This is a genomic window from Rheinheimera oceanensis (assembly GCF_018831085.1).
GTDB lineage: Bacteria > Pseudomonadota > Gammaproteobacteria > Enterobacterales > Alteromonadaceae > Alishewanella > Alishewanella oceanensis.
In genome coordinates, this window is sequence record NZ_JAGPNM010000011.1 from 1 (window position 1) to 57,671 (window position 57,671).

The window sequence follows — 57,671 nt, forward strand, 5'->3', positions numbered from 1 at the left end:
AACACCCAGAAATGACAAGAATGCAGTAAGCAATTTCTAAACTCCTTGGCTACTTCGTAGCTGGGTTGGCACATAACAGCTTTATAGTTTGGAGCGTACACGCTTTCACGCCGTGTAAACTCCCTTCTATCATTTTGTAAATGAAATCACACTAGCCAATAACACTAAGTAAATCAACAGATTTTTGGTTGAACACTATGCTTTTTCCTGGCGAAAGCGAGGTTTAAGCTTGCGATTTACTTGCTAACAATAAATTCACCAACTACTGTTTATTTATCCATATAAATTTATTTCAAGGTGCTGGTTATGGCTTCGCCATTTTTACAATATATCGCTGAATTTATGTATGCACGCCGTTATGCTAAAAGAACCGTTGAAGGGTATTTATACTGGATAAAAATGTATATTCTGTACCATAAAAAGCAACACCCATCGAAGTTAACAGATCAGGATGTCGAAAATTTCCTTAGTTATTTAACTAACCAGCGTAACGTAGCACCTCGTACCCAGGCTACTGCTTTAAATGCCCTGAGTTTTTTATACAACAAAGTATTACAACAACCTCTATCGCTTAACTTAAATTTTAACCGCTCACAGGTATCACCTAAATTACCCGTTGTGTTAACGCGTGCAGAAATAGCAGCTTTACTACGGGTAATTGATCCTAAATATAAACTGCTGGCGCAGTTGATGTACGGCAGTGGTTTGCGTTTAATGGAAGCGGTAAGGTTGCGGGTGCAGGATATCGACTATGACTATTTGTCCGTAATGGTGTGGCAAGGCAAAGGTAATAAAAACCGGCGTACGACTTTAGCACCGGAATTAGTGTCAACTCTTAAACAGCAAAGTCAGTTTGTTTTGCAGTACTTTCAAGCTGATTTAACTAATCCGGATTATGCGGGAGTGTGGCTACCCTTTGCTTTAGCCCGAAAAACCCCCGATGCGCCTAAACAATTCGGCTGGCAATATTTATTTCCCTCTATGCAGTTGAGTATTGATCCACAGGAAAAATTGCTACGTCGGCATCATTTGGATGAAACCTGCGTTAGGCGCGAAATCAAAATTGCGGCGAAAAAGGCAGCTATCCCCAAAAATGTTACCTGCCACACTTTACGTCATTCATTTGCAACGCATTTATTGGAAGCTGGCGCTGATATACGCACGGTGCAGGAGCAATTAGGCCATACCGATGTGCGTACTACACAAATTTACACTCATGTACTAAACCGCGGTGCTGCTGGCGTAAAAAGCCCGCTGTCACAACTGTTGTAAAAAGGGCGCCGAAGCGCCCTGATAACTTGCTAAATACTCACAGCATCAACTAGAAGCAATCGCCGGGCACCCGCACAAAACCTTCCATTAGTACCCGCGCGCTGCGGCTCATTATGGCTTTGGTTACTGTCCACTCACCGTTTAGCTGAGTTGCCGCTGCGCCCACTCTTAATGTGCCGGACGGGTGACCAAAGCGCACGGCTTCACGCGCAGTTCCACCTGCTGCCAGGTTTACCAAAGTGCCGGGTATAGCGGCGGCTGTGCCAATAGCCACCGCTGCTGTGCCCATCATGGCGTGGTGCAGTTTGCCCATCGACAACGCCCGTACCAGCAAGTCAATATCAGCGGCATTTACCTGCTTGCCGCTGGAGGAAACATAACCTGCAGGCGGGGCGACAAAGGCAATTTTCGGCGTGTGCGCCCGTGCTGCGGCCTCGCTTATATCTTTAATCAGGCCCATTTTTACTGCGCCGTAAGCGCGGATGGTTTCAAACATGGCCAGTGCTTTGGTATCGCTGTTTATCGCATCCTGCAATTCAGTACCGCTATAACCGATATCGGCAGCGTTGACAAAAATGGTCGGAATACCGGCATTTATTAACGTCGCTTTAAAGCTGCCGATACCGGGCACGTCTAACTCATCAACCAGGTTACCGGTGGGAAACATAGCACCACCGCCCTCGCCTTCATCGGCAGCGGGGTCTAAAAACTCAATTTGCACTTCTGCTGCCGCAAAGGTTACACCGTCCAGTTCAAAGTCGCCGGTTTCCTGCACTTCGCCGTTGGTTATTGGCACGTGGGCAATAATGGTTTTGTTAATATTTGCCTGCCAGATGCGCACGGTACAGATACCGTTTTGCGGTATGCGATCGGCAGCTACCAGGCCGTTGCTGATGGCGAATGAACCCACAGCTGCCGTTAAGTTGCCGCAGTTGCCGCTCCAGTCGATAAACGGCTTGTCTATCGCTACCTGGCCAAACAGGTAGTCAACATCGTGGTCGGCTTTGTTGCTCTTGCTTAAAATCACCGTTTTGCTGGTACTAGACGTAGCACCGCCCATACCGTCGGTGTGTTTGCCGTATGGATCCGGGCTGCCTATCACCCGCAGTAGCAGGTTGTCACGGGCCTTACCCGGTACCTGGGCGGCCTGGGGTAAGTCGTCCAGTTTAAAAAATACGCCTTTGCTGGTACCGCCACGCATGTAAGTCGCGGGGATTTTTATCTGTGGAGCTGTCATAGTTCTTGCCCAATGAAGTTTATGTTTATCGCGTGGAGTACGAGCCGAAAATCTCTTTCTGCTCATCACAGCAACTCAGTCGTGCCAGCAGCACTCCTTCAAACACTCTGTGATGACATAAAGAGACATCGGCTCTCCCTCATCAAATTCGGAGGTTGGAACCCGTGAAATGTTGTCACAGAGTGTTTGAGTCCTGCCGTAGGCATTAGGACGAGTTGCTGTGACAAGCATTTCAGGGTGTTGCAACCGCAGGCTGCTTCGTTAGTTATACAGAGCCCTGCAAAAAGTCCTGCGCAAAACGCTGCAGTACACCGCCGGCTTCATAAATCGATAACTCTTCTGCTGTATCCAACCGGCAGGTTACCGGTACATTCAGTGTTTCGCCGTTGGTACGGTGGATAACCAGCGTTAGCGTAGTACGCGGTTTACGCTCGCCCACTACATCGTAGGTTTCGGTACCATCCAGAGCCAGCGTAATGCGGGTAGTGCCCGGCTTAAACTCCAGCGGTAGCACCCCCATACCAATTAAGTTGGTACGGTGAATACGCTCAAAGCCTTCTGCGGCAATCGCCTCGACACCGGCCAGCCGTACACCTTTAGCCGCCCAGTCGCGCGACGAGCCCTGGCCGTAATCGGCACCGGCAACAATAATCAGCGGCTGCTTACGCTGCATATAGGTTTCTATTGCTTCCCACATCCGTGTCACTTTGCCTTCCGGCTCCAGCCGTGCCAGCGAGCCCTGTTTTACCTTGCCATCTACCACGGCCATTTCATTAATCAGCTTGGGGTTGGCAAAGGTAGCGCGCTGCGCGGTTAAGTGATCGCCGCGATGGGTTGCGTAAGAGTTAAAATCTTCCTCCGGCAGGCCCATCTTGTGCAGGTATTCACCGGCGGCACTGTCTAACATAATAGCGTTCGACGGTGATAAATGGTCGGTAGTAATATTATCCGGCAACAGCGCCAGTGGCCGCATACCTGTTAACGTGCGCTCGCCGGCGATGGCGCCTTCCCCCTCTTTTTGCCAGTACGGCGGGCGGCGGATATAGGTGCTTTGTGGCCGCCAGTCATACAACGGCGATACTTTTTCGCCGTAATCAACACTGAGCGCAAACATCGGCTCGTACACTTTACGGAACTGCTCCGGTTTTACGCTTTTGGCAACTACTGCATCAATTTCAGCATCGCTTGGCCATATATCTTTCAAGGTGATTGCATTATCAGCCGAATCATAGCCAAGCGCATCTTTTTCGATGTCAAAACGAATAGTACCCGCGATAGCATAAGCCACCACCAGAGCAGGAGAAGCTAAGAATGCTTGTTTGGCGTACGGGTGAATACGGCCGTCAAAGTTACGGTTACCGGATAGTACCGCCGTGGCGTATAAATCACGCTCGATTACTTCCTGCTGGATCACCGGGTCCAGTGCACCACTCATACCATTACAGGTGGTGCAGGCAAAACCAACGATACCAAAGCCCAGTTGCTCCAGCTCGCTAAGTAAATGGCCTTCTTCTAAGTAAAGTTGCACCGCTTTAGAGCCAGGTGCCAGTGAGGTTTTTACCCAGGGCTTGCGGGTTAGCCCCAGTTTATTGGCGTTACGGGCTAATAAACCGGCGGCAATAACATTGCGCGGGTTAGAGGTATTGGTGCAGCTGGTAATGGCGGCAATAATTACCGCGCCATCGGGCATTTTGCCATCGATCAGCTCATAGTTACCGGCAATACCTTTGGCCGTTAAATCGCTGGTAGACAACCTGGCATGCGGGTTTGATGGCCCGGCCATAGTGCGGCCAACACTTGATAAATCAAACTTTAGTACCCGTTCGTACTCGGCGGTGGTTAAGCTGTCGCTCCATAACCCGGCTTGCTTAGCATAGATTTCAACCAGTTTTACCTGTTCCGGCTCGCGCCCGGTTAAGGTTAAATAGTCCAGCGTTTGCTGATCAATACTAAACATCGCCGCAGTGGCGCCGTATTCCGGCGTCATATTGGAGATAGTAGCCCGGTCGCCCAGGCTTAAGCTGCTGGCACCTTCGCCAAAAAACTCCAGGTAGCTGGATACCACTTTTTCTTTGCGTAAAAACTCGGTTAGTGCCAGTACGATATCGGTGGCCATGATACCGGGTTGGGCTTTGCCGGTTAGCTCTACGCCGATAATATCCGGCAGGCGCATCCAACTGGCACGGCCTAACATCACGCTTTCAGCCTCCAGCCCGCCTACACCAATGGCGATTACGCCCAGCGCATCAACATGCGGCGTGTGGCTGTCGGTGCCCACTAAGGTGTCAGGAAAGGCTACGCCGTCTATGGCGTGTATTACCGGCGACATCCGCTCTAAGTTAATCTGGTGCATAATGCCGTTGCCGGGCGGTATAACATCAACATTTTTAAAGGCTTTTTTTGTCCAGTTAATAAAGTGAAAGCGATCGTCGTTGCGCCTGTCTTCAATAGCGCGGTTTTTGGCAAAGGCATCTTTGTCAAAACCGCCGTGCTCTACGGCTAAGGAGTGATCAACGATTAACTGGGTGGGTACCACAGGGTTTACTTTGGCAGGGTCACCGCCTTGTTCGGCGATGGCATCACGCAGGCCGGCTAAATCGACCAGTGCGGTTTGACCTAAAATGTCATGGCACACCACCCTTGCAGGAAACCACGGAAAGTCTAAATCACGCTTGCGGTAAATCAGCTGCTTTAAGGCATCAGTAAGCATGGCCGGGTCGCAGCGGCGCACTAAGTTTTCGGCATGCACGCGTGAGGTATAAGGCAGTTTGGCATAAGCGCCCGGTTCTATCGCATCGACAGCGGCTTGGGTGTCGAAGTAATCCAGCGCTGTGCCGGGCAGTTTTTTACGGTATTGGCTGTTCATAGTGTTTACTCTGTCTTGTCTGGCAAAAAGAGGGCGATGCCCTCTTTAAAGTGTTCTTATGTCGCTGCGATGGTAGGTTGGAACCCCATTTGCGCAGCCATAGAGTGTCTGAGCCCTGCCGTAGGCATAAGGGCGAGTTGCTATGGCGAGCAGAATGGGTGTTGCAACCGTGCCAATACACCGAATTTTAAAGTTTTTTTATCAGCCACGCTCAGCTATCGGCTTTACGCTACGCGGCTCTACACCAACATAATCAGCACTTGGCCGGATAATACGGTTATCGGCGCGCTGCTCCATTACATGGGCGGCCCAACCGGTTAAACGGCTGCAAACAAAAATAGGTGTAAACAACTTAGTTGGAATACCCATATAGTTGTAGGCAGAAGCGTGGAAGAAATCAGCATTACAAAACAGCTTTTTCTCGCGCCACATCACCGCTTCACAGCGCACAGACACATCGTACAGTTTGGTATCACCGTTAGCTTTAGCAAGCTTTTCCGACCACTCTTTAATTACTGCATTGCGTGGATCAGAGTCGGAGTACACCGCATGGCCAAAGCCCATAATTTTTTCTTTACGCTCCAGCATGCCCAGCAGCTTTTGCTCGGCATCGTCCGGGTTGGCCATCTTCTCAATCAGCTCCATCGCCGCTTCATTAGCCCCACCATGCAGGGGGCCGCGCAGCGAGCCGATAGCACCGGTAATACAGGAATGCATATCGCTTAAGGTTGAGGCACAAACGCGGGCAGTAAAGGTAGAGGCATTAAACTCATGCTCAGCGTATAAAATCAGCGAGGCCTGCATCACTTCAACATGCAGAGCGCTTGGTTTTTTACCGTGTAAGGTCCACAAGAATTGCTCTGCAACAGAATCGGCACCGGTTTCCACATCTATACGCTTGCCATGATGGCTGTAGTTATACCAGTAGTTAACCAGGCCCGGAAAAATTGCCAGCAGGCGATCACTGGCGTCTTGTTGCTGGCCAAAGTTTTGTTCGGTTTCCAGGTTACCTAACATAGAGCAGCCGGTGCGCATAACATCCATCGGATGAGCGCTGGCCGGAATACGCTCTAATACATCTTTTAATGCCTGCGGTAAGCTGCGCAGGCTTTTTAATTTGGCTTTATAAGCTGTTAGCTCAGCCTGTGTTGGCAGCTCGCCTTTTAAAATTAAATGCGCCACTTCTTCAAAGCTGCAATTGGCGGCTAAATCTTTTACATCATAACCACGGTAGGTTAAGCCTGAGCCGGTTTTACCCACGGTAGACAGTGCCGTTTTACCGGCCACCTGACCGCGTAGCCCCGCGCCTGAAAGTACTTTACCTGTTGACATGGTGTTCTCCCCGTTGTCTTTAAATTGAAAGCTAAATTATTTCTTGCTGCTAAACAGCTGATCGAGTTTTTCTTCAAAACTGTGATAATTTAAAAAGTCATACAACTCAGCACGGGTTTGCATGCTGTCAACCACTGCTTTTTGATCGCCATTGGCTAATATAGACTGGTACACATTAAGTGCTGCTTTGTTCATTGCCCGAAACGCACTAAGCGGATACAGCACCATAGCCACACCCACCGCAGCCAGTTCGGCTTTATTAAACAGTGGCGTTTGACCAAATTCAGTAATATTGGCCAGTACCGGTACTTTTAATGCTTTGGTAAACGCCTGATATTGCTCCAGCGTATACACTGCCTCGGCAAAAATGGCATCGGCACCGGCAGCTTCACAGGCCAGCGCCCGTTCAATGGCGGCATCCAGTCCTTGCTGTGCTAAGGCATCGGTGCGCGCCATAATAAAAAAGCTTTCGTCCGTGCGGGCATCTACACTGGCTTTTACCCGATCAACCATTTCATCTAAGCTGACAATTTCTTTGTTAGGCCGGTGGCCGCAGCGCTTTTGTGCAACCTGATCTTCAATATGAAAGCCGGCAGCGCCGGCACGGGTCATGTCTTTTACGGTGCGGGCAATATTAAAAGCACCGCCCCAGCCGGTGTCAGCATCAACTAACAGGGGTAAGCTGGTTGCAGCAGTAATACGGCGGATGTCTTCGCAGACATCGTTAAGTGAGGTCATGCCCAGGTCCGGTAAACCAAAAGAAGCATTGGCCACACCGGCACCCGACAGATACAGCGCCTGATGGCCGGTGCGTTCGGCCATCATCGCGGTATATGCGTTAATAGTGCCGACAATTTGCAGCGGCTGGTTCGCTTTAATTGCCGCGCGGAATTTTTGTCCGGCAGTAAGTGTGCTCATATTAAGTCCCCGTTTGTTCCAGTTGTTTTTCAATATTGCGCCTTGATGCGGCAATATGACGGCGCATCAGTAAATCGGCCAGTTCACCATCGCGGTTGGCAATGGCATTAAGAATAGCTTTATGTTCGTCAAATGCCCGCGATACACGCGGCCCGTTCATCCCCAGTTGCACGCGGTACATGCGCACCAGGTAGTACAGCTCATCACATAAAATATTAATCAGATAAGCATTTTTACTGCCGAGAATGACACGATAATGAAAGTCCAGATCGCCGGCTTCCTGATAATAACTTTCACCTTCGCGTACCCTTTGTGTACTCAGGTGTTGATCCAACAAAGCGCGTAACTCGGCAATTTCACTGTCGGCCATATGCTCGGCTGCTAACCGGCAGGCTAAACCTTCTAAGGTTTCACGTAACTGATATAAGGATAACAGCCCTTGTGTCGACAATTTCACTACACGGGCGCCGGCGTTAGGGATCCGCTCGATCAAATGGCAACGCTCTAACCGCGCTAAAGCTTCGCGCAGCGGTGCACGGCTTAAATCAAAGCGTCTGGCCAGTTCCGGCTCACTGATTTTACTGCCGGCGGCAATCTCGCCTTCAACAATAGCACGCTGAATTTCCAGCAAAACCCGGTCGGCAGCGGTAATAGGAGCACGTAATGATGGATGTTGCATACCAGATAATTGTCGACATAAATACAAGTTAACACCGTTTTATCTGCTTTATTTAGCTAAGTCAAGCCTTAAACTGCCAACATTGTCGACAATGTCAGGTGTTTTGTCTTTATCAGTTTACACGGCGGAGAAAACCGGCCATTTAACATTGATGTACAGCTGAAAATGATTTTTTAGATTTTTTATTTATAAAGTAACCAATGTTAATACAATGAAGTGCTAAAAATAGCTATAGCTAATATTGCACCGAAAACAGGGGCAACACAGTCATTTTGCCTGCTCCGCTGTATAAGCTGGGGATAACTTGCAGATAAACTGGGCATAAAAATGCAAAAAATGATAGCTATCAGCAGCTTTGTTTCAAATGCACTGACAAGCAAAAATCTGCGTATTAACTAAACTGGAACTTACCTTATGAATATTAGCAGTTGCAACGATAGCGCACGGCTCATTCCCTATGAGCCATTCCCCTAAGCCCGGAACAATGCGGATTGGTTCCGGGCTTCTTTTATACCCTTCGTCTTTCAAAATGCACGGTTGTTGGCTGCGCTCGCTCACCCCAATCACATAGTACTCCTATGCTCACGGGGATTCACTCACTTGTCGCCTACGTGCATGTTGAAATCCATTGGCTATATCAGGTTGTTGAAATCAGGCGGCTTTTTTTACCCGGTTAAACAGCGTGTAAAAGTTTTCTGTGGTGCTATGTGCCAGTTGCTGCAGGCTGATGCCCTTTACCTGAGCAATGGCCTCAGCCACAGCTGTAACGTAAGCCGGCTGATTAGTTTTGCCACGAAACGGTACCGGCGCCAGATAAGGAGAATCGGTTTCTATTAATAAGCGGTCCAGCGGCAGTTTTTTTACTACATCACGCAGCTCCACTGCGTTACGAAAGGTCATAATGCCGGATATAGAGATATAGAAGCCCATATCCAGCGCAGCTTTGGCCATTTCCCAGTTCTCGGTGAAGCAATGCAATACACCGCCGGCCTGCTCTGCATTATGGCTGCGCATTAAAGCTAAGGTATCTTCCCGTGCATCCCGCGTATGAATAATCAGCGGCTTATTAACCCGGTTAGCCACCTGTATATGGCTGACAAACGCTGCTTGCTGGCTGAGTTTAGAATCAGGCGAGCAAAAATAATCCAGTCCGGTTTCCCCTACTGCAACCACGTGTTCCAGGCTGCATTTTTGCAGCAATAATCCGCTATCAACCTGATCATGCTGATGTAAGGGGTGTTCACCGCAAGATACAGACACCATCGGAAATTCAGCTACCAAAGATGACATTTGCTCAAACTCGGCCAGGCTGACACAAACGCATAACATATGCTGCACCTGTTTAGCCTGAGCGGCAGTAATAACCTGATGTAAACTAAGGCCCAACTTTTCCAGCTCGAGGCGGTCTAAATGACAATGAGAATCTACAAACACGGCGCTGATTACCTGCTAAATAGTATAAGTGGCTTCGGCAGAATTTTGCATACCACCTAATAGTTTTTCAATCCGGGGGCCAAGTTGCGCTTTATCATCAATAAAAGCAATACCAATACCGGCGGGGCTGGAACTTTGCGAGCCAGGCGGCGTGATCCAGGCAACCTTACCCGATACCACAACGCTTTCCAGAGCATCAGGCAAGGTAACATTTAATGCCAGTGACTGGCCCATTTTATACTGGCTGGATGTGCGCACAAAGAGCCCGCCGTTCTTCAGAAATGGCATATAGCAGCGGTACAACTCTTTAATATCTGTGAATCCTAACGACAGCTCTTCCATATCTCCTCCGGCTAGCCTTGCAACCGTTTTAATTCTGTAAGAAATGCACTCAGCGCAAGCACTTTATTCTGCCCTAAAATCTGCATTTCGTCACGGCACCAGCGGCTGTATAGCTGATGAATGGCTAATAACCGCTGTGGATCCTGACCTGCCATGGCAGGGAGTAACTGCTGCGTTAAAAACCAGCCGAGTAACGGACGCAATTCACTGATTGCATCGAGTTGTTTAACTATGTCCTGTAATGTCTGTTTATCTGTCAGAAACTGGTTTAGGTTATGTAGCGCCAGTTGCAGTTGATCAGCTTCGCCGGACTCAAGCATACTTAGCGCTTTTAACGGCCCGCCGGCACAGTAGGCCAGTAAAAATTCCGGTACAGCTCTGTTACTGTGCCGGGTAAGCCAGTCTTGTGTATCAGCACCAAATTCAGCAGCTAAGGTCCAGTGCTGGCAGCGGCTTAACAAAGTTGCCGCTAAAGTATTACCGGCACGGGTTTGCAGCAATAAAAAACTGTTTTGTGGCGGCTCTTCCAGTGTTTTCAGCAGTGCATTGGCCGCTGCCTCAGTTAATTTTTCTGCATCAGCCAACAGCACAACTTTATTTAACTGCTGTTGGGCCCGGCCATACATAAACTGGCTAAGCTGGCGCACACTGTCTACGCCAATGCTGCTGCCTGAGTTGTCAATAATCAGCAGATCTGAATGACTGCCGGCAATACGCAGTAAGCAGCTTTTACATTTACCACAGGGTTTTTCCTGCTCTGTACACAGCAACGATGCTGCCAGCCAATTTGCCAGCACACTTTTACCGATACCTGCAGGGCCTGATATTAACAAGCCATGCGCCAGTTGATTATTATGCAGCAATGTTGTTAGCTGCTGCTGATAAGGTACAAGCCAGGGTTGCATTACTGCCCCAAAGCGGTGTCAAGCGCAGCACTGAGTTGCTGCTGTACGCTGGCAACCGGCTGGCTGGCATCAATCACGACAATATTAGTTTCACTGGCTGCGATTTGCAGATATTTCTGCCGGGTACGCTGAAAAAAAGCCAGTTGCTCCTGCTCTATACGATCCAACTCACCACGCTGGCGGGCGCGCTCCAGGCCGATGGCCGGATCAATATCCAGATACAGGGTTAAATCAGGGCGTAAGTCGCCCAGTACAGCCTGGCGTAACTGATTAATAAAGATTTCGTCCAGTTGCCGCCCACCGCCCTGATATGCCCGCGACGACATATCATGCCGGTCAGCTAATACCCACTTGCCCTGTGCTAATGCCGGTTTAATCACATTAGTTACCAACTGCATCCGCGCGGCGTACATCAGTAATAACTCTGTTTGCGGCGCCACAGTTTCTGAGGTTTGCACCTGCTTTACCAGGCTGCGTAAACTTTCTGCCAACGGCGTACCGCCGGGCTCACGGGTACAGATCACGTCCTTGCCGCGTTGTTGTAAATAATGCTGAATATGGCTGATAGCGGTGCTCTTACCTGCGCCTTCCAGGCCTTCTACCACAATAAATTTAGCTGTTGCCGTCATGGCTTTATTCCCAGAATATATTTTTGCACTGCGGCATTGTGTTGCTCTAACGTTGACGAAAACTGATGGGTACCATCACCTTTGCTGACAAAGTAATACAGATCAGTTTCCGCTGGCTGTACTGCGGCCAGCATAGAGGCACGGCCAACCAGACTGATTGGTCCGGGCGGCAGGCCATGATGGCGGTAAGTATTATAAGGATGCGGATTATTTAAATCTGCCCGGGTGATATTGCCGTTAAAATCATCCAGCCCGTAAATAACAGTAGGATCGGTTTGCAGCCGCATATTCTTGCGTAATCTGTTAATAAACACTGAGGCTACCAGCGTTTTCTCCGGTGGATGGCTGCTTTCTTTCTCAATAATGGAAGCCAGTATCAGCAACTGATATGGATTCTGCAGCGGCAGATCAGGCTGGCGCTGCTGCCAGGCATTGTCCAGCTCGGTCAGCAAAGCCTGCTGCGCGCGTTTAATCAATGCACTGGCCTTACTGTTTGCCGTATAGTAGTAAGTATCAGGGTACAATAATGCTTCAGCGCTCTGCGGTTGCCCGCCCCATTCCTCCGGCCACGCCATATCCTGTAATACCTGCTCTGCTGTGGTGACATCCTGCAGTAAATACTCGGCTTTGTTTATCCGGTTCAGGCTTTGCTGCAGCGTTTCACCTTCAATCAGTGTTACAGCAAACTGTGCTTCTTTACCGCTACGAAACAGTGCAAGCACCTGTAACAGTAAAGTCTGCTCGGCAGATAAGCGGTAAACGCCTTGTTGCACTCTGGCTTCTTCAGGGTGTAATTTCAGGTAAAGCCGCAGCATCAGGCATTGGCTATCACTTAACAGCGCCTGTTGCTGCCATTGCCGGCAGAGCCTGGCAGCTGAGCTGCCGGGGGGCACAGTGTGAATACCGTCAGGTAAATTAAGCGGAATTTGTTGTACATAACGTACACCAAAGTAGTAACTCAGGCCAAGCATTCCCCCCAGCAACAGAATAATTTTTAGTGTTTTTAACATAGTACCTGCTTTGAAAACTGTTGTACCGTACTAACAGATAAGGTTCTGCCTGCTATACTGCGTACCGGCACTATACCCATTAAAGCATTACAAATAAAAATAGCGTCAACCGACGCAAGTTCAGTAATACCCCAATTAACCTGGGCAATATTTGCCTGCTGTAAAATATGTTGGCGCATTACACCAGCCACTCCGGCGCGTTGCAGCTCTGGTGTATGCCAGTTGCCATCACGATGTAAAAACACATTGGCGGCACTGACTTCAGTAATAAAACCCAGCTGATCCAGCACCAGTAAATCATCTGCATCCGTGCTTGCCAGCTCTTGCTTTAACAGCACCTGTTCCAGCCGGTTATTATGCTTAAGGCCAGCCAACAGCGGCTGTACTGCAAGTTTTAAAGTTGCAATAGCTAAACTGATACCTTGTTGTTGTGCAAGCCGGTAATCCGGCATCGGGCTGGCCGAAATGTAAATGCCCGGCACCCCGCTCTCTGCCGGTGCATAACCACGGCCGCCTTCGCCACGCGATACCAGTAACTTAATGACCTGCTCAGGTGCTGTTATTGCGGCCTGAACTTGTTGCTGCACATTGTGCCAGTCCACTGCACCAAACCCCAACTGCACAGCAGAACGCTGTAAGCGTTGCAAATGCAAAGGCCACAGCTGTATGCTGCCATCGCGCACCTGCATAGTAGTAAAAATACCATCGCCGTAATTAAAACTGCGATCTCTGGCACTGATAAAGGTTGGCATGGCCACTACCGGAAAAGTCAAACTAGCGGCAGTATGCCTTAAAATGCAGATAAAACAAAGGCTGCACTATGGCAGCCTTGATCTTCAATACAACAGATTATGCCTGTTAAAACAGCAAATTATACACGTTTAAACAGTATAGAGCCGTTAGTACCACCAAAACCAAAGGAGTTACACAAGGCATATTCCATTGATACCTGGCGTGCTTCATGCGGCACATAATCCAGATCACACCCTTCATCCGGGTTGTCCAGGTTGATAGTTGGCGTAACCAGTTGATCCTGCAACGACAGCACGGTAATAATAGATTCTACCGAGCCTGCAGCACCCAACAGATGGCCAATCATCGACTTGGACGAGCTAACCATCAGTTTATCCAGATTATTGGCAAATACTGATTTAATCGCCATAGTTTCAGCAATATCACCGGCTGGTGTTGAGGTACCGTGCGCATTAATATAGGCAACCTGCTCCGGGCTTACCTGTGCATCTTTTAACGCATTTTTCATTGCTAAGGCAGCACCGGCGCCGTTTTCAGGTGGTGACGTCATATGATAGGCATCACCACTCATGCCAAAACCTACCAGCTCAGCATAGATTTTAGCACCGCGCGCTTTAGCATGCTCGTACTCTTCCAGCACCATTACACCGGCGCCATCACCCAGCACAAAACCATCACGGCCTTTATCCCAGGGACGGCTGGCTTGCTCTGGTGCTTCATTACGGGTAGATAAAGCCCTTGCTGCACCAAAGCCGCCCATACCCAAAGGCGTAGAGGCTTTTTCAGCACCACCGGCTATCATTACATCAGCATCCCCGTACACGATCATCCGTGCAGCATGGCCAATGTTATGTACCCCTGTAGTACAGGCAGTCACAATACTGATATTTGGCCCCTGCAATCCAAGCAGAATGGAGAGCTGACCAGCAATCATATTAATAATGGTAGATGGCACAAAAAACGGTGATAACCGTTTAGGCCCGCTATTGAGCAGTTTAGTGTGGTTTTCTTCAATTAACCCCAAACCACCAATACCTGAACCAATTGCCGCCCCGATACGCGGCGCATTTTGCTCAGTAATTTCGATGCCGGAGTCACGAAATGCCTGAATACCGGCAGCCACACCATACTGAATAAACAGATCCATTTTTTTCGCCTCTTTAGCTGAAAAAAACGGTTCTACATCAAAGTTCTTTACCAAACCAGCAAATTTGGTGGTGTAGGCGCTGGTATCGAAATGCTCGATCAGCGATATGCCACTTTTACCTTGCTGTAAGCCTTGCCAGCTTGAGGCAACATCATTACCCAGCGGCGTAAGCATGCCTAAACCGGTAACAACCACACGACGTTTTGCCACAAAACCCTCCGCCATGGAAATTTTCATCGATCTTAAAACGAAAACGGGTAGCTTAGCTACCCGTTCTGTAAGCTGATAACTTACTCAGCGTGCGCTTTGATATAATCAATAGCAGACTGAACAGTCGTGATTTTCTCAGCTTCTTCGTCTGGAATCTCAGTATCGAACTCTTCTTCCAGCGCCATAACCAGCTCAACAGTGTCTAGTGAATCAGCGCCCAGATCGTCAACAAAAGACGCTTCGTGTTTCACTTCGTCTTCTTTAACGCCCAGTTGTTCAATAATGATTTTCTTAACGCGTTCTTCGATGTTGCTCATCTTTTCTTCCTTTTTCTCATATAAATCGCAACAGTTCGTGCAATTTTGTGTGGCGCTAGTTTATGCGTAAGCTTAGTGGGTTGCAAGTGATGCGATCAGCATTTTACGCTGGTCAAACCTGCTTTCACACCCCGGCTTACACCATATACATACCGCCGTTAACGTGAATTGTTTCACCGGTAATGTAGGCAGCCTGACTTGATGCCAAAAATGCTACGGTGGCAGCAATTTCTTCCGGCTGGCCTAAACGATTAGCCGGTACCTGAGCAAAAATAGCGTCTTTTTGCTCGTCCGACAGCTCTTTGGTCATATCGGTATCAATAAAACCCGGCGCAATAGCATTAACAGTAATACCGCGCGATGCAACTTCACGTGCCAGTGATTTGGTAAAACCTAACACACCGGCTTTCGCTGCAGCATAATTTGTCTGGCCTGCGTTCCCCATAGAGCCCACTACTGACCCTATGCTGATAATACGGCCAAACCGTTTTTTCATCATAGTACGCATAACAGCTTTACTTAAGCGGTACACCGATGTCAGGTTGGTTTGTATAATGTCAAACCACTCTTCGTCTTTCATGCGCATTAACAAGTTATCGCGTGTAATACCGGCATTATTAACCAGAATATCAATATCTCCAAACTGGTTTTTTATTTGCTCTAAACATTGTTCAATTGATGCAGTGTCGGCCACATTTAACACCAGTCCGCAGCCTTTGTCACCTAAATAACTGCTGATATCTGCCGCACCTTTTTCTGAGGTGGCAGTACCAACAACTTTGGCGCCCAATGCCGCTAATTGTTCTGCAATAGCACGGCCAATACCACGGCTGGCGCCGGTAACCAATGCAACTTTACCTTCCAGTGAAATAAAACTTGTCATGCTCAATCCTTACTCTGAAGCCAGTGCGGCCTGTAATGAGGCAACATCGCCAACCGACGCTACAGCTAAATTCTTGTCAATACGTTTAATCAGGCCACTTAATACTTTACCTGCCCCCAGTTCCAGCACATCTGTAACGCCCTGGGCAGATAACCATTCTATAGTTTCAGTCCAGCGTACAGGGCTGTATAACTGCCGAACCAGCGCATCTTTTACCGTGGCTGCATTGTCAGCAACAGCAACATCGACATTATTCACCACCGGTATGACAGCATCATTAAAATTAAGTGCCGTTAAATCTGTAGCTAATTTTTCTGCTGCCGGGCGCATTAATGCACAGTGCGACGGCACGCTTACCGGTAGCGGTAAAGCCCGTTTGGCACCAGCGGCTTTACATAACTCGCCGGCACGCTCAACTGCGGCTTTATGGCCGGCAATCACCACCTGACCGGGCGAGTTATAATTAACCGGCGACACGATTTCACCTTGTGCCGCCTGTTCACATGCAGTGGCAATAGCTGCATCGTCCAGGCCGATAATAGCTGACATAGCCCCTACTCCGGCCGGTACAGCCTGTTGCATATAGTTACCGCGTTTTTCTACCAGCTTTACTGCGTCGGCCAGCGACAATACGCCGGCACATACCAATGCCGAGTACTCGCCCAGCGAGTGGCCGGCAAAATAAGCCGGTTGAGCACCGCCTTGCTGCTGCCATAAGCGCCATACGGCAACCGAGGCGGTTAACAAGGCCGGTTGGGTACGCTGAGTTTCGTTCAGATCGGCTTCCGGGCCATTGGCTACCAGTGCCCATAAGTCATAGCCAAGTGCATTTGAAGCTTCAGCAAAAGTGTCTTTCACCACATCAAACTGCTGATGCAAATCAGCCAGCATGCCCACACTTTGTGAGCCCTGCCCCGGGAATACGATTGCAAGTTTTGTTGTCATCTTAAGTCCTGCGAATAAGTAAATTAACGAAGCGCTGAATTAGTAACGTACCAGCGCCGAAGCCCAGGCAAAACCGCCACCAAAGGCTTCCAGTAATAAGGTTTGACCACGCTGGATACGGCCATCGCGGATGGCTTCGTCCAGTGCCGTTGGCACAGTAGCAGCAGAGGTATTGCCGTAACGGTCGAGGTTAATGACGACCTGATCCATTGACATATCTAATTTACGTGCCACCGCAGCAATAATACGCAGGTTAGCCTGATGCGGTACCAGCCAGTCAATTTGCGATTTATCCAGCTTGTTTGCCGCCAGTGTTTGCTCTACGACTTCAGAGAGTTTGGTTACGGCAACTTTAAACACGTCGTTGCCTTTCATAGCTCCCCATGACTGATGCACAGATTGCTCGTCGCCACGGATAGGGTTATCCACATACAACAATTCTGAATATTTGCCGTCGGCATGGATATGGGTAGATAAAATGCCCGGCTGCTCTGATGCTTCCAGTATTACCGCACCGGCTGCATCACCAAACAGGATCACCATACTTCGGTCTTCCGGTGAAACTAAACGGGATAAGCAGTCTGAGCCAACCACCAGAATACGTTTGGCAATACCGCTTTTAATATACTGATCTGCTACGCTCAGGCCGTAACAGAAGCCAGCACAGGCAGCGGCAATATCAAAGGCAGGAATGGCAGGAATTTCCAGCTCACGCTGGATTTCGCAGGCAGAACTGGGTAAAGCGCGTGATGCGCTGGTGGTAGCACAGATAATCATATCTATGCTGTTTTTATCAATATCAGCCGCTTCGATAGCTTTTAATGCCGCCTGTGCGCCCATCGTTGCCACGGTTTCGTTGTCACCGATGATACGGCGTTCTCTGATCCCTGTGCGTTCTATAATCCATTCGTCGGTGGTTTCTACCATTGACTCCAGATCAGCGTTACTGCGAACCTGCGACGGGAAATAACTCCCGGTACCTATAATGCGTGAATACATGAGGACCTACGCTTTATCAATTAATACGTGTTCCAACCGGTCTTTAATTTTTGCGGGCACCTGGCGTTCAACCTCACGCACCGCTTGCCGGATGGCACTGAGAAATGCATCTTTAGTCGCATTTCCATGACTTTTCACTACAATTCCGCGCAATCCTATCAGACTTGCACCATTATAGTGGTCGGGGTTCACGCCCTGATAAAGGTTTTTTATAAAAGGTTTGATTAACCAGCCGAATAATTGCGCAGTTACTCTGTCTTTAATGCTCGATTCAAAGCGCCGTAAAATGAGTTTAGCTACACCTTCACAGGTTTTCAGCGCAACATTACCGACAAAACCATCACAAACAATAACATCTGCTTTACCGGTAAAAATGTCATTGCCCTCAATGTAGCCAATATAATTAATGTCGTTACAGTCAGACAGCAGCATAGAAGCCCGCTTTATCTGATCTGAACCTTTAATTTCTTCTTCACCCATATTAAGCAAAGCAACTTTAGGCTGGCTGATGCCGATCACTTCCTCGGCCATCACTGCGCCCATTACCGCAAACTGAAATAGTGTATCAGCATCACAGTTTACGGTAGCACCTAAATCCAACATATATACCGGGTTGCCTTCCACTGCAGGTAAAGCACTGATCAGTGCCGGACGGTCAACCCCGTTTAACATCTTTAAGACAAAATGCGCCATAGCAATTAGTGCGCCGGTATTACCGGCACTGACACAGGCCTGAACCTCGCCTTTATCAACCAAATCAAGCGCCACCCGCATAGACGAGTCGCGTTTTGAACGCAACGCAACTGAAGGCTTATCAGCCATGGAAACAATTTGAGTACTGTGGCGGATATGAAGCTGCGGATGAGGGAATACACCGTGCAACTTGAGTTGCTCAGTGAGCATGGCTTCATCGCCACATAAAATAAGGTTTAGCTCCGGAAACTCACAAATCGCTGCCAGTGCGGCAGGAATAGTAGAATGGGGGCCGTGATCGCCCCCCATCATGTCTAATGCAAGTGTCAGCTTAGTTGGCTGCACCAGGTGCATCCAGACTTATTTTACTTTACGGCCTTTGTAGTAACCATCGGCAGTAATGTGGTGACGACGGTGCGTTTCACCGGTAGTAGAATCAACTGACAGCGTTGGGCCAGTTAATGCATCGTGTGAGCGACGCATATCGCGACGTGCACGTGATTTTTTGTTTTGCTGAACAGCCATGGTATTTCTCCTAAACTCACTTTTTCTTTAATTCTGCCAGTACAGCAAAAGGATTGGGTTTTTCCGGTTCCGGGCCTATATCGCCAAAGCTCATCGATGCCGCACTAACGGCGCAAACCGCTTCGTCGTGCATCGGGAACAGTGGCAAAGCCAGAATCAACTCATCTTCTACTAACTGTCGTAAATTTATTTCGCCGTGTTCGTCTTTTTCGATCACGTCGTAACGCTCAGGAATTAATTCCAACGCAGCGTCATCACCCGGCTTAACCGGAGTGTATGCAAAATTGCAGTCCAGCGATACAGTCATGCTTTCGCTACAACGTTCGCAGGTTACACTCACTTCACAAGAAGCGCTACCCTGTATTACAGTCAGGCCTTGTTGGTCAGTACCGCATTCAACTCGCACCGTTACATCGCCGTGCGGATTAAGCAAGCTTTGTGTTAACCGGGTTAAATTTACCAGTGGCACGAAGCCTTCGTAATCAGAGCGCTTTTGCGCTGCTTTAACCGGATCTATAGTAACGGGTATTTTTACTTTTTGCATAAGGCGCGCATCATATAGAAGCGCCCCTTTGCTGTCAAAGGGTTCTGGCAGATATTTGTGGTTTTTCTCGCGCATTTTTATCATTCTGTTTATAGTGCCGCACATTCTGTATAAAAAGGCTATTTATCAATGACTGAGCCCACTTTGCCAGCGCTGTATCTGGCTTCTACCTCAACCTACCGCCGCCAGCTGCTAACTAAGTTAACGCCGCAGTTTCACACCGCCAAACCGGACGTTGACGAAACGCCATTAGCAAACGAAAACGCAGAACAATTAGTGCGCCGTTTAGCCGTTGCCAAGGCGCAGGCTGTAGCCGCAGGTTTAAGCACAGGTTTGGTGATTGGCTCTGATCAGGTGGCGGTTTTTAATAATGACATTATCGGTAAACCGCACAGCGCAGAAAACGCGCTTACACAATTACGCCGTTTTAGCGGCAACTGCGTCACGTTTCTTACCGGGCTGGCACTGGTTAATGCGCAAAGCGGCAATATACAGGTAGCAGTTGAACCATTTAATGTTAATTTTCGCACGTTAACCGATGCAGAAATTGTCGCCTATATCGACAAAGAGCAACCACTGGACTGTGCCGGCAGCTTTAAAAGCGAAGGCCTGGGCATTAGTTTGTTTAGTAAACTCAGCGGTGACGACCCTAATAGCCTGATTGGGCTGCCGCTGATACGGCTAAACCAGATGCTGTTAAATGAAGGCGTTAATGTGCTGCTTAGCTGACACGTTCGGTGTAAAGGTGAGTTCGGTTTGCCCACAGCAACACGCCGTGAACCCATCCATGGGGGCTCGATTATAAACTTCATCCTTGAAGTTTATCCTACGGACCAGCGGAGCTGTTCAAATCCGCTCCCTGCGGATTTGTCAGCATCCTGGCCTGCAACGGTTGCCTTAGAGCAAGCCGAACTCACCAGGCATTATCTGATTTTACAAGACATGTAGTAATTCCGGTATAGTATCGATAATAGCTTTGGGTGCAAACTGGCTTAATACGTCGCGGCCATGCACACCGTGGGTTACACCAATTCGCGGCATTGCTATCGCCTGAGCCATTTTCATATCATGGCTGGTATCGCCCACCATAATGGCATGCTCAGCTTTGATATCCAGTTCCAGCAAAATTTGCTGCAACATATCCGGGTGCGGTTTAGATTGCGCTTCATCAGCGCAGCGGCTGGTATCAAAATATTTTGCCAACCCGGTTTCATCAAACATGCGCTGCAGCCCTTTACGTGCTTTACCGGTAGCAACAGCCAACAGCACATTTTGTGCCTTTAACTGTTGTAACACCTGTTCTACCCCGTCAAATAGCGGTGTTGGGGTGGTATCGTGAATCACGTAATGGTCACGGTAATGTTCAAATAACTGCTGGCGTTTATCAGCCGTTACGCCTGGAAATAGTACATCTAAGGCCGGGTCCAGGCTTAAACCGATAATTTGTTTTACGGCAAAGTCACTGGGTACTAATAAATCTGAATGTCTTGCGGCAGCCTGCATAGAGGACACAATACGGCCGATGGAATCCATTACAGTGCCGTCCCAATCGAACACCACCAGAGATACCTTATCTGTTACAGCATTTTGCATTACGTTATTTTCTCGTCAGTTTTGCCAGCGCCTGTTCCAGGCTGGGATCCAGCGGAGCTTCTACCCGCATGGTTGTTTCACTCACCGGGTGAATAAAGCTCAGCGTTTTAGCATGCAAAAACAAGCGGTTTAAGCCAACCTGTTGCATCTGTGAGGTAAAGGTGTTGTCGCCGTACTTATCGTCACAGGCGATCGGATGGCCCTTGCAGGCGGTATGTACACGAATTTGGTGCGTACGGCCGGTTACCGGAAAAGCTTCTACCAGAGTGCCCTGCTGATAACGCTGCAAAATACGAAACCGCGTTTCAGACGGTTTGCCTTCAGCTTCATCTACCCGCACTACCCGCTCGCCCGATTGCAGCGTATTCTTTTTCAGTGGTTCGGTAACTTTACGCACCTTATTGTCCCAATCACCGGCCACCAGTGCCCAGTATTTTTTCTCCACCGTTTTGTTGCGCAGCTGTTCGTGCAAATGCGTTAGCACTGAGCGCTTTTTCGCAATCAGCAAACAACCTGAAGTATCGCGGTCCAGCCGGTGCACCAGTTCCAGGTGTTTCGCCAGTGGTCGCAGTGCCCGTAGCGCTTCAATCACACCAAATTGCAAACCGCTGCCACCATGCACCGCCATGCCTGAAGGTTTATTAAGTACAATCAAGTCGTTATCTTCAAATAAAATATGCTGCTCGAGGTTTTTTACCATCGACAATTTTACCGACACTGGCTCGCCTTGTGCGGCGACGGCTAATGGCGGTATCCGCACCACATCATCCTGCTGCAGTTTATATTCAGGTTTGATGCGTTTTTTGTTCACTCGCACCTCTCCTTTTCGCAAAACCCGATAAATAACACTTTTTGGCACGCCTTTGAGCCGTGCCAGTAAAAAATTGTCTATACGCTGCCCAATAAAATCAGGTTCTATTTCAATTAATTGCACAGGTAACTTGATTTCATCGCTCATGGGTTTTGAATACTCTGCTAATATTAGATTTCAGTTGCTATCGGCTGCGCATTAGTGGGATAATCCCCCCGCTAATTCTGCCAAAAACTGGCAATTAGGGCGCTCAAAGTGACGTAAGAGAATTTGTGCGGCAGCGCTTGGGGGAGTGATCATACCGAAATCGTGGTGAAAACCAACGTTTTTTATACCCCCGGCGTAAACCAAACGCCATTTGCCTGAGATAATGTTGCGTAATCTGTTATCAATAGCGGCAAAACATGAGTTCCGGTCAACCAGAGCATAAAAGATATTGCTATAACGCAGCGCCTTAGGGCGGTGTGTTTCAGATCCAAAAACGAAAACAGCATAAACTGCGAAGCCATCACAAAAGCCCACGCAGTGACAATTTGGTTTCTTCAGACATTCCAGTCGTGAGACTGCACCCATTAGTGTTTGATAACGTCTGAACACGCAGGTGCCCGTTGGGCTGCGTTGTGGCTGCAAAATGCGAGTCACTAACGATGAAAAGAATGTTAATTAACGCTACGCAGGAAGAAGAAATCCGCGTTGCGCTGGTCGATGGCCAGAAACTGTACGACCTGGATATTGAAAGCCCGGGCCATGAACAAAAAAAAGCTAATATTTACAAAGGTAAAATCACCCGTGTCGAACCCAGCTTAGAAGCTGCCTTTGTTGACTACGGTGCTGATCGTCACGGCTTTTTACCCCTGAAAGAAATCTCCCGCGAATACTTCCCTGCTGGTTATAGTTTTGATGGCCGTCCTAATATCAAAGAAGTGGTAAAAGAAGGTCAGGAAGTTATTATTCAGATTGATAAAGAAGAGCGTGGCCAAAAAGGCGCTGCGTTAACCACCTTTATCAGCCTTGCCGGTTCTTACCTGGTGTTAATGCCGAATAACCCACGTGCGGGTGGTATTTCACGCCGTATTGAAGGCGACGAGCGTCAGGAGCTAAAAGACTCTTTAGGTCAGTTACAAATGCCCGACGGCATGGGTTTAATTGTCCGTACAGCGGGCGTAGGTAAATCCTTTGAAGAGCTGGACTACGATTTAAAAGCGCTGTTAAAGCACTGGTCTGCTATTACTGAAGAAGCGCAAAAGCGTCCTTCACCGTTTTTAATTCATCAGGAAAGTAACGTAGTATTTCGCGCCATCCGCGACTACCTGCGCCGCGATGTTGGCGAAATTCTTATCGATAACCCGCGCATTTTCGAAGAAGCCAAAGTCTATATTCAGCAGTTCAGGCCCGACTTTGCCCACCGCGTTAAGCTGTATCAGGGCGAAGTGCCGCTGTTTATGCACTTTCAGATTGAAACCCAGATTGAATCAGCGTTTCGCCGCGAAGTACGGCTGCCATCAGGCGGCTCTATCGTTATCGACAGCACTGAAGCCTTAACCGCCATTGATATTAACTCGTCTAAAGCCACTAAAGGCGGTGATATTGAAGAAACGGCATTTAACACTAACTTAGAAGCCGCCGATGAAATTGCCCGTCAGTTACGTTTACGTGACTTGGGGGGCTTGATCGTAATCGACTTTATCGATATGACACCGGTACGGCACCAGCGCGAAGTGGAAAACCGCTTAAAAGATGCGGTAAAACACGACCGCGCCCGCGTGCAAATTGGCCGTATTTCCCGCTTTGGTTTGCTGGAAATGTCGCGCCAGCGTCTGCGCCCGTCACTGGGTGAATCGGCTACGCATGTGTGCCCGCGCTGCCATGGCCGCGGCACTATTCGTAGCACCGAGTCATCTGCGCTGTCTATCCTGCGTTTAATTGAAGAAGAGTCAATTAAAGATAACACCAGCCAAATTCATGCTCAGGTGCCGGTATCAGTTGCTACCTATCTGATGAATGAAAAGCGCGATGCGATACGCCGCATTGAAAAACGTCATGGTATCCGCGTGTTTGTTATTCCTAACGAACATATGGAAACACCAAACCATGAAGTTATCCGCATCCGTATCGATGAAGAAATTGACGATGCCAGCTACAACATGGTGAAAGTGCCGGAGGCAACATCCACCTTGTATCATCCGGCTTCTGATGCCGTTAAAGAAAAACCGGCTATTTCTGCTATTAACATCGCTGATAATACTGCAGCGCGTCCGGTAGCGGCGCCAGTTGCTGACAAAGCATCACAGCAAAGCACAGGCCTGTTGCAGGCAATCAGTAGCTGGTTTGGTAAATTGTTTGCACCGGCAGAAACCAAAGCCGAAGTGAAACCGGCAACCAAGTCAAATGAGCGCAGTAATCAGCGTGGTGGTAACCGTGAGAATGGCCGTGACGCCAGCCGTGAAAACAACCGCGACAACAATCGCCGCCGCAATAAACCACGCCGCCGTAATGACGGTGACGATAAAGCGGTAGCACCACAGCTAAAAGATGAAGCTACTCAAAAACCAGAGCGTCAGCAACGTCCATCACAAGAGCCGCGCACACCACGCCCACAGCAGGAAGCCAGAAAACCTGTTGAGAAAGCGCCGGTTGTGAATAAAGAGCCTGAAGATGACAATGCGCCGCAACGTCTGGTTGAACGCCGCCAGCGCCGCAATACACGCAGATCGGTACGCATGGATAAAGCACCTGCAGCAGAAACCACTCAACTGGTAACGGCTACCGCAGTAGCTGGCGAAACCAGCGCTCAGGCGTTGCCGGATACACCGGTGCAAGTGGTAAATGCAGAACCTGTTACCACCGCCGCGCCTGTGGTTAAAGCTGAAGACGCTGAAGCAGCAGTTGTAGTGCAACCGGTAGCTGAGCCAAAAGATGACGTTGCAATCACTGCGCCTGCTGAAGTAGCAGAAGCAGCTACTGACACAACTGAAGACACCGCAGCTGATGTAACCGGGCAGGAAACTGCAGAGCCACGTAGCCGCAACCGCCGTTCACCACGCCATTTACGGGCCGCGGGCCAAAAGCGTAAAAAAGAGCAGGAACAGACCGACGCGGATGCCGGTACAGTAGAAGCTGACGCTATAGCAACAGATACGGTTGCTGTAACTGAAGAGCCAAAAGCTGCTCCGGCACCGGCTGAGCAGCCAGAGGCAGCCCAGGCAGATACAGTAGCAGTAGTTGATGCTGATACTAATGCTGACAACAGTGAGCAAGCAGAGCCTGCAGCAGAAAAACCGAAAACCCGCAGCCGCCGTAAACCTGCGGCCAAAAAAGCGGATAAAGACGCTACTGATACGGCCAGCGCAAACGACGTTGCACCGGCAACTGAGAACGCAGCGGTTAGTGTTGCAACAGAAAAAGCTGAAACGGCGGAGCCTGTTGCCCCTAAAACAAAAGCTGCAGAAGTTGTTAACGCTGAAGTTGTTAAAGCTGAGACTGCTGCAGTGGCGGTACCTGAACCTGCAGCTGTAAAAGCAGAGGCACCTAAACCTGCAGCGTCGAAGCCAACAGGTGGGCGCTATGCGCAGATGGTGGTTGCTACCATGACCAAGCCGGAAATCACTACACAGGATAGTAATGCTGAAATAGCTGCGCCTGCTGTAATGCCAGCTCAGGAACGGCCTGCTGTAGCCAGCTCAGAGCGCCCTGCCGGTTCAGCGTTTGCCCGTCAGGCGGTTAGTGCGCCAATGACCAGGCCAAAAACTGATGAGTAATCTTATCAGTTGACACTGCAAGGTGTCTGACGCGAAAAAGCCAGACATTGTCTGGCTTTTTTATTGGCATCAGTGCTACACAGCAATCATCGCTGAATTAGAAATCATATTTGGCGCTGAACTGAATACGGTTCATATCGCCATCAGCTCCCGATTCCAACTCCCGGTTAGCAAATTTATACTCAATACCTACCATCAACTTTTTAGTGGCCTGATACAACAGGTTAGCGCTGTAGCTCTGAGTGGTTTTAGTGGCGCCGGTGCCGGTTAAAGCGGTATCGTTATCGGCCATCAACGTTGAATACAGGAAAGTAGAACGCCATTGATCATTCCACAAATGGCGGTACGCCACTGAGAATGCCGTTACATCTATAGCTTCCAGATTACCGTTAGCATCCAGCACTGCACCGTTTATGGTATTTAAACCAACATAGCGGCCAAGGCCTTTACCGGTATTTAAGGTAATACGAATATCGTCTTTATTGGCTAAATCAATTTTGGTACTTACCGACAGGCCATAAGAGGTTACTTCGTCGTCATAGCGTACACCACTGTAGGTGCCATCTATGGCTACCTGGCGTAATAAACCGGCAATTCTAACCACACCCCAGTCTGTTTTCAGGTTATAACTGGCAGTGAAATCCGGGGTTGCATTTGCATCAGTGGTAATACGGGCGCCGCCACCGAAGGGGGTAACGGTACTTTCCGGGTTTTCTACTGCAAAAGCAAAGTTGCCATGGGTATACCGCACCTGCGCCTGGCGGATAAAGATAGCGGCATCAGGGTTACCAACAAAGTCTAACGTATCGGGTAATGACGCCAGATCCATAAAGTTTGACCAGGTTTGACCCACGGTCCAGTTTTTGTATTTAATAAAAGCATGGCGTAACACCGGGCTATAGCCATTTACCGTGCGCTCATCATTGCCGTTATTACTGGTCATAAAATCCAGTTCAACCATACCGTTAATTTTGCTGCCATCTTCCAGCTCTGTTGCTGTTGCGAAGAAAAAGCGTGATTGGCGGGCGTGCATATCAAAACGTGTAGTGCTGTCTCCCCCAACCGGAGTTAATGCAGGCACGTAAAAATCACGTCCCACGGCTGCAATTTCACCGTCAGCATCACTTACCATCGCATCAAGCTTGACGTAACCACCGAAAGTAACATTGGTACCGCCGATATCAAAACCAGCTGCCTGCACACTGCCAGCGCCTAGTGCGACACAAGCAGCAAGGTAAGATACTGTTGTTATTTTTTTCATTTGCCGTCTCTCCATCTTCGTTCTTGTAATGATAATTTTTCGGTTCAACTGTGGTTCAGACTGAAGCTTACTGCAATTAGCCTTTAGTCGCAGATAAACGCTATAGTAAGCACTATAATAAGTACTGTTTATCAGGTTAGCTGCACGAAAAAATATTGGCTAGACTAAGGTCTAATTCCAAATACGGCGCGGCTTCGATAGAAAGATAGCAGTAAATTTAAGAAGCACTCACAGGGGAAGTTATGTCACATCCAACAGTTTATCCGGTACCCGCCAGCGCCGCAAAGCGCTCACTTTTAACCAATGAGCAATATATGCAGATGTATCAGCAGTCTGTCAGCTCTGCGGATACATTCTGGGCGGAACACGGTAAACGTCTGCACTGGTTTACCCCATTCACCAAAGTTAAGAACACCAGTTTTGAAAGCGGCAAAGTGAATATTAACTGGTTTAGCGATGGTGTCCTTAATGCCAGTTACAACTGCCTGGACCGGCATTTACCTGAGCGCGCTAATCAGGTTGCTTATTATTGGGAAGGCGACTCGCCAGACGTACAAAAGTCAGTTACCTATGCACAATTACATCAGCAAGTTTGTAAACTGGCTAATGGTATGAAAGAGCTGGGCGTAAAAAAAGGTGACCGGGTAACAATATATCTGCCGATGATCCCGGAAGCCACTGTGGCACTGCTTGCCTGTGCCCGTATTGGTGCGGTGCATTCTGTAGTATTTGCCGGCTTTTCACCGGATGCGCTGGGCAGCCGCATTATCGACTGTGACTCTAAGTTGGTTATTACTGCTGATCAGGCACTGCGCGGCAGCCGGGTGACTAACTTAAAAGACAATACCGATATGGCGCTGGCTCATTTGGGCACAAACTCACCGGTTAAACACGTGCTGGTAGTTAAGCATGTGGGTAAGAATGTTGATATGCAGGCCGGGCAAGACGGCCGTGATGTTTGGTATCATGAGTTACTGAGCCGGCAAAGTGCCGACTGCCCTGCAGAACCAATGAATGCTGAAGATCCGCTGTTTATTTTATATACCTCCGGCTCTACCGGTAAACCTAAAGGCGTGTTGCACACTACTGGTGGTTATATGGTGTGGGCGTCGATGACACACCAATATGTATTTGACTATCATGACGGCGATATCTACTGGTGTGCTGCCGATATAGGCTGGGTAACCGGACATACCTATATTGTTTACGGCCCGCTGGCCAACGGCGCCACCAGTGTGTTGTTTGAGGGCGTACCGAATTACCCCAGCGTTAAACGCATGGCGCAAATTGTCGATAAGTATAAAGTCAACATTCTTTATACTGCCCCTACTGCTATTCGCGCCTTGATGGCCCATGGTGACGCGCCGGTTGAAGGTGCCAGCCTGAGTTCTTTGCAAACTCTGGGCAGTGTGGGTGAACCTATTAACCCGGAAGCCTGGAACTGGTATCACGAAAAGTTTGGTAACGGCAACTGCCCGATTGTGGATACCTGGTGGCAAACTGAAACCGGTGGCATTTTAATTACTCCGCTGCCTGGTTGTACTGAACTTAAGCCCGGCTCTGCCACCAGGCCATTCTTTGGTGTTAAACCGGCAATTGTTGATAACGACGGCAAAGAATTAAGCGGCGAATGTGAAGGCAATCTGGTTATTAAAGACAGCTGGCCGGGGCAAATGCGCACAGTATATGGCGATCACGAGCGCTTTGAGCAAACTTATTTCAGCACTTACCCGGGCTTATATTTTACCGGCGATGGCGCCAAACGCGATGCCGATGGTTATTACTGGTTAACCGGCCGGGTGGATGATGTACTGAATATTTCCGGCCACCGTTTAGGCACGGCCGAAATTGAAAGTTGCCTGGTGGCGCATGATGCAGTAGCAGAAGCCGCTGTGGTGGGTTATCCGCATGATATTAAAGGCCAGGGTATTTATGTTTATGTTACGCCAAGGGTGGGTGTTGAACCTAGCACAGAGCTAACTAAAGCATTGCGTGATTGGGTGCGGGAAGAAATATCCCCTATTGCCACACCGGATTTAATTCAGTGGGCACCGACCGGCCTGCCAAAAACCCGTTCGGGTAAAATTATGCGGCGTATTCTGCGTAAAATTGCCGCCAATGAGCATGACCAGTTGGGCGATATTTCCACCCTGGCGGATCCGTCTGTTGTTGAGACACTGGTTAACAACCGGTTAAACCGTAAATAAGCTATCCGGCAAGTACGCGCTTGACACAACGCGCTGCTAACCTCAGTATAAAAGGCCGCATTCGCGGCCTTTTTTTATATAAATGACATAATAATTATAATTCCTTTCGCCGGAGGACAAGATGGCAAAACTGATCGTCGCAGACGACCACCCGCTGTTTCGCAATGCGCTGATAAATGCCATCAGCAGCACCTTTGCCACCAAAGCTACCATTGAAACAGATAGCTTTGACAGCACCTGTGTGGCACTGGAACAACACCCTGATACGGATCTGCTACTGCTGGATCTACACATGCCGGGAAACTGCGGTTTTCTGGGGCTGATACAGTTACGCAAAAACTATCCTGCCCTGCCAATAGTTGTTATCTCTGCCAGTGAAGATCTGGATGTTATTCGCCGCGTTATAGCGTTTGGTGCTTCGGCCTATGTGCCTAAGTCTGCTAATCCGCTGGATATCAGCGCAGCCTTAAATGCAGTAATGGCCGGAGAGTTATGGGTACCACTGCGGCTGAAGAACCAGGTGCTGGATATCCACAGCCTTGAAGCAGAAGACGATCTGGATCTGGCGGCCCGCGTAGCTCAGTTAACCCAGCAGCAATATAAGGTACTGTATTATCTGACTGAAGGCTGGCTTAATAAGCAAATCGCGTACGATTTACATATCTCAGAAGCTACGGTAAAAGCGCATATTACTGCCATATTTCGTAAGCTTGGCGTAACTAACCGCACTCAGGTCGTTATTCAGGCCCAACGCCTGACGCTGGAGCCTCCTGTCGACAGAGCCATGGCACAGCAGCAGTAAGAACTCACATTAAAAACAATTTAAGATGCAGGGTTACTTTGCTCCTGAGCACGCTTTAACATCCTGAGATGATTAAGGCTGGCACGCAGTGCCGCCGGCTTAATAGGTTTAGCCAGAAACATTAATCCGTGCTGTCTGGCTTTAAGTGCCAGGCCGGTTTCCGGCGACGCCGACACTAAAATACCATTCACCTGTCCCCATAGCGGTTTAATTTTCTCATACAGCTGCAGACCATTTAAATTTTGCCCAAGCTGATAATCTATTAATAACGCATCAGGCGCGCTGTGCTGCTGCGCATAGTCAAGCAGACTCTGTTCATCATAAAAACACTGTACATTATGTACCTGCCATTGCTCTAGCAGCACTTTTAGTGCTGCCAGATTTGCTGCATCATCATCAACACATACCACAGATAACCCCAGCACCGGCCGCTGCATCGTAACCACCGGTAACGGCAGTTCTACCCGGTGCTCCACCTGTGCCAAGGGTAAACTAATACTGAAGACACTGCCCTTACCAGGCCAGGAAGCCACCGCCAGCGTATGACCAAGTAATTTTGCCATGCGGTTAACAACACCAAGTCCCAGACCAACACCCTGCTCTCCTTTGGCCGTTGCGTCAATACGATAGAAATCTTCGAAAATACGCTGTAAATCAGCCTCTCCAATGCCGGGGCCGGTGTCCCATACCTGGATCAGCAGCTGGTTTTTCCGCTTTCTGCAACCAAGCACAATACGGCCTTTTTTCGTGTATTTTATCGCATTTGACAGCATATTCTGCAAAATGCGCCTTAAGTACATCGGGTCGGTTTGCACCTGATAATCGGCTGCTTTTACCGCCAGCCCCAGGCCTTTTTGCCGGGCCAGTAAAGTAAATTCGTCCGACAACTGCGACAACAGCTCTTTTAACGATACCGTTTGTACGTCAGGAGACAGCTTACCATCATCCAGTTTGGCAATTTCCAGCAAGGTGGAGATCAGCTCTTCAGATGCTTTTAGTGAGTTGTCCAGCTGGCCAATAATATGTTGTTGCTGGCTGGTGTCTTTGCTACCGGCCAACGCCGCGGTAAATAGCCTGGCCGCATTCAGCGGCTGCAAGATATCGTGGCTGGCCAATGCCAGAAAGCGGGTTTTAGAAGCGTTAGCGGCTTCTGCTTCAGCTTTGGCCTGTAACAGTTGCAGCTCCGTTTCACGCCGCCGCCGCACTTCGCCCAGTAATTCATGGTTAATTTCAGAAATGGTCTGGGTGCGTTCCTGTACCCTGTCTTCCAGGTGCTGTTTGGCTTCCGCCAGCCCCTGCACTGCTTTAACATGGTCAGAAATATCGGTAAAACTGGTAACAAAGCCACCACCCGGTATCGGGTTGCCGCGCATTTCTATTACCTTGCCGTCCGGGCGTACCCGCTGAAATACGTGTGCCGTACCGTTTTGCATATGGCCGATGCGTTTTTCTACATGTTCATCAGCCGTACCCGGCCCGCACAGGCCACGCTCGGCGTTAAAGCGCACTATGTCGGCTATTGGCCGGCCTACCCGCACCATGGCTTCAGGGTAATCAAACATATCCAGATAAGCGCGGTTCCAGGCGACCAGCTTCAACTCCCTGTCTACTACACTAACCCCCTGGCTTAAGTGTTCCAGGGTAGAGAACAGAATTTTACGCGAAAACTGAATTGCCTGCGTTGTATCATCAAATAAGGTGACTACATCTTCAAAGCCGAGCTGGCGGCCTTCCAGTACGGCATTAACCATTGCCGATGCCGAAGAGGCACCAATAACTCCTGCCAATTCGCGCTCAACATGCTCTACCAGGCCGACACTGGGTAAATCGTCCAGTTGCAGCGCCGTATGCTGGCGGCGGCCGTATTCGAGCAAACATTCGTTAGCCCGGCTGGCGCCAACAAAGCGTTCCAGCAGAATTTTTAAGTCTTTATTACGGATACGAATACGCCGTGCCGGTGTATCCTGATGGTTTACCGGCAAATTAGGCTTAACAAAGGCAACAGCCTGCAGCCTGTCTTGCAGGTTAACCTGCATTATTAACGAGCCCAGAATATAAAACAGCAGGTTAAAGCCTAACGAAAACAACACACCATGGCTTAAACTATCCAGTTGTGTGCCAAATAACGCTGTCGGCACCAGCCAGGGCCAGCCAAACAAACCGGTTTGCATAATGTTACTGTCTATCGCACCTGTGCTGACTAACTGCGGTAGCATCAGGGTAAAAAACCATAATGCAAAACCCACCGCCAGCCCCAGATATACGCCCCAGGCGTTACCCCGGCGCCAGTATAAACCACCGATCACCGCAGGTGCTAACTGGATCACCAGCGCAAATGCCAGCAAACCGGTTTCAGCCAGCTCATAATTACGGGCAAACATGCGGTAATATAAATAGGACAGCGCCATCACCAGAATGATCATACTGCGCCGTACCAGCAGGATCAGCAGGCTGTAGTCATGGGGTAAGCCCTGTTTTTTGCTGCTGCGCAATAAGCCGGGCATAATCACATCGTTGCTGATCATTGTCGACAGCGCCAGCGTAGCGATAATAATCATTGATGTTGCTGCAGAAAAACCGCCGATAAATACCAGCACACTTAGCGTGTTCCAATCTGACTTTGCCGGAATAAGTAATACGAAGCTGTCAGCAGAGTTAAGCGCATTAGGAAACAACTGCATACCGCCAATAGCGATAGGTATCACCACAATGGTGACTAAAAATAAGTATAACGAAAACCAGCGCCGGGCATGGCGTAAATGATGATGTGAGACATTTTCGACAAAAGCAACGTGAAACTGCCGCGGCAACAGAAATACCGCCGCCATAGCCAGAATGGTTTTGGTTATAAACTCTACCACGCCGTGGCTGCTGCTGTTTTGCTGTTGTGCCATCGCATGTTCGGCAAAACGCTCAAACACACTGCTATCGTCTGCCAGCACAAACACATACACCGCCAGCCCCAGCATCAGCAACGCAAATAACTTTACGACTGACTCAAAAGCAATAGCCACCATCACACCACGGCTTTGTTCGGTCAGGTGTAACTTACGCGTACCAAATAAAATAGCAAAAAATGCCATCGCCACGGCACTTAAAAAGGCACTGTCCTGCCACCAGTTTACCGCTTCGTCACTAAAATCACCGCCGAGCAGTACATGATAAGAGCTGGCCACGGCTTTTAGCTGCAATGCGATATAAGGCACCACTACCACCAGACAGATTAACGATGCCAGCAGAGCAATATTTTTACGTTTACCATAACGGGCAGAAATAAAATCGGCAACGGAGGTAACATTCTGCTTTTTGGCCACATACAGCAGCTTAAATAAAAATGGCTGGGCAAACATAAACAGCAAGATGGGCCCAAGGTAAATAGGAATATAATCCCAACCCTGGGTAACTGCAGTACCTACAGCACCATAATATGTCCAGGAGGTGCAATACACAGCTAACGCCAGGCTATAAATCAGCCCCCCATACTTTCGTATTAGTTTGTCATCAGCATGGCGTTCGCCCCAGTTAGCAATAAGGAACAAACCACCTACATACAACAACGCCAGTAAGGCAACTACCCACGCGGCCACTGCATTCTCCCGTTCTTATTCTGGTTTACTTTTGGCTCAGCGCGGGCCACAAGTCAACTATCTGTGCTAAGGCTTCGACTAAAGTCGGGCTTTCACTTGTGTTAACTGCTGCTAGATTAACTTTGCGAGATAAAAATAACAAAGGAAAGGAGTGTAATTATGACTGAGCACGATCGCAACGCGGCGGCTTACTGGTCAGCGAACCTTCGCTTGATCATTGGCAGCCTCATTATCTGGGCTTTGGTGTCATATGGTTTTGGGATCCTGTTACGGCCCATGCTATCAGGCATCACAGTAGGCGGTACCGACATTGGTTTCTGGTTTGCACAACAGGGGTCTATCTTAACCTTTATCGCGTTAATCTTCTTCTATGCCTGGAGAATGAATAAGCTTGATAAAGAATTTGGCTTAAGCGAGGAGTAAACCCGTCATGAGTCAATTTGCAATTAACTTAATATTTGTACTGGGCTCTTTTGCAATTTATATCGGTATTGCATTCTGGGCCCGGGCCGGTTCAACCAAAGAGTTTTATGTAGCCGGTGGCGGTGTGCACCCGGTAATGAATGGTATGGCAACAGCAGCCGACTGGATGTCTGCAGCATCTTTTATTTCCATGGCAGGCTTAATTGCTGCCGGTGGTTATGCTAACTCTACTTATTTAATGGGCTGGACCGGCGGCTATGTACTGCTGGCCATGTTACTGGCACCCTACCTGCGTAAATTTGGTAAGTTTACAGTACCGGAATTTATCGGTGACCGCTTTTACAGCAAAAACGCCCGTTTTGTTGCGGTAGCCTGTTTAATAATTGCCTCAGTTACTTACGTTATCGGCCAGATGACCGGTGCTGGCGTGGCCTTTTCGCGCTTCCTGGAGGTTGAAAACAATACTGGCCTGATCATTGCGGGTATCGTAGTATTCTTCTACGCGGTTTTAGGTGGTATGAAAGGTATTACCTACACTCAGGTTGCACAGTACGTGGTACTGATCATAGCTTACACCATTCCCGCCGTGTTTATTTCACTGCAACTGACAGGTAATTTCCTGCCGCCATTAGGTTTGTTCTCTAACCATGTTGAATCTGGTATACCGTTATTGCAAAAACTGGATATGGTTGTACGTGATTTGGGATTTGTTGATTACACCGCTGATGTTTCGAATAAACTGAATATGGTGTTATTTACCCTGTCACTGATGATTGGTACTGCCGGTTTACCGCACGTTATTATTCGTTTCTTCACTGTACCTAAAGTATCTGATGCGCGCTGGTCTGCCGGTTGGGCGCTGGTGTTTATCGCTATTCTGTACTTAACTGCACCTGCTGTAGCCTCTATGGCAAGGTTAAACCTGCTAACCACTATTTATCCTGCCGGCCCTACTGCTGACGCTATACAGTACTCAGAGCGCCCGGACTGGATTAAAAACTGGGAACAAACGGGTTTAATTAAGTTTGAAGATAAAAATGGTGATGGCCGTATTCAGCTTTATAACGACAGTGCCGCCTTTAAAGCGACAGCTGACGAGCGTGGCTGGAATGGTAACGAACTGACGGTTAATAACGATATTCTGGTATTAGCCAACCCTGAAATTGCTAATTTACCAGGCTGGGTTGTCGGCTTAATTGCAGCAGGTGGTTTAGCTGCAGCATTATCGACCGCTGCCGGCTTGTTACTGGCCATTTCGTCGGCTATCAGCCACGACTTAATTAAAGGCTCGATAAATCCGAATATCAGTGAAAAAGGCGAACTGCTGGCCGCGAGGATCTCAATGGCGGTTGCCATTGTTGTCGCCACCTGGCTGGGGATGAACCCGCCTGGTTTCGCAGCGCAGGTAGTGGCACTGGCATTTGGTATTGCCGCTGCGTCTATCTTCCCTGCACTGATGATGGGTATCTTCTCCAAACGGGTAAATAACAAAGGTGCTATTGCAGGTATGCTGGCAGGCTTACTGTCAACTGTGATCTACATCTTCCTGTTCCTGGGCTGGTTCTTTATTCCTGGCACAGCAACGCTGGCTAACACTCCTGACAACTGGCTGTTTGGTATATCGCCACTGTCATTCGGTGCTGTAGGTGCAATAATTAACTTTATTGTTGCCTTTGCCGTATCGTCTGTCACAGAAGAGCCACCGGTACGTATTCAGGAACTGGTTGAAAGCGTGCGTTATCCCAAGGGCGCAGGTTCTGCTACCGGCCACTAAGTAACGCAGTAAACTTGCTTTAAAAGTCAGAGCAAGGCAAAAATAATAAAGCGGGCTTTCATGGTGAAAGCCCGTCTTTTTCAGGGACAACACTATGTTATGGGAACTGATTGCAACGGTATTCGCAGGGCTTGGCGCTGCAGGTATTGCACTGTTACTGCGTAAATTAAGTAAGAATCGGGCTCCGCGCTGGCTAATACCCGTATTTGCCGGAACGGCAATGTTAGGATTTCAGATCCAAAGTGAGTACACCTGGTATCAACATACCGCCAGCCGTTTACCAACTGGGGTGGTAGTGATAAAAAAGATAGAGCAACAAACCGCGTGGCGGCCATGGAGTTATCTGTATCCGCAAACGTTGCGCTTTATAGCTGCAGACGTAGCAAATGCTTCAGCAAATAATATTAACCCGCAGGTAAAACTGGTTGATTTGTATTTTTTTGAACGGCGGGCCCAGGCCCGGCGTGTCCCCCAGGTGGTGCATTGCCTTCAACACGCCCAGGCCGACTTCAGCACTCAGTTGCAGGTCCCCGAAGGTAGCACAGCTGTAGATGCTGGCTGGAAAAAACTCAGTAGTGACGATCCGCTGATTAGCGCGCTTTGCCGCAGCTGAGGATATTATTAATACCTTGATTCGGTCTAACCGGAGAAAAAATGGAAGTTGCTGACGTTACAAAATTTCTTGCCGACACTACGCCATTCGATCAACTCGATGCCGCAGCACTTAGTCAGTTGGCTGCCCATATCAACGTTTACTATTATCAGGCGCAAGACAGTGTAAAAATTAACACCGACCGCTTGCTGATAGTACGTACCGGCATTTTTACGTTGTATAGCGATCAGCAACAGTTACTGACTAAACTGCAAAGCGGCGACTTTTACGGCTACCAGCAGTTGCTCACTGGCCTGACCGATAACGACACCCTGATATGTGAAGAAGATGGCCTGGTGTATTGGCTGGCGGCAGAGGCTTTCCACCAATGCCGCTATCAATACAAAAATATCGATATTTTCTTTCAGCGCCTGTTTAGCCGACGACTGCACCAGTACCGGGAACAACAGCAGGTATCGCGCTTTACTTTAAAAATCAGTGATGTTGTGCAACAGCGTAAAATTGCCATCCGGCCGGAACAAACCGCACAGGAAGCGGCAAAGCTGATGTCCGACAGCCGGGTATCCTCGTTATTGGTGGAAGAAAATAATAAACTAGTCGGCATTCTGACCGATCGCGATTTGCGCAGCAGAGTGTTAGCTCACGCCTTACCCGCCAGTACCCAGGTAAGCCAGATCATGACACGCCAGCCGCAAAGCATCGACCGCCACGCTTATTTGTATGAAGCCGTACAACAGATGAGCCAGTACAATATTCATCATTTACCGGTAACTGATCAAGGCGTTTGCTGTGGCATGCTGACAGCCACAGATATTATCCGCAGCCAGCAGGATCACCCGGTATATCTGATTGGCGAAATACACCGCCAGCAATCCAGCGATGGTTTAGAGCGTTGCAGCCAGCAAATAGCAGCTCTGGCCATTACACTTAGCAAGCAGCAAGTGCCAGCTTATGAAGCTGGCCATATTATTACCACTATTACCGATGCCCTTACCCAACGGCTGATTTATCTGGCACAGCAAAAACTGGGCGAGCCACCCTGTGTATTCAGTTGGCTGGCGTTTGGCTCTCAGGCACGGATGGATCAAAGCCTGAATGCCGATCAGGACAATGCACTGTTGCTGGAGAAAGAACCCGTTGGTGCGGTGGGTGAATACTTCAGTGCGCTGGCTGAATTTGTTTGCCAGGGTTTAGCACAATGTGGCATCACGCTGTGTCCCGGTAATATTATGGCCACCAACCCGGAATTGCGATTAAGTTTAAAGGGCTGGTCTGGCCGCTTTGCCCGCTGGATTGCCACCCCAACGCCGGACGCACTGCTCAAAGCCAGTATTTTCTTTGACCTGCGGGTTATTGATGGCAGCAAAGGCCTGTTTAATGCCCTACAGGAAGATATTCTGCAACGTACAACCGAAGCACCATTGTTTTTATATCATCTGGCACAAACCGCCTTGCAGCGCACTGCCCCGCTGGGTTTGTTTAAGAATTTTATTCTGGAACAGGACGGTAAGCATAAAAAAGGCCTGGATTTAAAAAAACGGGGTATTAGCCTGATCACCGATCTGGTAAGAGTGTATGCTCTCTATGCGGGTATTCACGAAGTGAATACCCGCAGCCGCCTGCAGCAACTTGCGGCACAAGGTATTATTGATAGTAAAGACGGCCAGAACTTAAATGATGCTTTTGATTTGTTGGCACAACTGCGCTGGGAAAAACATCAGCATGACCTGCAAAACAGCCACGATGTTACTAACCTGCTAAACCCGGCGGAAGTTTCCGGCCTGGCCAGACACCAGCTAAAAGATAGTTTTGCCGTAATAAATGAGGCACAAAGCCGGGTAAAACAGCGTTTTTGCCGGGAGCTATAAAGTGTTAGGCTGGTTACTGCGTAAAAACACTGTATTAAGTGAAGTAGTAAAACGTTTTATCAACACGCCTTTTCCTGCATCTTCAACGCCGGTAAACCAGGCTAATTTTCTGGCATTGGATCTTGAACTTACCGGGCTTAATCCGCGCAAAGATCATATTGTCAGTATTGGTTGGGTGCCCGTCAGGGGGCAGGAAATTATACTGGCTGAAGCCAAGCATTATCTGATTAACAGCCCGGTGAGTGTCGGCCAGAGTGCGGTATATCATGGCCTGCACGACCATCAGTTAAAAAATGCCCATGATCTGGCAGACATACTTACGGAGCTGTTGGCGCAATATGCCGGTTACATATTTGTTGCCCACAACAGCGCTCTGGACGAGCAATGTCTGCGCTTTGCCTGCCAGCGCTGTTTTGGCAAGGCGCCGCGCTTTCGTTTTGTTGACACCATGCAAATGGAATGGCAACGCCTGCTACGCCAGGGTAAAGTGGTAAAACATAATGCTCTTAAATTACCCAGTTGCCTTAAGCGGCATGGCCTGCCTGATATGGCGAATCACCATGCTTTGGAAGATGCCTACAGCAGCGCCTTATTGCTGCTCAGCCAGTTAAAACTGGGTGGTAAAACGATGACACTAAGCGACTTATATTTACTGTCGCGTTAAACCATTCGTACCGATAACCTGCTAATAAGTACAACCGGAGTACTGCTGCAACGTAGCTGATGCTATTTGCCTTAACTGAGCTTGCAGTGGCTCCGCTAATGCTATCTGTGGTATGTAAGGTAACTCGTCTGCTGATTCGCCACTAATGACCTCATAAAACACCAGTGCTGTTAGCAAAGTTCCGGCCAGTGATGCATGATTGCCGTCACTGTGAAAAGATGTTTGCGGTAGCATGGCTATCGCGTTATCCCAGGCAGGCCCGATAGGGGCAACACAACTCGCCTCCCTGGCTGCAATTCCCAAATGCAGTAAATACACCCGCATTCCCTCTTCAGCATTACCGCGTCGCGGATGCTCCGGAAACATAATAGGAGTAGCGGCTATTTGTTTAGTAAGAGCAACCCAGTATTCTGACGCTGCTGTAGAATAAGAGTACTGACCGGTGGTTGAGTATTTCTGTGCTTGCCATATTATATGGCTCCAGTTCCGGGATTGCAGCGCAGCCAATGTAACACCATCGCTTAACCGCTCATCAAGATACCCCCATCCCGGTGCCAAAGTGGCAACAGTGGTTTTACCGGTGCCTTGTTCCAGTAAAGCACTTAGTACTGATGCCAGATTATTTGAACTGACATGACTATTACCAACAAGCAGTACCTGGTATTGGTCTGCATAGCGGTTATCCGGTATCGGTAACATTGTGTCTACCGGTGGTGGTGAGATAACAACAGGTGGTGGCGTAACTACCCCACCTTGATCGTTTGTCGTATTGCCACCGCTACCGCAAGCCGTAAGTAAAGAAAAAAGTAAACCAATGCTTATACTGTTTAAAAAAAGAGCGCGCATAACCGTACCTTGTAAAAAGTTAAGCATTCTTTCTAAACTAACATCACCAACAATACAAGCACACAATATTTACCTTTAAACATACAAAGAGAAATAACGTAACAATTTAAATACGATTAAGTTGTATGGAGTTTATCGCAGTCACTTTGCCGCCTCTAAGTGTTAGCGACACCAGATATTCGCCGCCAATATCGGCTTTTAGCCGGTAAGACCAGGTTTCAACCGTAGTGCCTTTTACCGGCTCACCAATATCTACCCCTAATGTCTCAACATCTTTTGTCACCGGCTCGCCTGCCAGCGACAGCACTTCGATACGTGTCATGCCGCAGCTTAATAATTTACCATCACTTAACCTGAAACCGCAGGCGCTGGCTTGTGCGGCAAAGAGCAAAACAACAATAGCTGCATAAAACAATTTCATCGTAACGTCCTGATAACATAAGTTGTGCTCAGTATAGTGACAAATCCGCGCCGGACACCAGACCTGGCGCTGATAATTTTATGCCTGCAATAACTTTTTTTGCATATAAACCGCATTCTGGCCGGTATAGCTTGCCAGTGCCTGTACAGCGGTAACCCCGGTAAATGTAACCGTTTCAAAGCCCTGCTTTTGCCAGTATGGTACAGAGCCCTGCACCGCAACCAGCGCCAGAGTGTTAAACCCCAAATCAGCTGCGTACTGCTCAGCGTGCGCCAACAGCTGTGGTGCCAGGCGCATTCCTCTGCCGTTAAAACTTACGGCCATATCGTGCAGATACAACAGTTCAGCATCAGCGTAGCAACCAAAGTCACTACCAAGCGGCGCTATCTGATTATTACGCGACGGATAGCTGAATAAATATGCCAGCACCTCACCTGTATTATTTTCTGCCAGCCAGCAGCTTTGCGGTTGTGATGCCAAACGTTTGCGGATAAGACCCGCATCTTCAAACAGCTCAGCGGCGTAACAGCTATCCTGTATCGCCACTATGGCGTCAAGATCTGCCTCATTAATTAAACGGATATGTATCGACATAACTTCTACTGCTTACTTATTAAATACTACTTAACTACTCACGGTAGCTTACTCGCCAGATACCGCTTTAATAACCCGGCACGGGTTACCACCTGCGACTACCCCCGCAGGCACATCTTTGGTAATCACACTACCGGCTGCCACCACACTGCCCTTACCAATCGTTACGCCGGGCAACAGTACTGCCCCGCCGCCAATCCAGACATCATCTTCTATTGTTACCGGCAACGCCTGCTCTATCAGAGTGCTCCGCTGTGCGGCATTTAGCGGGTGGTTTACGGTATAAATTTGTACTGCAGGGCCAAAAAACACATTATTACCAATGTTTACCGGCGCGACATCCAACACTACGCAGTTAAAGTTGAAAAACACCTTAGCGCCGGTTTTAATGTTATAGCCATAATCGCAGTAAAACGGCGGCTCAGCATAAAAATGTTTGCCGCTATTGGGCAGCCACTGCTTTAGCAGTTGTTTACGCAGTGCTGCATCATCCGGCGTGCTGTGGTTAAACTGATGCTGTAACTTACGCGCCGCCAAACGCTCAGCGCTGAGTTCTTTATCCAGCGGGTTGTACCAGTCTCCGGATAGCATTTTGTGTTTTTCTGTCAACATAAAAGTAAGCCATTAATAAATAACATAATTTAGCTATAACTCCTCAGATATGAAAAAAGGCGCCGAAGCGCCTTTTCTACTTTCAACCTGCCAGTATTACTTAGCGCGGCTGCGGTATTCGTCGGTACGGGTATCAATTTCGATTTTGTCGCCTTCTTCCACGAATGCCGGTACCATCAGCTCAAAACCGGTTTCAATTTTCGCCGGTTTCATTACTTTACCAGAGGTATCGCCACGGGCTGCAGGTTCAGTATAAGTTACTGTGCGCACTACAACTGTTGGCAGGTCAACAGAAATTGGCCGTTCACCGTAAAACACTACTGAACACTCCATACCATCTACCAGGTATTTCAGTGCTTCGGTCATGTTTTCTGCTTCAACTTCAAACTGGTTGTATTCCTGATCCATAAATACATACATAGGATCAGCAAAGTAAGAATAGGTTACTTCTTTGGTTTCCAGCAGAACCTGTTCAAATTTGTCATCGGCACGGTATACCGTTTCCATGCCCTGACCATTTAACAGGTTTTTCATTTTCATTTTTACAACGGCGGCGTTGCGGCCTGATTTGTTAAACTCGGCCTTTAAAATTACCATCGCTTCAGTGCCAACCATAATCACCTGGCCAGCACGCAGTTCTTGAGCTGTCTTCATCATGACTGAAATATCTTCTCGTTAGGAAAAATTGCGTCGCATTATAAATTTTTTTTCAACAAAGTGCACGAGATTGCTGGCAAGATCTCCGTTTGCCATTAACGCTGCGCGCCACATGGGGTTATATTCAACAATTTGTGGCAACATTGCACTAAATTTTTGCCAGCTATGCTCAAGCTGGCTGTCAGTGTTCCAGGCCAGCCAGAATTGCTGCAAGTTATCAGCAACTTCTTCAGGCATCTGCGCACAATAACGCTGCATAAAAGCATTAAGCTTGTCCAGATGCGTCTGCTCTGCCTGGCGGTATATTTGCCAGATAAACGGCTTCGCTGCCCAGTGCGCCCGGATAACAGAATCCTCACCGCGAACAAAGTTAATATCACAGGCCAAGAGCAATTTGTCGTAATCGTTTTGTGGCATAAAAGGCAATACCTTTAATGTCAGGGTATTTATTACCTGCTCGCCATGCTGCTTTAACTGCGGGTAATATTGCATTAGCTGATTGGCAAGCGCTCCCTCAGGCACCAGACACAAGGTATTAATATCTGGTTGTTGCCAGCAGGCCAGTAAACTTTGAATTTGCGGATGATCATAGGCAAACAGTGAAATTTTTTGCTGATAGTGTCCGTGGTTATCAACCCCCAGTTGCTGCCAGAACTGCTGTTGTGCTGCAGCATCGGCCAAAAACTGTGCACCGAGTTGCTGCAAATTAGCCTCTTGCAGCAAACCACCGGTGCCAGCAGTAAAACCGGGAAAAAAGAAATATTTATCCAGCGCTAAATGTGGTTGCGGTGAAGGCAGCGCATGACAACCTTCTACCCAGGCTTCTGCCGATAAATATTCCAGATTAAGCCACAGCGGCTTTTCATCTTGCTGCGCCATCAACTGCTGATAGGGCATTGGCACATTACACGCCAACGCCTCTATTACAACGCTGGCGGCACCACTTGCCTGCCAGTCGGTAGTGGCAGACCACAGCCTGATAGTAACACCGGCAATATTCTGCTGAGCCTGGCTAACATCTACCTGAGGGCAAATTTTATTAAAGCTGGCTAAATCATCTACCCATAACCGCACAGCAATGCCATGCTCAGCAGCAAGCTGCCGGCTTAGGCGCCAGCAAATACCGATATCACCAAAATTATCTATAACAGCGCAGAAAATATCCCAGCGGCGGGCAGTGGCAGGCATCAAATATGTCGTCAGCTAAAAAACAAGGCGGATATTATACCTTTAAGTACACGCAGGCCAAGGTATGTTGTTGCCAGCAGTAGCACGGTTACCAACACTGCCAGCAAGTAATAAGCCAGCCGTTGCAGGCGTATTTTAACCTTATATAACCAGGTAGCATTGTTATCTATCGTGGGCAATTCAGGGTAAAACACCACTGCCCACAGCCAGAGTAGTAAACTGCTAACAGCGCAAAGTACCGCTGTAAGTTGCCAGCGCTGAGCGAACTCGGGTGTTGCACTAAACAACAACCAGCCAAATGCGGTTACCGCCAAGACAAACAACACAACAAACACCGCTCTTGCCGGATACATACGCCGCGCCCAGCGCTGATAAAATGCCAACATCAGCCAAGCTCCAATGCAGTCAGGCTGGCAGGATACAACGCCATTATGCCGCTTTGCCCCTGCATATCGCCAATTAACCAGATTTGCTCAAACGGATGGAACTTTGGCATATGCAGCTGTTTGTAATGCTGCAAAATATCGCGTCTTGTCCACAACGGGTTAGCATTGCGGATCACCAGCCAGACCCGTTCAGTGTGGTAGTTTTTTTCTGCTTTGTTGCTGATCAGGCGATTCAGGGCGGTTAGTAACCTATGTTGCGCCGGTGTACGTAATAATGCCATGAGTTCTTTGTGGGTGTTAGTGCTAAGCTCACGCCCCAGAATATGCATGGCTTCTGCTTCGCTGCCATAAAGGTGGGCAATTTCTAAATCCAGCTTTTGCTGGTCATAGTAACAGGATACATCGGGCCGGGCAGGTTCGTTATGCCAGATATGGCGCATAGCAATGCCAAAGCGCTGCTCATACAACCGCATAAACAGTCTGGCCGCTTCATGCTCCAGTTTTATCTTTTCTTCACTGCCATTCATCTGTACAAAACCCGGACTATCAAACTCAATATGGCGCCGGCGTAAAATAGTAATGCCAGATTTCTATCATTACCGGTACCACTGATAACAGCAAAATAATAGCCATACAAATATTAAATATACGCTGCAACAAAGGCTTTGTTAGCACCGCTCTGAGCGCGGCACCAAATAGCAGCCAGGCCCCGACACAAGGAAATGCAACCAGCAAAAAAGCACCGGTAATGACACTTACTTCCAGCCAATATACACCGCCTACAGAAGTAAAGGCGGCGACAGCACCACTGGCCATTACCCAGGCTTTGCCGTTAACCCATTGAAATAATGCTGCCTGTATAAAGCTAAATGGCTTACTTTTACCTTTCTCTATTGCTTTGGGTTCGGCGCTGGCAATATGCCAGGCCAGCCAGATAAGATAAACAACCCCTACTACTTTAATCAGTTGATGCAGGTGCGGATAACGCTCAAATACCACACCAAAGCCCAACCCCACCAGCAACACCATCAGCGGAAAGCCCAGACATATTCCTAACCAGTGCGGCACACTGGCTTTAATGCCATAGTTTACGCCAGATGACATAATCATCACGTTATTAGGGCCAGGTGTAATAGTGGTAGAAAAGGCAAAAAACAGCACCGCTAAAAATAGCTCCATCATATGTCCGGGGTTCACGCAGAATGAGATACTTATTGCGGATAATACCAGAGTCGGCGATCTTTAGTAGGCGTTTGTGCAGGCAACAGCGGATTCTCCAACTTTATCATTTGCCGTTTTTCCAGTTGTAGCTCTGCCAGATGGTTAGCGAAAAACTGATAAAAAAGCTGGTCAAAAGTGCCGTCAGCAATAATTTTTTGCAGCCCGGTTTCAATATCCTTTGCCAATTGCTCATTCGCATAATTAACAAAGAAGTAGCTGGCGGTAGGGTAATAAAGTACCCAGTTTTGCTCTGTCACTATATTACGCTCTGTTAGCAGAACGGCTTCATCTGCAATTTCCAGCGCATTACGTGGCACACCATCTACCCGGCCTTTTTCCAACATGGAGAATAAATTGTCGTAACCAGCCGCACCAATTACTGAAAAACCGTTAAGCTGCAGTACTTTGGCGTCTACCCAGTCATGCCCCTGTGCATATACCAAACGGCGGATTTGCTCAGGTTTAGCGCTGGCGGCAAACTTAGCCTGCTGATCTTTACGGATCAACAAAATACGGTAGCCGCTTAAACCTTTAAAAATAGGAATGCGGATAGGCCGTAAATCCAGCTCACGCTCTACCGAAGTCATTGTCCACAATACGTCCAGTTCGGCCTGCTCTTTTAAAAACACTATACTGCGCGATTTAGACATCCGCTCAGATGAGCTTTGCAACTGATACGGGCGTTCAGCTTGCGCCAATGCCAGCTCCAGCAACGCTAACGGATATACAGAGCGCGGATCTTCAACATGGGCGATTGCCGGGTATCGCACTAACTCTGCCGCCCCGGCAAATGCAGGCAGAAAAAAACAAAGTAAAATTATACGTATCACTATGTTTCACCGGATAACTGTGCCATGTTATTACTGAAGTATTATCTAATTTGCTGAAAATAGTCAGCATAAAACTGATATTTACTTGAGAATACAGAACAACAGCGTGATAAAGAGAAAAGGCAGGAGATAAACATGAATAAAATTCTGGGTTTGGCAATTTTGGTCGCTGGCATTATTTTGTTATATTTCGGTTACACCGAATACAATTCAGCTGCATCTCAGGTAACAGAGGTAATTACAGGCAACCCGACTGACAACGCTATATGGTTTCTGGTTGGCGGTGCTATCGCAGCAATTGTTGGTTTGGGTGTATTACTGAAAAAATAACCCGCATAACATAAAGGCCGCCATTATATGCGCGGCCTTTATTTGTCTGAAGTAAAAAGTTTATTCCTCTTCTTTACCCCAGCTGTCCCGCAGCCCTACAGTACGGTTAAATACCAGCTTGTCAGCACTGCTGTCTTTATTATCTGCACAGTAATAGCCTTCACGCTCAAACTGATAGGCCTGCTCAGCTTTAGCTGTTTGTAGTGATGGCTCAACCAGCCCTTGTTTAATTACCAGTGACTGCGCATTAATAACCTGCAAAAAGTCTTCTTCTGCTGCCGGGTTCGCCACACTGAATAAACGATCGTAAACACGAAACTCAGCAGGCACTGCGTGTTTAGCTTCAACCCAATGAATTACGCCACGCACTTTGCGGCCATCTGCCGGGTTTTCCCCAAGGGTTTCCGGTAAATAGCTGCATTTTAATTCAACAATATTACCTTCGCTGTCTTTTACCACTTCATCGGCATGGATAACATAAGCATTACGCAAACGAACATCGCCGTTTAGTACCAGCCGTTTGTACTTCTTGTTGGCCTCTTCGCGAAAATCGGCACGGTCAATATACACTACCGGCCCAAACGGCAATTTACGGCTACCCATGCTGTCGTCTTTCGGATGGTTTGGCGAATCCAGCCACTCAATACCATCGGCAGGATAATTGGTTATGGTAACTTTAAGCGGGTCAAGCACCGCCATAGCACGCGGTGCCGTTGCATCTAAATCTTCGCGGATACAAGCTTCCAGTGCAGACATTTCAATAACATTGTCCTGCTTGGTAACCCCAATGCGTTTAGCAAACTCACGGATAGCCGCTGGCGTGTAACCACGACGGCGTAAACCGGCAATGGTTGGCATACGTGGGTCGTCCCAACCAGATACGACTTGTTTTTCTACCAGTGTTTGCAGTTTACGCTTGCTCATCACAGCAAATTCAAGATTTAAGCGCGAAAACTCAATCTGTTGCGGGTGGCAGGCAATAGTAATATTGTCCAGGATCCAGTCATACAAACGGCGGTTATCCTGAAACTCCAACGTACACAACGAGTGTGTAACGCCTTCCAGCGCGTCAGAAATACAATGGGTAAAATCGTACATCGGGTAAATGCACCATTTATCGCCGGTTTGGTGGTGATGGGCAAACTTAACCCGGTAAATAACCGGGTCGCGCATAACCATAAAGCTGGATGCCATATCAATTTTGGCGCGCAGCGAACACTCGCCTTCTTTAAAACCACCGGCGCGCATTTTTTCAAACAGCGCCAGGTTTTCCGCCGGGCTGGTGTCGCGCGTTGGGCTGTTTTTGCCCGGTTGGGTTAAATTGCCACGGTACTCACGCATTTGCTCGCCATTTAAAAAGCAAACGTAAGCCAGGCCTTTGTTAATTAACTCAACCGCATAGCCATATAATGCATCAAAGTAATCTGAAGAATAACGTACAGCGCCATCCCACTGAAAGCCCAGCCAGTTCACGTCGTGCGAAATGGAATTCACAAATTCGACGTTTTCTTTTTCCGGGTTAGTATCATCAAAACGCAGGTTGCATTTACCCTGATAATCCTGGGCAATACCAAAGTTCAGGCAGATAGATTTAGCATGGCCAATATGTAAATAACCATTCGGCTCTGGTGGAAACCGGGTTTGCACGGCGCTGTGTTTACCGGATGCTAAATCAGCATCAATGATCTGACGAATAAAATTAGTTGGGCGATGTTCAACGTCCGCCATAGAATTCAAATCCCTATCTGAAAAACCAGTGCGGCTGCACCGGCTAAAATTACTGAAATATGGCGGCATTATAACAGCAGAAATGCTTCTGACTACCGCCTGCCGGGGCTAATTATTCTGGCTGAATTAAAATACTGCCGGGTATGACCTAAGAGCAGAAAAATTCCACTGAATATCAGTTTACGGGTAATTGCTCCGGGCATAGCGCCGTACTGATATTTTTCTGCTCGCGGTATAAATAGGATGGTAATTGCACCAGTGCCAACGTTTTGTTTTTATCTGCCTGCGAAACGTCCTGCCGGCTTAAACTGAGCTTTTGCTGTAGTGGCTGATACCTCGCCTCAACACTTTTCCCATCAGGTTTGAGGATCACAAGTTTGTCACCCTGCATCAGAGCGAAGTAATCCCCAAACTGCAACAAAGCCCGGCCGGGGCTGGTTTTATCCAGAGTAAAATCCCGTCCTGTCATGGTATGACAACTGGATACGCCTATCATGGACAACAAGGTGGGGGCTAAATCAATCTGGCTGGCCAACGTTTGTAGTTTTTCGGCTTTGATGTCAGGTCCTAAAATTAATCCGGGGATATGAAATTTATCTACAGGGATCAAACTATCGCCATACACCCTGTTGTCATGATCGGCAACGATTAAAAACACGGTATCCTGCCAATAGTCACTTTGTTGTGCCTGCCGGAAAAACTGGCCCATTGCCCAGTCAGCGTATTTCACCGCATTCTTTACTGTATCTTTTGGAGTTTCGTGCAACGTTATACGGCCATCGGGAAACTCAAAAGGCTCGTGATTGCTGGAAGTAAAAATCAGGCTGAAAAATGGCTTATTTTGCTGATGTAGAGCGCTTAATTGTTGGTGTGCTGTATTAAATAAATCTTCATCACTGACTCCCCAACTACCAGTAAATACAGGGTTAGCCATTTGGCTTTGATCTACAATTTGCTGCATTCCGTTACCGGTAAAAAAGCTGCGCATATTATCAAAATGCGCTTCGCCGCCATAGATAAACTGGGTGTGATAGCCCTGAGTTTTTAGAATTGAAGCAAGAGTAGTAAAGTGTTGCTGACTGTTGGATAATTTCACTGTGCTTTGCGCAGGGGTCGGAGGAAACCCTGCCACAACAGCTTCAATACCCCTTACGGAACGGGTGCCTGTTGCATATAAATTCTCAAACCATAATCCCTGCTGTTTCAGCTTCTCCAGCTCAGGTGTTACCGCTTCGCCACCTAAAGATTGCACAAAAGTGGCCCCCATACTTTCTTGCAGCACAATCACCAGATTCAGCGGCTTAGCACGTTTTGCCGTGGCTTGTTGCCAGTGCACTGTCGGGTAATCCGGATTGCTAAACTGATAAGTGTTTAACCAGGGCCAGTCCAGACTCAACTTCAGCATCTGCGCTGTGGGCAAGCGGCCATAGATTTCGCTAGAATGTGCTTCATGCTTTAAATTGTAAATGGCATAAAGTACTGAATAAGCAGAATTTAAGACCAACGAGTTGACCATAGCATCGGCAGTAATTGCAAACATTGCAGGATTAGCAGGCCGGTGTTCAGTAGTAGAGCGGATACCGGCCAAAAGCAGCAACAACGCCAGAACCCATATACCCATAGTTTTAACAGCCGACCACTGCTTTAAACTGCATTGCCCCAGCCGAAATACACGCCGTATCAACCAGGCCAGAGCGACTGTCGCAGTAATGCCCAGAACTAAAGATAAACGAAAACCAAACCATAACGTTGACAATACTTCTTTGGGGTACTTCAGGTACTCCACAAAAAGCCGGTTTGGCCGCACATCATATTGCAAAATAAAGGCCGGTGACGCCAGTTCCATAAATACCAGTAGCACCAAAGCGCCAAGGCACCACAAATAACTAAACTGAAACCAGAGGTTGCCCATACCACGAACTGAAGCCAGTGGAATAAGCAGCACAGGCACCAGCAGCAACAAACCCATCAGAATAATGTCAGCCCTGACACCTTGCAATAATACCTGCCACAGCAAATCAGTTTGCTCTACTCTATCGTATTGCCATAGCACTAAAGCCAAGCGGCTCAGACTAAGCAAAACTAACCCAAGCACCGCCGTACGGATTAAATAACGGTAAGGACCAAGGCAAAACCATGAGGAGAAAACAGGCACTTTTATAGTTCTTATTGCAGACATGAACCAGCCTCAGAAAATATTTAAAGGCCAGCATAGAAGTGAAAACTTAAGAGAGCCTTAAGATTTTAACTCTCTATGAGATTGTTTTAAAACTCATACTCCAGCGCAAAACGTAACGTACGATCCACCGTATCGTTATCAATCGCCATAATTACTGCCAACTCCCATTTTAACTGTTTTTGCTTATCAAACTTATGCACACCCATTAAGCTTGGGCCTGCGCCTTTGTAATTTTCACCGACATACAGTTCAATAGCCGGTTGTATGGCAGGCCGCCAACGGTAACGGTACTGCGCCCTGAACTCAGCCTCCCACTCTGAATTGAGTGTTTTACCCCATTCGTATACTGCCAGCGCATTGAGTGTCAGGCTGGTTGGGCCAAACTCTTTTTCCATTAAAAGCCCGGTAGTAAACTCATAATTATCCTGATTGTTTTGCCGCTCCAGCTCAAACAGCATACCCCAGTCGGCGCTATACTGGCCTTGCTCTGTCAGCATCCAGCGCAGCTCCAGTTCGTAGCCCGACAGCTTGTAATCTTCAGGGCTGACTCTGTCAGCTATCAGATAAATTTCCAGCGCTGCCCGTTCTGCCACTGAAAATCCGTAGCCCAGCTTTTGCCCCATAGTATTGTTGTCTGGGTGATCAGCCTGGCGCTGATAAAAATAGCGGTATTCAATACTACGTTCCAGCGCCTGCACATAAGGATGATATACCTTGTCTACTACCCTGCCATCGGCCAGGCTATGCGCGCTTATCAGCAACATCAGCGCAGCAAAGACGATATAAAACGCTGAAGGGAAAAGTCTCATTGCGCATTCCTTCTGTTATTTTTCAGGTTGCGGCTACACCAGAGCAACAACCCCAGGCCGGCAATATATGCCAGACCTTGTGATAAAACCGGGGTGGCTTCATAGCCAAGCAAAGCCTGCAAAAAGAAACCTAGCTCAGACTGTTCCGGCAGCCATTGTTCGGTTTGCCATAATTGCGGGCCTGCCGGCAGCCAGTCGGATTGAATAAGTAAAGCTGATGCCATCATGATCTGGCGAACCCCCAATAGCGACAGCAGCAACCTGTAACTGAGAATATGCCATTGTTTTAACTCTGTTAGCAGATAGTACCAAAGCACAGCAATACTGCTGCCAATACCTACACCTAAGGCTATACCCAAAAGTAAAGCAGACGGGGCGGTATTACTCTGAGTAGGCAACCAGATATACAGCAGTAAGTTGCTGCCATTTATGCTGAGCAAACAGGCACAGGCAAAGGCCGAAAACGGCATTGCAACTCTGCCTTTAGCTACTGCAATACATAACAGTACAAAGCAACCCGCGTACAACAGGCTGTACAATAACTCCAGCCCAAAGCCATCAAGTTGCTCAGAGATCCAAAGCATATTGCTGCTAAAAAGTATTAGCATCAGGATGGCTGGCAAAGAAAACAGCAAAATAAAACGCCGCCACCGGTTTCTGTGCCACACCAGCAAGGTAGCCAGCAGTAAAAACAGCGGCAACAACTCGCGTAAAAACATCAGCACGGTATTAATTAGCATTGTCTTCCCTATGCTGTTGCCACTGCGCTTCAGGTAGTGCTATCAGCACCCCTTGAGCACTGTCGGGGTTATATTCGCCAAAAAAATGGTAACGCCCCGGTTGCAAAGGCCCTATAAACAAGGTTGCTTTGCTATTGCCTAAAATGACCTTTTCCCGGTTCAGGCTAAAACTTTCAAATTCCTCTGGTGAAGGATCCTGATTTAACACCAGCAGTTTTATTTTTTCTCCGGCCGGTACGTAAAGCACCGACGGATGAAACAAGTGATCTTTAATCTGCAATTCAAACAGCATTGGCTCTGCCAGTACAGGCAAAGCCAGACTCATCAATGCAATATGTTGCCAGGGCATTCCCTTTATCCGGTTTATTTTCACAAAGGCAGTTCCACTGTCACTTTTAAGCCGCTGGGATAATCTGAAGCAGCAAGACGCACCTGGCCCTGATGTAAACTGACGATATCGCGCACTATGGCCAGACCTAAGCCAGATCCCAAAGTACCAGACTGATGCCGGTCACCGCCTACCCGGTAAAAACGGTCAAATACTCTGCTGTACTCTTGCGGGGCTATACCCGGACCATTATCCTGCACCACCAACACAGCTTTACCGGCCTGTGTCATTAACTCCAGTTGGATGACACCACCGCTCTGGGTATATTTACTGGCGTTACCCACCAGGTTGCTGACTAATAACCGTAACGCAAAAGCATCCCCTTTCAGCGACAAGTGCTCCAGCCCCAGAAGCTCAATTTGTTGCTGCTTTTTTTCAATCTGCGGATACCAGTCGGCGACCACCTGACGGCATAAACCGGCTAAATCCAGTTGTTCTGTGCGGGCCTGAAAATGCTCCGGATTCGTCCGGTTTAACAGCATAATTTGTTCAATCAAGGCACTCATGCGCTCAACACCGGCCTGTAACGCCAACATAGAGTCCTGCGGATCAGCAATACCCGACTGCCGCCATTGCTGTGAAGCGTTATGTAAATTCACCTGCAATACACTCAACGGTGTGCGCAACTCATGCGCAACATCAGAGGCAAAACGTTTTTCCCGTTCAAAAGCATCAGCCAGCCGGGCAAATAACAGATTAGTGGTTTTTAGCATCTGATCTAATTCAGCAGGTACCTGCTGCAGTTCTACCGGTGTTAAGTCATTGGCTTTTTTTGATGCTAGCTGAGCAGAAAAGCGCTTGATAGGTGATAAAGCTTTGCTAACTACCAGCCAAATCAGCAATGCCTGTAGCGGCAAGCTCAGTACCACAGGGTAAATCGATGCTGTAATCACTTCATCGGCAAGTTGCTGGCGTTGCTGCAGTGGCTGGGCCACTATCACAGTCAGTAAGGCGGTTGGTGTCTGGTGAAACACCCGCCATCTTTTGCCGGCAAAATTCTGTTCGGTAAAGCCCGGGGTTTCTGCCATAGGAGTTTCAGGAGCCAAGGGGCTGCGGTACACCAGTTGATTGTTTTGCCAAACCTGTAGTGCCAACCCAAGCTCCTGCTGCGAACCGGCCTGATACTGCTGTGCCAGGCTCGACGCCAGCACTTGTAAATCCTGATCAAACAATGCCTCTGCCCTACCGACACTTTGCCTGTAACTTTGCAAAGCTGCTAAAAAACTGATTAAAGTAAAAAGTGCAATAAGGACAGTGACTAAATAACGACGAAGTGATCTCATAGCGGGGTCATACCATAACCACACTGTAGCCCACACCACGTAAGGTTTTAATAAAATCTTTCGGCAGCTTTTTGCGTAAATTGGAAATATGCACTTCCAGAGCATTACTAGCCACTTCCTCTCCCCAGGCGTATAGACTGGCTTCCAACTGTTCGCGGGTTTTTATCCGCCCGGCTGATTCCATCAATTCTTTGAGCAGCATAAACTCGCGGCGCGACAAACCAACCACTTCGCCTTCTACCCGCACCTGATGCGCGCTGGTATCCAACTCTACCTGCTGCAGTTTAATCAAATGCGTGGCTGCGGTGCCAAGACGGCGCTCTATCACCCGTAAACGGGCGAAAAGCTCTGCCATTGCAAAAGGCTTGACCAAATAATCATCCGCACCTAAATCCAGTCCGCGGATACGATCGTCTATACCATCACGGGCGGTAAGCACCAACACCGGCAGATGACCTTCTCTTTGCCGGCTTTGTTTGAGTAAATCCAGGCCGTCCATATCCGGCAGGCCCAGATCGAGGATCACCGCATCGCAATCTTTCGCTTTAATACTACTTAACGCATGTTTACCTGTACTGACATGATTAACTACAAACCCCTGGGCGGATAATGCCAGCAGCAAGCCTTTGGCTAAATCTAAATCATCTTCTACCAGTAACAGTCTCATCGCCTCTCCAGCATTTGTACCTGACGCTGTCGTTTAACGTTTTAGTTTTTTAACCACTTTGGCTTCCAGCGTAGCAAGCTCCTGCAAACGGCCCATATCAGCAGTTTCACGCTGCGGGCGCGGCTCTGCCTGCCTGGCTTTTTCAATGTAGCTCATGGCTGCTTTATAGTCGTGCTTTTGCGTTAAAAATTCTGCATAAAAATAATTAGGATCAATACCTTGCGGGTTAATACTTAGTGCCTTTTCCAGCATCATTTTTGCTGTTTTATCACTGCCAAAACCAATAGGCCAGCCTGGCATCTTGTAATACAACACCCCCAGACTGGTGTAAGCCGAACCTTGCAGTGCCTGGCTATCCAGTTGCAATGCCGCTTCCAGATCTGCTTTTGCGCCTTCAGCCAAAGATATAGCACCCAAACCACCTTTAGCACCAGCATAACTGGATTTAATAATGCCACGCCAGATCAGTGCTTCAGCTTTGTCGGGGTTCGCTGCCACAACAGTATCAGCTTGCTCCAGCAAAGCTGCAAACGCAGCTTCTTTTTGCCCGTCACTTATACTGTAATTCACTTGTGCCCAGCGATCCTGTAACGGTTTAATATCCTGGAGTACATCTGCATAAACCGAACCAGCCATCAATGCTGAGCTCAACAATAAAGCCGGTATAAAAGCCGCTAATCGGTATGATTTCGTTATTTTGTTCATATTTACCTCGTTAATGGTTTTTGCCCGCGGCAAATAACTCGATGAGTGTTAATTTACTTTTTAACGCCATATCTACCAGCGCAGGAAAAATGCCATTCAGACGGATAAAGATACGCTCAGGCCAGCCAAGAAAACGGCGAAGATCCCCTGACTCCAGTTGTTTAATCAATTGCTCTGCTACCCAGACCGGACTATCCACGGTATTGCCAAGTTGTTGATTCAGTTGCACTACATCGCTGGAGTTAATACTGGTTTCTGTGGCTCTTGGCGCAAAGTATTTCACCTGAATATCGCTGCCTGCCAATTCACGTTGCAAAGCTTCAGTAAAGCCACGTAACCCAAATTTAGTGGCGCAATAACCGGTAAACCCGGGATGACCTATGCTGCCAAAAGCTGAGCCTACATTAACTATCTGGCCCTTACGCTGGCGTAACATAGGTAAAAACAGCTGACATAGCTGCATAGGTACCAGTAAATTAATGCTGATCAGCTCACTGAATTGCTGTTGCTGGCATAAACTAAACTGGCTGATACCGGCATTGTTAATCAGCACATCTATACCACCCTGTTGCTGGCAAAACTGTAGCAAGCCGTGCTGCTCTGCCGTAACAGTTAAGTCGCAACAATACACCAGGGTTTCAACTGCCAATTGACGTTGTAATGCTTCGAGTTTTGTTGCAGAGCGCCCGGTCAGAATAAGTCTGGCCCCTGCAGCGCTTAACTGCCTGGCGACTTCAGAGCCAATACCGCCGGTAGCCCCGGTCAGCAATACCGTTTTTCGTGCTAAAAAGCTCATACCATATACTCCTCTGCCTGCTTTTTCTTGCTCAGGCCATGAGGTTGTTCCAGACTGCGGAATACATCACCGTATAAGTGGAAGAAACACCTGGCACTGTGAATAATCTGCGCCTGCTCAGCCGGATCGGTAATTTTATTCATCAGGCTTTCAAAGAACCTGATATGGTCCTGATCTAAAGCACCGTGCGAGTTTAAATAGGTAAAAGCTTTGCGGGGCAGCTGTAAAGTAGTGGCAATTTTGCTGGCGGCCTGCTCAGCTAAGGCAATAGAGGTACCCTCAAGCACCAGCACCATGCCAAAAAAACATATCGGGTTAACACGGCGCACTGAATCATAGGCATAAGACACCATCAGCTCAGTGGCAAGAGCTGGCTTTGCGGTGCGGGCCTGCTCTTTATCATAACCACAGGCGGCTATATCATTTAGCACCCATTCCTGATGCCCCAGCTCTTCTTCAATATACTCCGCCACCGCTTCGCGCAACCATTCTTTCGACTCCGGCAGCAAAGCACCCACCGACATTAACAGCGGTACGGTATGCTTAACGTGGTGATAGGCCTGGGTTAAAAAAGCCACATAATGATCCAGGGTGAAATCACCGGCAAAAGTGCGGCGTATCATCGGCGCATCCAGTAAATAAGCTCGCTCTGTTTCTGTTGCATTAACCAGCGTTTGGTAAAAACTCATAGGGCTCTCCTGTTATATCTTCGGATAAAAATAAATCGGCAATCAGGCTTTGGTATTTCTTAGCAATCTCGGCACGCCGTGGCCGGCCATTAGCCGTTAACGTGCCGTCTTCTAAAGACAAAGGCTGACTTAGTAACCTAAAAGCTTTTATTTGCGCGTAGTCTGGTAGTTGCTGGTTCACCTGCTGCAGATAGGCAGGTAGCAATGCTGCCGATTTGAGATCAGCAAGGTATAAAAGTGCAGCACAGTATGGCTTAGCATCTCCGAGCAATACCGCCTGGCGGATTAAACCGCTTTGTGTTAGTAACGCTTCCGGCCATTCCGGTGAAATATTTCGGCCCAGACTTGAGATCAGTAAATTCTTGCGACGCCCAAGAATACGTAACCGGCCCCGGGCATCCAACTCGCCTAAGTCTCCGGTAAATACCTTATCGCAGGCAGACGCGGCATCGCCCAGATAACCCAGAAATGGTTGCTTTACTACAATTTCGCCATCAATAATTTCGATTTCACGATGCGCTAATGGCAACCCCACTGATGCCAGTACAGAAGCCGAACTTTGCCGCGCATCAAAACCTGATAACGCAACCACAGAAGCACATTCACTTAAGCCATAGCCCTGAAACACGGGTAATCCAAGCCGCGACGCCTGCTGCAATAACGCAACAGAAACATGAGCACCACCAACAGCTATAAATTCCAGTGACTGTGGCACTTGCCAACCCTGAGATCTTGCCATCACCAGCAGTTGCAGTAATTCAGGTACTAAAATCAGACTTTTTGGCGCTACATTGCTAATAAGCTGCAGCAAAGCCTGCGGATTAACCAACTGACTCCCTTTAAAACCGCGCATTGGATCCGGGGCTATCAACACTTCACCACCGGCTAACAATGGAGCATAAATACCCGCGATATTTTCTAATAAAGTACTTAAAGGTAATAAACACAGATGCTTAGGTGAATCTTGTTTAATGCGTTCAATCAGGCTGTACGCTACATCAAGTTGGCTTTGCGCCGACAAACACACTCCTTTGGGTTGTCCGGTTGAACCTGAGGTAAACGTAATTTTTTGACAAGTCGGGGCAATAGCCGCACCAGCACTTTGTAAATCACGGCGATACAGCAAGAGATCACCGACTTGTTCCAACAAGGTAAATTCGGCTGCCTGTTGTTCTGTATCTGAAATATAAACATCTGGCTCCAATTGTGACATCACGTGCTGCAGTTGGCTACCAGACAAATAAGTTGGCAGTGGCACCAATATTAAATCAGCATCCAGACAGGCTAAGTCCAGTAGCGCCCACTGCGCTGAGCTATTGGCTGCCAACGCAATACGCCGCGCACCATAACCTGATAATAGTTCCTGCCATAAACGCATCTGCTTTTTGATCCTGGCCTGCGAATAGCTTATCCCCGTCGCCAGATCGCACAGCATAGCTGTCACTGGTAATTCAATCCGCATTAGCAGTCTCCTGCCGGCAAGCGGGCGACTAACTGATGTAACTGTGGCCAGTGCTGATGCGCTAAAGCAGTGAGCTTCTCTTCGCGATGGATCAATCGGGTTACAGCGGCTAAATCCACCACACATACTTTTGGATCCG

The 57,671-nt window shown here is 48.3% G+C and carries 56 protein-coding genes (1 of these 56 running past the window's edge); 11 read left to right on the plus strand and 45 right to left on the minus strand.

The window, feature by feature from the left end:
• The first annotated feature begins 306 nt into the window (after nt 1–306).
• Nucleotides 307–1,272 (plus strand): integron integrase, encoded by a 966-nt coding sequence (locus J3B89_RS18310; RefSeq protein WP_215399087.1) that lies wholly within the window; start codon nt 307–309, stop codon nt 1,270–1,272.
• A gap of 49 nt (nt 1,273–1,321) precedes the next feature.
• On the opposite strand, the gene prpF is transcribed toward J3B89_RS18310, so the two are convergent.
• The 19 genes from prpF to yceD form a co-directional block, all read right to left on the minus strand.
• Nucleotides 1,322–2,509 carry a 2-methylaconitate cis-trans isomerase PrpF gene (prpF, locus tag J3B89_RS18315; RefSeq protein WP_215399088.1) on the minus strand — a complete coding sequence of 396 codons (1,188 nt, stop codon included), beginning with the start codon at nt 2,507–2,509 and terminating at the stop codon, nt 1,322–1,324.
• A gap of 265 nt (nt 2,510–2,774) precedes the next feature.
• Nucleotides 2,775–5,375 (minus strand): Fe/S-dependent 2-methylisocitrate dehydratase AcnD, encoded by a 2,601-nt coding sequence (acnD, locus tag J3B89_RS18320; protein WP_215399089.1) that lies wholly within the window; start codon nt 5,373–5,375, stop codon nt 2,775–2,777.
• A 201-nt stretch (nt 5,376–5,576) separates the two neighbouring features.
• Nucleotides 5,577–6,707: a bifunctional 2-methylcitrate synthase/citrate synthase gene (gene prpC / locus J3B89_RS18325; RefSeq protein WP_215399090.1), complete on the minus strand. Its 1,131-nt coding sequence runs from the start codon at nt 6,705–6,707 to the stop codon at nt 5,577–5,579.
• A 36-nt stretch (nt 6,708–6,743) separates the two neighbouring features.
• The gene (prpB, locus tag J3B89_RS18330) at nt 6,744–7,625 is read right to left on the minus strand and encodes a methylisocitrate lyase (RefSeq protein ID WP_215399091.1); all 882 of its coding nucleotides are present in this window, start codon (nt 7,623–7,625) and stop codon (nt 6,744–6,746) included.
• Nucleotide 7,626: 1 nt separating this feature from the next.
• A complete protein-coding gene (locus J3B89_RS18335; RefSeq protein WP_215399092.1) occupies nt 7,627–8,304 on the minus strand; it encodes a GntR family transcriptional regulator in 678 nt (225 codons plus the stop codon).
• Nucleotides 8,305–8,955: 651 nt separating this feature from the next.
• Nucleotides 8,956–9,738, minus strand: coding sequence for a TatD family hydrolase (locus J3B89_RS18340; RefSeq protein WP_215399093.1), 783 nt, complete (start codon nt 9,736–9,738; stop codon nt 8,956–8,958).
• 15 nt (nt 9,739–9,753) lie between these two features.
• Complete coding sequence (locus J3B89_RS18345) at nt 9,754–10,080, minus strand: PilZ domain-containing protein (RefSeq protein WP_215399094.1); 327 nt, start codon at nt 10,078–10,080, stop codon at nt 9,754–9,756.
• An 11-nt stretch (nt 10,081–10,091) separates the two neighbouring features.
• Nucleotides 10,092–10,985, minus strand: a complete 894-nt coding sequence (holB, locus tag J3B89_RS18350) for a DNA polymerase III subunit delta' (protein ID WP_215399095.1) — start codon at nt 10,983–10,985, stop codon at nt 10,092–10,094.
• Nucleotides 10,985–11,614: a dTMP kinase gene (tmk, locus tag J3B89_RS18355; protein WP_215399096.1), complete on the minus strand. Its 630-nt coding sequence runs from the start codon at nt 11,612–11,614 to the stop codon at nt 10,985–10,987. Before tmk ends, holB begins: the two co-directional genes overlap by 1 nt.
• Nucleotides 11,611–12,624 carry an endolytic transglycosylase MltG gene (gene mltG, locus J3B89_RS18360; protein WP_215399097.1) on the minus strand — a complete coding sequence of 338 codons (1,014 nt, stop codon included), beginning with the start codon at nt 12,622–12,624 and terminating at the stop codon, nt 11,611–11,613. Before mltG ends, tmk begins: the two co-directional genes overlap by 4 nt.
• Complete coding sequence (gene pabC, locus J3B89_RS18365) at nt 12,618–13,376, minus strand: aminodeoxychorismate lyase (protein WP_215399098.1); 759 nt, start codon at nt 13,374–13,376, stop codon at nt 12,618–12,620. Before pabC ends, mltG begins: the two co-directional genes overlap by 7 nt.
• Before the next feature lie 119 nt (nt 13,377–13,495).
• Nucleotides 13,496–14,734 carry a beta-ketoacyl-ACP synthase II gene (gene fabF, locus J3B89_RS18370; protein ID WP_215399099.1) on the minus strand — a complete coding sequence of 413 codons (1,239 nt, stop codon included), beginning with the start codon at nt 14,732–14,734 and terminating at the stop codon, nt 13,496–13,498.
• Between the two features lie 80 nt (nt 14,735–14,814).
• A complete protein-coding gene (gene acpP / locus J3B89_RS18375) occupies nt 14,815–15,051 on the minus strand; it encodes an acyl carrier protein (RefSeq protein ID WP_068231583.1) in 237 nt (78 codons plus the stop codon).
• 136 nt (nt 15,052–15,187) lie between these two features.
• A complete protein-coding gene (gene fabG, locus J3B89_RS18380) occupies nt 15,188–15,934 on the minus strand; it encodes a 3-oxoacyl-ACP reductase FabG (protein ID WP_215399100.1) in 747 nt (248 codons plus the stop codon).
• 9 nt (nt 15,935–15,943) lie between these two features.
• Nucleotides 15,944–16,879 carry an ACP S-malonyltransferase gene (gene fabD / locus J3B89_RS18385; RefSeq protein ID WP_215399101.1) on the minus strand — a complete coding sequence of 312 codons (936 nt, stop codon included), beginning with the start codon at nt 16,877–16,879 and terminating at the stop codon, nt 15,944–15,946.
• A 39-nt stretch (nt 16,880–16,918) separates the two neighbouring features.
• The gene (locus J3B89_RS18390; protein WP_215399102.1) at nt 16,919–17,878 is read right to left on the minus strand and encodes a beta-ketoacyl-ACP synthase III; all 960 of its coding nucleotides are present in this window, start codon (nt 17,876–17,878) and stop codon (nt 16,919–16,921) included.
• 6 nt (nt 17,879–17,884) lie between these two features.
• On the minus strand, nt 17,885–18,925 hold the full coding sequence (gene plsX / locus J3B89_RS18395; RefSeq protein ID WP_177172221.1) for a phosphate acyltransferase PlsX: 1,041 nt from the start codon (nt 18,923–18,925) through the stop codon (nt 17,885–17,887).
• A 6-nt stretch (nt 18,926–18,931) separates the two neighbouring features.
• The gene (rpmF, locus tag J3B89_RS18400; protein ID WP_008223049.1) at nt 18,932–19,096 is read right to left on the minus strand and encodes a 50S ribosomal protein L32; all 165 of its coding nucleotides are present in this window, start codon (nt 19,094–19,096) and stop codon (nt 18,932–18,934) included.
• A gap of 16 nt (nt 19,097–19,112) precedes the next feature.
• Nucleotides 19,113–19,640, minus strand: coding sequence for a 23S rRNA accumulation protein YceD (yceD, locus tag J3B89_RS18405; RefSeq protein WP_215399103.1), 528 nt, complete (start codon nt 19,638–19,640; stop codon nt 19,113–19,115).
• A 129-nt stretch (nt 19,641–19,769) separates the two neighbouring features.
• Here yceD and J3B89_RS18410 point away from each other — a divergent pair, with 129 nt between their 5' ends.
• Nucleotides 19,770–20,369, plus strand: a complete 600-nt coding sequence (locus J3B89_RS18410; RefSeq protein WP_285895624.1) for a Maf family protein — start codon at nt 19,770–19,772, stop codon at nt 20,367–20,369.
• A gap of 204 nt (nt 20,370–20,573) precedes the next feature.
• Here the strand turns inward: J3B89_RS18410 and J3B89_RS18415 are convergent, their stop codons facing one another.
• Together J3B89_RS18415 and rluC are read right to left on the minus strand one after the other, a co-directional pair.
• Complete coding sequence (locus J3B89_RS18415) at nt 20,574–21,233, minus strand: HAD-IA family hydrolase (RefSeq protein ID WP_215399104.1); 660 nt, start codon at nt 21,231–21,233, stop codon at nt 20,574–20,576.
• A gap of 4 nt (nt 21,234–21,237) precedes the next feature.
• Nucleotides 21,238–22,191, minus strand: coding sequence for a 23S rRNA pseudouridine(955/2504/2580) synthase RluC (gene rluC / locus J3B89_RS18420; protein WP_215399105.1), 954 nt, complete (start codon nt 22,189–22,191; stop codon nt 21,238–21,240).
• A gap of 500 nt (nt 22,192–22,691) precedes the next feature.
• Here rluC and rne point away from each other — a divergent pair, with 500 nt between their 5' ends.
• Nucleotides 22,692–25,802 (plus strand): ribonuclease E, encoded by a 3,111-nt coding sequence (gene rne / locus J3B89_RS18425; protein ID WP_251372557.1) that lies wholly within the window; start codon nt 22,692–22,694, stop codon nt 25,800–25,802.
• 97 nt (nt 25,803–25,899) lie between these two features.
• On the opposite strand, the gene J3B89_RS18430 is transcribed toward rne, so the two are convergent.
• The gene (locus J3B89_RS18430) at nt 25,900–27,063 is read right to left on the minus strand and encodes a DcaP family trimeric outer membrane transporter (RefSeq protein ID WP_215399106.1); all 1,164 of its coding nucleotides are present in this window, start codon (nt 27,061–27,063) and stop codon (nt 25,900–25,902) included.
• Nucleotides 27,064–27,305: 242 nt separating this feature from the next.
• Here J3B89_RS18430 and acs point away from each other — a divergent pair, with 242 nt between their 5' ends.
• Together acs and J3B89_RS18440 are read left to right on the plus strand one after the other, a co-directional pair.
• The gene (acs, locus tag J3B89_RS18435; RefSeq protein WP_215399107.1) at nt 27,306–29,270 is read left to right on the plus strand and encodes an acetate--CoA ligase; all 1,965 of its coding nucleotides are present in this window, start codon (nt 27,306–27,308) and stop codon (nt 29,268–29,270) included.
• 121 nt (nt 29,271–29,391) lie between these two features.
• A complete protein-coding gene (locus tag J3B89_RS18440; protein WP_215399108.1) occupies nt 29,392–30,072 on the plus strand; it encodes a response regulator transcription factor in 681 nt (226 codons plus the stop codon).
• Nucleotides 30,073–30,092: 20 nt separating this feature from the next.
• On the opposite strand, the gene J3B89_RS18445 is transcribed toward J3B89_RS18440, so the two are convergent.
• Nucleotides 30,093–33,659, minus strand: coding sequence for a PAS domain-containing hybrid sensor histidine kinase/response regulator (locus J3B89_RS18445; protein WP_215399109.1), 3,567 nt, complete (start codon nt 33,657–33,659; stop codon nt 30,093–30,095).
• A gap of 159 nt (nt 33,660–33,818) precedes the next feature.
• Here J3B89_RS18445 and J3B89_RS18450 point away from each other — a divergent pair, with 159 nt between their 5' ends.
• The 5 genes from J3B89_RS18450 to J3B89_RS18470 all read left to right on the plus strand — a co-directional run bounded on the left by J3B89_RS18450 (nt 33,819) and on the right by J3B89_RS18470 (nt 39,001).
• Nucleotides 33,819–34,082, plus strand: a complete 264-nt coding sequence (locus tag J3B89_RS18450) for a DUF4212 domain-containing protein (protein ID WP_215399110.1) — start codon at nt 33,819–33,821, stop codon at nt 34,080–34,082.
• A 7-nt stretch (nt 34,083–34,089) separates the two neighbouring features.
• Nucleotides 34,090–35,856 (plus strand): sodium:solute symporter family protein, encoded by a 1,767-nt coding sequence (locus J3B89_RS18455; RefSeq protein ID WP_215399111.1) that lies wholly within the window; start codon nt 34,090–34,092, stop codon nt 35,854–35,856.
• 94 nt (nt 35,857–35,950) lie between these two features.
• Nucleotides 35,951–36,469: a hypothetical protein gene (locus J3B89_RS18460; RefSeq protein WP_215399112.1), complete on the plus strand. Its 519-nt coding sequence runs from the start codon at nt 35,951–35,953 to the stop codon at nt 36,467–36,469.
• A gap of 41 nt (nt 36,470–36,510) precedes the next feature.
• Nucleotides 36,511–38,337 carry a DUF294 nucleotidyltransferase-like domain-containing protein gene (locus J3B89_RS18465; protein WP_215399113.1) on the plus strand — a complete coding sequence of 609 codons (1,827 nt, stop codon included), beginning with the start codon at nt 36,511–36,513 and terminating at the stop codon, nt 38,335–38,337.
• Nucleotide 38,338: 1 nt separating this feature from the next.
• On the plus strand, nt 38,339–39,001 hold the full coding sequence (locus tag J3B89_RS18470) for an exonuclease domain-containing protein (protein ID WP_215399114.1): 663 nt from the start codon (nt 38,339–38,341) through the stop codon (nt 38,999–39,001).
• A 21-nt stretch (nt 39,002–39,022) separates the two neighbouring features.
• Here the strand turns inward: J3B89_RS18470 and J3B89_RS18475 are convergent, their stop codons facing one another.
• The 10 genes from J3B89_RS18475 to J3B89_RS18520 all read right to left on the minus strand — a co-directional run bounded on the left by J3B89_RS18475 (nt 39,023) and on the right by J3B89_RS18520 (nt 45,756).
• A complete protein-coding gene (locus J3B89_RS18475) occupies nt 39,023–39,847 on the minus strand; it encodes a hypothetical protein (RefSeq protein ID WP_215399115.1) in 825 nt (274 codons plus the stop codon).
• Between the two features lie 106 nt (nt 39,848–39,953).
• Nucleotides 39,954–40,268, minus strand: a complete 315-nt coding sequence (locus J3B89_RS18480) for a DUF2845 domain-containing protein (protein WP_215399116.1) — start codon at nt 40,266–40,268, stop codon at nt 39,954–39,956.
• Between the two features lie 78 nt (nt 40,269–40,346).
• The gene (locus tag J3B89_RS18485; protein ID WP_215399117.1) at nt 40,347–40,862 is read right to left on the minus strand and encodes a GNAT family N-acetyltransferase; all 516 of its coding nucleotides are present in this window, start codon (nt 40,860–40,862) and stop codon (nt 40,347–40,349) included.
• A 48-nt stretch (nt 40,863–40,910) separates the two neighbouring features.
• Nucleotides 40,911–41,474, minus strand: a complete 564-nt coding sequence (locus tag J3B89_RS18490; protein WP_215399118.1) for a sugar O-acetyltransferase — start codon at nt 41,472–41,474, stop codon at nt 40,911–40,913.
• 96 nt (nt 41,475–41,570) lie between these two features.
• Nucleotides 41,571–42,131, minus strand: a complete 561-nt coding sequence (gene efp, locus J3B89_RS18495) for an elongation factor P (protein ID WP_215399119.1) — start codon at nt 42,129–42,131, stop codon at nt 41,571–41,573.
• An 18-nt stretch (nt 42,132–42,149) separates the two neighbouring features.
• Nucleotides 42,150–43,319, minus strand: a complete 1,170-nt coding sequence (earP, locus tag J3B89_RS18500) for an elongation factor P maturation arginine rhamnosyltransferase EarP (RefSeq protein WP_215399120.1) — start codon at nt 43,317–43,319, stop codon at nt 42,150–42,152.
• An 11-nt stretch (nt 43,320–43,330) separates the two neighbouring features.
• Nucleotides 43,331–43,705 carry a hypothetical protein gene (locus J3B89_RS18505; protein WP_215399121.1) on the minus strand — a complete coding sequence of 125 codons (375 nt, stop codon included), beginning with the start codon at nt 43,703–43,705 and terminating at the stop codon, nt 43,331–43,333.
• Nucleotides 43,705–44,232, minus strand: coding sequence for a hypothetical protein (locus J3B89_RS18510; RefSeq protein ID WP_215399122.1), 528 nt, complete (start codon nt 44,230–44,232; stop codon nt 43,705–43,707). The genes J3B89_RS18505 and J3B89_RS18510 overlap by 1 nt, the downstream gene beginning before the upstream one ends.
• A 25-nt stretch (nt 44,233–44,257) precedes the next feature.
• The gene (locus tag J3B89_RS18515; RefSeq protein WP_252349452.1) at nt 44,258–44,887 is read right to left on the minus strand and encodes a LysE family translocator; all 630 of its coding nucleotides are present in this window, start codon (nt 44,885–44,887) and stop codon (nt 44,258–44,260) included.
• 29 nt (nt 44,888–44,916) lie between these two features.
• Complete coding sequence (locus tag J3B89_RS18520; RefSeq protein ID WP_215399124.1) at nt 44,917–45,756, minus strand: transporter substrate-binding domain-containing protein; 840 nt, start codon at nt 45,754–45,756, stop codon at nt 44,917–44,919.
• Nucleotides 45,757–45,891: 135 nt separating this feature from the next.
• On the opposite strand from J3B89_RS18520, the gene J3B89_RS18525 reads away from it, so the two are divergent.
• Nucleotides 45,892–46,086, plus strand: a complete 195-nt coding sequence (locus tag J3B89_RS18525) for a DUF3185 family protein (protein WP_215399125.1) — start codon at nt 45,892–45,894, stop codon at nt 46,084–46,086.
• Between the two features lie 60 nt (nt 46,087–46,146).
• Here the strand turns inward: J3B89_RS18525 and glnS are convergent, their stop codons facing one another.
• The 12 genes from glnS to J3B89_RS18585 form a co-directional block, all read right to left on the minus strand.
• Nucleotides 46,147–47,814: a glutamine--tRNA ligase gene (gene glnS, locus J3B89_RS18530; RefSeq protein WP_215399126.1), complete on the minus strand. Its 1,668-nt coding sequence runs from the start codon at nt 47,812–47,814 to the stop codon at nt 46,147–46,149.
• Nucleotides 47,815–47,989: 175 nt separating this feature from the next.
• Nucleotides 47,990–49,993 carry an LTA synthase family protein gene (locus J3B89_RS18535; protein ID WP_215399127.1) on the minus strand — a complete coding sequence of 668 codons (2,004 nt, stop codon included), beginning with the start codon at nt 49,991–49,993 and terminating at the stop codon, nt 47,990–47,992.
• A gap of 86 nt (nt 49,994–50,079) precedes the next feature.
• Nucleotides 50,080–50,802 carry a hypothetical protein gene (locus J3B89_RS18540; RefSeq protein ID WP_215399128.1) on the minus strand — a complete coding sequence of 241 codons (723 nt, stop codon included), beginning with the start codon at nt 50,800–50,802 and terminating at the stop codon, nt 50,080–50,082.
• Entirely contained in the window at nt 50,799–51,542 is a 744-nt protein-coding gene (locus tag J3B89_RS18545) for a hypothetical protein (RefSeq protein ID WP_215399129.1), read from the minus strand. Before J3B89_RS18545 ends, J3B89_RS18540 begins: the two co-directional genes overlap by 4 nt.
• The gene (locus tag J3B89_RS18550) at nt 51,532–51,891 is read right to left on the minus strand and encodes a cupredoxin domain-containing protein (RefSeq protein WP_215399130.1); all 360 of its coding nucleotides are present in this window, start codon (nt 51,889–51,891) and stop codon (nt 51,532–51,534) included. Before J3B89_RS18550 ends, J3B89_RS18545 begins: the two co-directional genes overlap by 11 nt.
• A 20-nt stretch (nt 51,892–51,911) precedes the next feature.
• Nucleotides 51,912–53,213 carry a sensor histidine kinase gene (locus J3B89_RS18555; protein ID WP_215399131.1) on the minus strand — a complete coding sequence of 434 codons (1,302 nt, stop codon included), beginning with the start codon at nt 53,211–53,213 and terminating at the stop codon, nt 51,912–51,914.
• A 7-nt stretch (nt 53,214–53,220) separates the two neighbouring features.
• Nucleotides 53,221–53,880, minus strand: coding sequence for a response regulator (locus J3B89_RS18560; protein ID WP_215399132.1), 660 nt, complete (start codon nt 53,878–53,880; stop codon nt 53,221–53,223).
• A 33-nt stretch (nt 53,881–53,913) separates the two neighbouring features.
• Complete coding sequence (locus J3B89_RS18565; protein ID WP_215399133.1) at nt 53,914–54,450, minus strand: tetratricopeptide repeat protein; 537 nt, start codon at nt 54,448–54,450, stop codon at nt 53,914–53,916.
• 145 nt (nt 54,451–54,595) lie between these two features.
• Nucleotides 54,596–55,381, minus strand: coding sequence for an SDR family oxidoreductase (locus J3B89_RS18570; RefSeq protein ID WP_215399134.1), 786 nt, complete (start codon nt 55,379–55,381; stop codon nt 54,596–54,598).
• Nucleotides 55,378–56,070, minus strand: a complete 693-nt coding sequence (locus tag J3B89_RS18575; protein ID WP_215399135.1) for an iron-containing redox enzyme family protein — start codon at nt 56,068–56,070, stop codon at nt 55,378–55,380. Before J3B89_RS18575 ends, J3B89_RS18570 begins: the two co-directional genes overlap by 4 nt.
• A complete protein-coding gene (locus J3B89_RS18580; RefSeq protein WP_215399136.1) occupies nt 56,045–57,532 on the minus strand; it encodes an AMP-binding protein in 1,488 nt (495 codons plus the stop codon). The genes J3B89_RS18575 and J3B89_RS18580 overlap by 26 nt, the downstream gene beginning before the upstream one ends.
• A protein-coding gene (locus J3B89_RS18585) for a thermostable hemolysin (protein WP_215399137.1) crosses the window boundary here: on the minus strand, nt 57,532–57,671 show its final stretch. It continues 565 nt past the right edge of the window; only the last 140 of its 705 coding nucleotides appear in the window; the start codon falls outside the window, past its right edge; the stop codon is at nt 57,532–57,534. The genes J3B89_RS18580 and J3B89_RS18585 overlap by 1 nt, the downstream gene beginning before the upstream one ends.

Excerpts from the sequence above, each read along its gene's own strand:
- J3B89_RS18310 (WP_215399087.1), top strand. The coding sequence starts at position 307 with ATGGCTTCGCCATTTTTACAATATATCGCTGAATTTATGTATGCACGC.
- prpF (WP_215399088.1), bottom strand. The coding sequence starts at position 2,509 with ATGACAGCTCCACAGATAAAAATCCCCGCGACTTACATGCGTGGCGGT.
- acnD (WP_215399089.1), bottom strand. The coding sequence starts at position 5,375 with ATGAACAGCCAATACCGTAAAAAACTGCCCGGCACAGCGCTGGATTAC.
- prpC (WP_215399090.1), bottom strand. The coding sequence starts at position 6,707 with ATGTCAACAGGTAAAGTACTTTCAGGCGCGGGGCTACGCGGTCAGGTG.
- prpB (WP_215399091.1), bottom strand. The coding sequence starts at position 7,625 with ATGAGCACACTTACTGCCGGACAAAAATTCCGCGCGGCAATTAAAGCG.
- J3B89_RS18335 (WP_215399092.1), bottom strand. The coding sequence starts at position 8,304 with ATGCAACATCCATCATTACGTGCTCCTATTACCGCTGCCGACCGGGTT.
- J3B89_RS18345 (WP_215399094.1), bottom strand. The coding sequence starts at position 10,080 with ATGGAAGAGCTGTCGTTAGGATTCACAGATATTAAAGAGTTGTACCGC.
- holB (WP_215399095.1), bottom strand. The coding sequence starts at position 10,985 with ATGCAACCCTGGCTTGTACCTTATCAGCAGCAGCTAACAACATTGCTG.
- tmk (WP_215399096.1), bottom strand. The coding sequence starts at position 11,614 with ATGACGGCAACAGCTAAATTTATTGTGGTAGAAGGCCTGGAAGGCGCA.
- mltG (WP_215399097.1), bottom strand. The coding sequence starts at position 12,624 with ATGTTAAAAACACTAAAAATTATTCTGTTGCTGGGGGGAATGCTTGGC.
- pabC (WP_215399098.1), bottom strand. The coding sequence starts at position 13,376 with ATGCCAACCTTTATCAGTGCCAGAGATCGCAGTTTTAATTACGGCGAT.
- acpP (WP_068231583.1), bottom strand. The coding sequence starts at position 15,051 with ATGAGCAACATCGAAGAACGCGTTAAGAAAATCATTATTGAACAACTG.
- fabG (WP_215399100.1), bottom strand. The coding sequence starts at position 15,934 with ATGACAAGTTTTATTTCACTGGAAGGTAAAGTTGCATTGGTTACCGGC.
- fabD (WP_215399101.1), bottom strand. The coding sequence starts at position 16,879 with ATGACAACAAAACTTGCAATCGTATTCCCGGGGCAGGGCTCACAAAGT.
- J3B89_RS18390 (WP_215399102.1), bottom strand. The coding sequence starts at position 17,878 with ATGTATTCACGCATTATAGGTACCGGGAGTTATTTCCCGTCGCAGGTT.
- plsX (WP_177172221.1), bottom strand. The coding sequence starts at position 18,925 with ATGCACCTGGTGCAGCCAACTAAGCTGACACTTGCATTAGACATGATG.
- rpmF (WP_008223049.1), bottom strand. The coding sequence starts at position 19,096 with ATGGCTGTTCAGCAAAACAAAAAATCACGTGCACGTCGCGATATGCGT.
- yceD (WP_215399103.1), bottom strand. The coding sequence starts at position 19,640 with ATGCAAAAAGTAAAAATACCCGTTACTATAGATCCGGTTAAAGCAGCG.
- J3B89_RS18410 (WP_285895624.1), top strand. The coding sequence starts at position 19,770 with ATGACTGAGCCCACTTTGCCAGCGCTGTATCTGGCTTCTACCTCAACC.
- J3B89_RS18415 (WP_215399104.1), bottom strand. The coding sequence starts at position 21,233 with ATGCAAAATGCTGTAACAGATAAGGTATCTCTGGTGGTGTTCGATTGG.
- rluC (WP_215399105.1), bottom strand. The coding sequence starts at position 22,191 with ATGAGCGATGAAATCAAGTTACCTGTGCAATTAATTGAAATAGAACCT.
- rne (WP_251372557.1), top strand. The coding sequence starts at position 22,692 with ATGAAAAGAATGTTAATTAACGCTACGCAGGAAGAAGAAATCCGCGTT.
- J3B89_RS18430 (WP_215399106.1), bottom strand. The coding sequence starts at position 27,063 with ATGAAAAAAATAACAACAGTATCTTACCTTGCTGCTTGTGTCGCACTA.
- acs (WP_215399107.1), top strand. The coding sequence starts at position 27,306 with ATGTCACATCCAACAGTTTATCCGGTACCCGCCAGCGCCGCAAAGCGC.
- J3B89_RS18440 (WP_215399108.1), top strand. The coding sequence starts at position 29,392 with ATGGCAAAACTGATCGTCGCAGACGACCACCCGCTGTTTCGCAATGCG.
- J3B89_RS18450 (WP_215399110.1), top strand. The coding sequence starts at position 33,819 with ATGACTGAGCACGATCGCAACGCGGCGGCTTACTGGTCAGCGAACCTT.
- J3B89_RS18455 (WP_215399111.1), top strand. The coding sequence starts at position 34,090 with ATGAGTCAATTTGCAATTAACTTAATATTTGTACTGGGCTCTTTTGCA.
- J3B89_RS18460 (WP_215399112.1), top strand. The coding sequence starts at position 35,951 with ATGTTATGGGAACTGATTGCAACGGTATTCGCAGGGCTTGGCGCTGCA.
- J3B89_RS18465 (WP_215399113.1), top strand. The coding sequence starts at position 36,511 with ATGGAAGTTGCTGACGTTACAAAATTTCTTGCCGACACTACGCCATTC.
- J3B89_RS18475 (WP_215399115.1), bottom strand. The coding sequence starts at position 39,847 with ATGCGCGCTCTTTTTTTAAACAGTATAAGCATTGGTTTACTTTTTTCT.
- J3B89_RS18480 (WP_215399116.1), bottom strand. The coding sequence starts at position 40,268 with ATGAAATTGTTTTATGCAGCTATTGTTGTTTTGCTCTTTGCCGCACAA.
- J3B89_RS18485 (WP_215399117.1), bottom strand. The coding sequence starts at position 40,862 with ATGTCGATACATATCCGTTTAATTAATGAGGCAGATCTTGACGCCATA.
- J3B89_RS18490 (WP_215399118.1), bottom strand. The coding sequence starts at position 41,474 with ATGTTGACAGAAAAACACAAAATGCTATCCGGAGACTGGTACAACCCG.
- efp (WP_215399119.1), bottom strand. The coding sequence starts at position 42,131 with ATGATGAAGACAGCTCAAGAACTGCGTGCTGGCCAGGTGATTATGGTT.
- earP (WP_215399120.1), bottom strand. The coding sequence starts at position 43,319 with ATGCCTGCCACTGCCCGCCGCTGGGATATTTTCTGCGCTGTTATAGAT.
- J3B89_RS18505 (WP_215399121.1), bottom strand. The coding sequence starts at position 43,705 with ATGTTGGCATTTTATCAGCGCTGGGCGCGGCGTATGTATCCGGCAAGA.
- J3B89_RS18510 (WP_215399122.1), bottom strand. The coding sequence starts at position 44,232 with ATGAATGGCAGTGAAGAAAAGATAAAACTGGAGCATGAAGCGGCCAGA.
- J3B89_RS18515 (WP_252349452.1), bottom strand. The coding sequence starts at position 44,887 with ATGATGGAGCTATTTTTAGCGGTGCTGTTTTTTGCCTTTTCTACCACT.
- J3B89_RS18525 (WP_215399125.1), top strand. The coding sequence starts at position 45,892 with ATGAATAAAATTCTGGGTTTGGCAATTTTGGTCGCTGGCATTATTTTG.
- glnS (WP_215399126.1), bottom strand. The coding sequence starts at position 47,814 with ATGGCGGACGTTGAACATCGCCCAACTAATTTTATTCGTCAGATCATT.
- J3B89_RS18535 (WP_215399127.1), bottom strand. The coding sequence starts at position 49,993 with ATGTCTGCAATAAGAACTATAAAAGTGCCTGTTTTCTCCTCATGGTTT.
- J3B89_RS18540 (WP_215399128.1), bottom strand. The coding sequence starts at position 50,802 with ATGAGACTTTTCCCTTCAGCGTTTTATATCGTCTTTGCTGCGCTGATG.
- J3B89_RS18545 (WP_215399129.1), bottom strand. The coding sequence starts at position 51,542 with ATGCTAATTAATACCGTGCTGATGTTTTTACGCGAGTTGTTGCCGCTG.
- J3B89_RS18550 (WP_215399130.1), bottom strand. The coding sequence starts at position 51,891 with ATGCCCTGGCAACATATTGCATTGATGAGTCTGGCTTTGCCTGTACTG.
- J3B89_RS18555 (WP_215399131.1), bottom strand. The coding sequence starts at position 53,213 with ATGAGATCACTTCGTCGTTATTTAGTCACTGTCCTTATTGCACTTTTT.
- J3B89_RS18560 (WP_215399132.1), bottom strand. The coding sequence starts at position 53,880 with ATGAGACTGTTACTGGTAGAAGATGATTTAGATTTAGCCAAAGGCTTG.
- J3B89_RS18570 (WP_215399134.1), bottom strand. The coding sequence starts at position 55,381 with ATGAGCTTTTTAGCACGAAAAACGGTATTGCTGACCGGGGCTACCGGC.
- J3B89_RS18575 (WP_215399135.1), bottom strand. The coding sequence starts at position 56,070 with ATGAGTTTTTACCAAACGCTGGTTAATGCAACAGAAACAGAGCGAGCT.
- J3B89_RS18580 (WP_215399136.1), bottom strand. The coding sequence starts at position 57,532 with ATGCGGATTGAATTACCAGTGACAGCTATGCTGTGCGATCTGGCGACG.